Genomic DNA, 57,671 nt, shown 5'->3' with positions numbered 1-57,671 from the left:
TCACTCCTATTTTTAAACCGTTTACAATATACTATTTGATTAAAACTCGTTATCTTAATCATTACCTTATCGCTTCTTACAATATTTTTATATAGATGATATGATGAATTCATATCCTATCTTGCTATAAAAAGGGAGGTATACATATGAAGATTGATCATTGTAGCTTTTCATTCCATACAAACGGCTATCACGAAACAAATCCGAATGGCTTAGAGAATTTTTTGGTTAGGTTACAAACAGAAGGACAATCTCAAACAAAAATTAGAACGAACACTTATACACTCGAAAAAGGAGATATTATCTTTGTTCCAGAAAAAACATACTATCAACTAGACATTGAACCAGGTCAAAAAAGTGGGGACTTTCATTTATTAGTAACAGGGGAGTGGTTAACCAAGTGGTGGCATGAAAATGAGAAACCTGATCACGCTTCCTTATCTTCTATCGAGAAAATTATATCTCTATGGCGTCTGTTAGCAACAGAAAAATTACGACCGAATCATGAACAAAATCATTCCTTAAACACGAATCTATTTAAAAGTATCTTGCTGATGATAGAAGAAGAAATTAAAGCACGTCATTCGATTCAACGGCCCTTTATTGTGACACGCATGATGCGCTATATCGAAGAACATGCATTAGAACATTTAGTACTTGAACAGGTTGCAAATGAAGTTGAACTAAGTGTGTCACGGGCGAGTCACTTATTTAAAGATCATACAGGAAAAACAATAATTCAATACGCACAACAACTTAAACTTGAAGCTGCAATTAATCAGATGAAATATACAAACATGACGCTAGAGCAAATCGCGCTTACGTGTGGATTTGGTAACTATCCTTACTTTCACAGACTATTTACAAGAGTACATCGTCAATCACCTAGCCAGTATCGCAAGAGTCATTAACGAGCTATAAGACTTTTTAACGGTATTGAAAAAAGACATTTAGTACAACTAATCCAAACAAGGATGTTGATAACTAAATGTCTTTTTTTATACAATCAAACCGTTTTAATTGATAAAGTACTATACTACTACTTACATTTCTTTTTGTTCTTGTGGATTGGTTCCTTTAATAAAGAAAGATAACACCAATCCGATTACCGTTAAACCAGTTGCAGCATAAAATGCAACATTTACGCCGTGAATTAAATCGCTAGGGACAGCATCCGATCCGCTATTTAACGCAGAAGTCGTCATTACCGTCACTAAAATAGCTGTTCCTATGGAAGCTGCAACTTGACGTAATGTATTGTTCATTGCTGTCCCATGCGCAATCAAACGCACCGGTAATTGATTTAACCCAGCAGTTGTCACTGGCATCATTACCATAGACATCCCGAACATACGAATCGCAAAAACGACTGTTAAGAATATTAATGACGTGTCAGTAGATAAATTAGTAAAAAAGAATGTTGTAATAGTCATGATAGATAACCCAACGATCGCCAAATATCTAGCACCTATTCTATCAAAAATACGACCAGTAATTGGAGACATGAAGCCCATTACTAGCGCACCCGGCATGATCATTAATCCTGATTCAAGCGGGGTAAAGCCAGCATATTGTTGCATATAAATTGGCAGAATAGTCTCAGCGCCAATCAGCCCCATAAAAGCAATCATTCCAATTAGTGTTCCTATAGCAAACGTTTTATACTTCAATACTCTAAATTCCAAAATAGGTTGCTCTAGTTGGAACTGTCTTCGAATAAAGAAAAACAAGGTAGTAATCCCAATAATTAAAGAAATAATCACTTGCGGTGAACCCCAGTCTCCGCTTCCTGCGCTACTAAAACCAAATAATAATCCACCGAAACCTAATGTAGATAAAACAATTGATAAAATATCTAACTTAGGAAAAGTACGTTCTGTAACATTTTTCATGAAAATATGAACTAAAATAATATCAATAATAATAATTGGTAAAATAATAAAGAACATCATTCTCCATGGGTATGTTTCCACAATCCATCCTGATAATGTTGGACCAATGGCTGGCGCAAATGAAATGACTAATCCAACCGTCCCCATAGCGGCTCCTCTTTTTTCAATTGGAAAAATGGTTAAGAATACAGTCATCATTAATGGCATCATTATTCCTGCCCCACTTGCTTGAACCACTCTTCCTACCATAAGAATAGGAAAAGTTGGTGCTATTCCGCAAATCAATGTTCCCACTGCAAAGATTGATAGTGCACTCAACACTAGCCTTCTTGTAGTAAATGTTTCAATTAAAAAAGCAGTGATTGGTATCATTACACCATTCACCAGCATAAAAATTGTTGTTAGCCATTGCGCAATATTCTCTTCTATTTGAAAATCGTCCATTACATGGGGTGTTGCAGTTGCAAAAAGCGTTTGATTCAGAATAGAAACAAACCCACCAGCCAACAAAACTAAGACAATTGGTGTTCGATTATAACTTTGAGTATTTTCGTTCGTCATGTTGACACTCCTTCCTTCTATTCTTCTCTATCGATCTAGTTGATTTAATAAGTTACCTACAGCTTCCAAATCATTCATGACAGATGCGTGCTCGTTTAAAAAGGAAAATAAAGCTTTTAATAAGAAGATTCTCGGCTTATCCTTTTCTACTTCTTGTTCAAACAGCTTAATCGCATCGATTATTTCTTTACAGTCAGTAACTTCTATCCATTGACCTTTCACATGTTTAAACACTTGTTTTAATTGCTCGTGCACAGTTAATATTTCTCGCTTCGGTTGAAAGTGAAAATGTTGCATACTTTCATCTGTGATAGCAGAATTTTTCCCTTTTCTAGCATCAATTACTCCATCCATATTTTCGACAATGATTGTTGCAACTTGATCCGCTTCTAATTTTTGTTCTTCTTGAATGATAAATCCAACATATTCCTTAAGCATACCTTGTAAAGCCATAACAGCATCCCAAATATTTGACTTAATCTCGTCTCCGTATACTTGTAAAAGCATTTCTCTATGCCAGCTCATCATCTCTGCCCGAACTTGCATAAGAAAGGGCTGTATTTTTTTATTCTTTTCTAATAACAAAGATTTAGTTAACAAATTAAAATAGTCTTTATTTCTAAGGATTCCTTCAAATTCAATTTTTATCATTTTTTTAAATTTGTCTCTTGCTGGTATGGATGTATCAAAGTTAATATACTTTGCTCTTTCAACCATATTGTTGTGATTGCATTTAAAAACATCAATTAACAAATCTTCTTTTGAATCAAAATATTTATATAACAATCCTTTTGATACCGCTGCGTCATTCGCTATCTCCTGCATGGACGTTGCATGATAACCCTTTTCTGAAAAAAGCTTAATCGCGGCCTGCATCATCTTTTGTTTTTTATCTATCATCCTGTCCCCCTAAAAGCAAAGTGACTGATTGGTCACTCGTATACTCATCAGTTCAATTTAAGACAAAGTAAATTATAAGCAAAAATCTAACCCCTTGTCAATTTATAAACATTACATACCAAATTTTATTATTTATAATAGGAAGAAACTCAGCTTTTTATTACTTATGATCAATCTTATTACTTTACTTCGAATTAAAAAATTGACATGATAAAAAAGGAGGTGCGTAATCATGCAAAACTTTGTATTTCAAAATCCAACAAAATTAATATTCGGTAAAGACACAGTCAAGCAATTGCAAAACGAAATACCTCAATACGGGAAAAACGTCTTGCTTGTCTATGGCGGTGGAAGTATTAAACGGAATGGCTTATATGATAATGTATTAAAAAATCTACATGCTATCGAAGCAAATGTGTTCGAATTATCAGGTGTTGAGCCAAACCCTAGAGTGACGACAGCACGTAAAGGTATTGAAATATGTAAAAAAGAGAAAATTGATTTTATATTAGCAGTCGGTGGCGGAAGTACAATTGATTGTACGAAAGCAATAGCAGCCGGAGCTAAATCATCACATGATATATGGGATATCGTAACAAAAAAGGCACAAGCAGAAGATGCCTTACCATTCGGAACCGTTCTAACATTAGCTGCAACTGGTTCAGAGATGAATGCTGGTTCTGTTATTACGAATTGGGAAACAAAAGAAAAGCATGGTTGGGGCAGCCCACATACTTTCCCACGTTTCTCCATCTTAGATCCAGTCAATACATTCACAGTTCCTAAAGATCAAACTATCTATGGCATTGTTGACATGATGTCCCATGCTCTTGAACATTATTTCCATCATGAAGATAACACACTATTTCAAGACGAGATGGTAGAAGGATTACTTCGCACTGTCATTAACACTGGACCAAAACTGCTAAACGACTTGGAAAACTATGAGCACCGTGCTACCATTCTATATTGCGGAACGATGGCATTAAACGGTATGGTTAACATGGGTTATCATGGAGATTGGGCATCACATAATTTAGAACACGCTGTATCCGCAGTACACGACATTCCACATGGCGGCGGCTTGGCAATTCTGTTTCCACATTGGATGGAACACACATTAGATACGGATGTTTCCCGTTTCAAACAATTAGCTGTAAAAGTCTTTAATGTAGATCCAAGTAATAAAACGGATCGCGAGGTTGCATTAGAGGGTATTCAAGCATTACGCGATTTTTGGAATAGTATCGGTGCCCCTTCACGTCTAGCTGATTATGATATAGACAAAGACAGCATCGATGAAATGGCCGATAAGACAGTTATTGCCCGACCAGAATTCGGTAATTTCCAATCATTGACGAGAGATGATGCGGTAGCAATTTATAAAGCAAGTTTATAGATAAATGAACTCCACTTTTTGTGGGGTTTATTTTTTTAAAACATATTTTGTTCTCGCACTGAATTCTGTTAATCGCCTACAATAATCTATGTATAAATCCAATTTCTTTCCTAATAATATGTAAAGAAGAAATTTGGAGGTTAAATAAAATGGACAAACAAAAAATGAAAGAAACGGTATTCAAGATTCTTGATGATCACCAAATTGGCACACTAGCTACGGTTGAAGATAACAAGCCCTATTCACGTTACATGACTTTTTTCCATGATGAACTTATCTTATATACAGCAACAAATAAAAAGACACATAAAGTAAAAGATATAGAAAGTAATCCCCACGTCCACATCTTAATCGGCTATACTTTTGATGGAAGACGGGATGAATATCTAGAAATAGAAGGTGAAGCTTCCATTCATCAGGAAACCGTAATGAAAGAAAAGTTATGGAATGATCATTTAAAGCCATGGTTTAAAGGCCCTGATGACCCAAATTATACAGTATTAAAAATCACGCCTACAGAGATTCGACTGAAAAATACACGTGATGCAGAAGTTCATCATTTAGATTTACATAAATAAAACACAGTTTATCTGTGTTTTATTTCTATTTAAGCACCCATATACATCGTATGAATATACTGATTTTTGTATAAAAACACGTTGGCAACGCTTAATTTTTAGAGAAAATTAATGATAGCGTTTTATTGTGAAACATTTCACAAACTTGTCACAAAGCCAATGTTTTGTAAGCGTTAACAGGTGTTATGATGTAATCAGAAAGAGCGAAGGGGTGATAAAATATGATTTTACATCAGTGGAAAGACTTTAGTACAGATGCCGAATCTTATACACAGGAGCACTTCGAAAAGCAAGTTGGTGATACATTTGAAGCAATGTGTTTTGAAGATAATCAAGATATACCAAATTTTATTTGGACAAAACATTATGTCGTGGTAATTAAGCCAAACACACGCATGATCAAAGATGTATCTTTTGTCAAAGTCCCTCGTAACCCGTCGCTAAATTAGTTAATTATTTTTTTGAGTTATCATGCTCAATCATTCACATAATAATTAGGAGGTAATAACATGGTCTCAAAAGTAGAAAAGAAACAAGAAGTAACTGTTGCAGAAAGCATTGACAAATTAGTAAGTAACGCACAAGAAGCTTTATCGGAAATGAGAAAACTTAATCAAGAGCAAGTAGATCATATCGTTAAAGAAATGGCTTTAGCTGGATTAGACCAGCATATGCAACTAGCAAAAATGGCTGTTGAAGAAACTGGACGTGGAGTCTATGAAGATAAAATTATTAAGAATATCTTTGCAACTGAGTATGTTTACCATAATGTGAAATACGACAAAACAATTGGTGTAATTAGTGATAATGAGCACGAAGGATTAGTAGAAATTGCTGAACCAATCGGGGTGGTTGCAGGAGTTACTCCAGTAACAAACCCAACATCAACAACTTTATTTAAATCTATTATTTCAATAAAAACAGGAAACCCAATTATCTTTGCTTTTCACCCTTCAGCACAAAAATGTAGTGCCGCTTCTGCAACAATTGTATACGAAGCAGCAGTAAAAGCTGGGGCGCCAAAGAATTGCATTCAATTTATTGAAAAGCCTTCTATTGAAGCAACTCAAACATTAATGAAACATGACGGTGTAGCAACCATTTTAGCAACTGGTGGTCCTGGAATGGTTAAATCAGCTTACAGTTCTGGAAAGCCTGCATTAGGTGTAGGTGCTGGAAACGTACCTTGTTATATTGAAAAATCAGTTAACGTAAAACGTGCAGTAAATGACGTTATTTTATCAAAAACATTTGATAATGGTATGATTTGTGCTTCTGAGCAAGCGATTATTGTCGATAAAGAAATTTATGATGAAGTAAAACAAGAGATGATTGATAACAGTGTTCATTTCTTGAGCCCTGCTGAAAAAGCAAAAGTAGAAAAACTAGTAATCAATGAAGATACTTGTGCTGTAAACCCTGCAATCGTAGGAATGAAACCAGTTAAAATTGCCGAAATGGCAGGAGTAAAAGTTCCTGAAAACACAAAAATTCTTGTTGCAGAGTTAACAGGAGTTGGACCTGACCACCCACTTTCTCGTGAAAAATTAAGTCCTGTTCTTGCTGCATATAAAGTAAACAGCAGTGAAGAAGGGCTTGAAAGATGTGAAGAGATGCTAGAATTTGGTGGATTAGGACACTCAGCAGTAATCCACTCTGCCGACCAAAATGTCATCGATGCTTTTGGTGCAAGAATGAAAGCTGGACGTATCATTGTTAATGCTCCATCTTCACAAGGGGCAATTGGTGATATCTACAATGCATATATGCCTTCACTAACACTTGGCTGTGGTTCATACGGTGGTAACTCTGTTTCAACTAACGTAGGAGCAGTTCACTTAATTAACGTGAAAAAAATGGCAAGAAGGAATGTTAATATGCAATGGTTCAAAGTTCCACCAAAAATTTATTTCGAAAAAAATTCTGTACAATATTTAGCTAAAATGCCTAAAATCTCTAAAGCATTTATCGTTACAGATGATATGATGGTTAAATTAGGTTATGTTGACAAAGTACTTTATCACTTACGTAAGCGCCCGGATTATGTACACTGTGAAATTTTCTCAGATGTAGAACCAGATCCATCAAAAGAAACAGTTATGCGTGGCGCGGCAGCAATGGATGCTTTCCAACCAGATGTTATTATTGCACTTGGTGGTGGTTCTGCAATGGATGCAGCTAAAGGTATGTGGTTATTCCATGAGCACCCTGAAACAGACTTTAACGGTATCAAACAAAAATTCTTAGATATCCGTAAGCGTGCTTATAAATATCCATCATTAGGACAACGCGCTCAGTTTGTTGCAATTCCTACAACTTCTGGTACAGGATCTGAAGTAACATCATTCTCTGTTATTACAGACAAAGAAAATAATGTGAAATATCCGTTAGCAGACTATGAATTAACACCTGATGTAGCGATTATTGATCCACAATTTGTGATGACTGTACCTAAAGTTGTTACAGCAGACACAGGTATGGACGTATTAACGCATGCAATTGAAGCATATGTTTCTAATATGGCAAACGACTACACAGATGGTCTTGCAATTAAAGCGATTCAGCTTGTATTTGAATATTTACCACAAGCTTACCGTGATGGTAGTAATGAATTAGCAAGAGAAAAAATGCATAACGCTTCTACTATCGCCGGAATGGCGTTTGCCAATGCATTCTTAGGTATTAACCATAGTCTTGCACATAAATTAGGTGCTGAATTCCATATTGCACACGGTCGTGCGAATGCAATTCTAATGCCACATGTCATTCGTTACAATGCGCAGAAACCATCGAAGTTTGTGTCATTCCCTAAGTATGAGCATTTCATTGCAGACAAACGTTACGCTGAAATTGCTAAAGAATTAGGATTACCTGCAAATACAACAGAAGAAGGTGTAGAGAGCTTAATTAAAGCAATCTATAGCCTAGCAAAAGAATTAAATATTCCAATGAGCATTGCAGAAAACGGTGTTACGAAAAAAGATTTTGAAGCAAAAGTAGATTACCTTGCTGATCGTGCTTTTGAAGATCAATGTACAACAGCAAACCCTAAATTACCGCTTGTAACTGAGTTAGCTGAAGTATATCGTAACGCTTTTAAAGGATAATCTTCCCTCCCCTTATGTAATATAGAGAAACCCGGTATCGTCGTAATGAAGCGATACCGGGTTTTGTTTCTAGTAGAGAAGAATTTTCTTCCCTTTTTATTTTATTGAATTTCCTTTAAGCAGTTTAACAGTGCCGTCTTAAAACGATCTCGATCCACTTCTTCACAAACACGTACATTTGCTGGCTGTTCTAATCTGCCATTTATATCGACAAGGCTATATCCTCTTGTTAACTCTCCCTTTGTTTCAATGTCGACATAATAGTTCGTCGATTTGGTCATCACCGCTTCGTCCGCTGCAATTGCCATTAACAAGGTGTCCGGGTGTGTTGTTCCATCTAATCGATGCACCGCTTTATTGAATTCTTTTACTACTTCATTTATTTTAATAAAGAAATCAGAACCTTTTGTTTGTAGTTGTTCAATATCCTGATGATCTTGATCATTCATAACAGAATATTGTGTGCACATTTCCCAACCAACCATTGTCAAAGGTATGCCAGAATGCAGAACAATCCGTGCAGCTTCTGGATCAACATAGAAATTATACTCTGCTGCTGGAGTAATATTCCCTAAGTAATTATTTGTACCACCCATAATAAAAATCTCTTTTATTTCTGTTGCAATGGTTGGATCTTTTTTCAACGCCATTGCAATATTTGTTAATGGAGCAATCGCCATAATAGATAACTCCCCTGGGTTTTCATGCACTTTACGAATTAAAAAATCTACCGCATGTTCTGATTTAGGCTGTTGCTTTGCTTTTGGAAAATTAGCGCCTCCCATTCCATCTGAACCATGCACATCTTCCACTGTTACGTGTTTCTCACTTCCGAATTGCAAAATTGGTGTTTCGTGTCCTTTAAAAACCGGAACTTCCCCACCTTTACCCGCGACTTCAATAGTATATAACGCATTCTCTACTTCTTGATCAAATTGAACGTTACCACCAGTGATCAAAACACCTTCTACTTGAAAATGATGTAAAGCCATGAACAATGCAATCGTATCATCCCCAGCTGTATCTGTATCTATAATTACGCGTTTCATCTTGTTCACCAACCTCATTTTACTTGTTGTGCTAATGCAGTAATATAATCGAAAAATGCTTGAGCAGCGACATCATATACTACGCTCACTTCTCTCCCATTTTCAGATTCAATTGTTCTTCCTTGACTTGGAACTTGTGTTAACACTTTACTTTTAACTGTTTTAGTCTTCACTAAATCAGGCTTTCCTATATAGGCAGTTGTTAACACATCCCAAAGATAATAAGTTGAGTTCGTTTCTACATGTACAAGTGGCGGAACCGCTGCATAGCACTGACCAAGGAAGTCGACACCTTCATCTTTCCTTAATGCTGCCCAATTCCGTCGAACATCTAATGTTAATGGCACTTGCTGCGTGCTTTCTAATGCGATCATTTCTATTTCTATTCCACTAGCCCAAACACGTTGTACTGCTGCAGGATCCCAAAAAGCATTCCATTCTGCTGTACCATCATGCTCTGGTTCTTGTACATTCCCTACTTCTTGAAAAGTTCCACCCATCCAAACTAGTTTTTCAATTTTATCCTCTATTTCTGGCACCTCGTCTAACGCTCTAGCTAGGTCAGTTAACGGTCCAGTAAATAGAAGCGTTGTCTTTTCATCTGTTTGTAATAGCTTCTCTACCATATGATGATGCGCATGCATTGAACTTAATGGTGTCTTCATCTCACCACTTTCGTTTAAAATTGGTAACGCATCAACGACAAATGTGTGCATTCTCCAATCACTTGGAAAAGGATTCTCTCCTCTTGAATTGGATTTAGCTACCTCTACAGGATAATCTGAAAAACGATCAATAATTTTTCGGCTAGCATCTGTACCGGGCTCTAAATAACCATCAGCCGGAATGACTGATACACCAGTAAGCTCTATATCTTTCATTTGTGTTAACAAAAATAAGGAAACTAGATCATCCACACCAGCATCATGATTAAAATATACTTTCTTTGTCATACGTACAACCCCTTCGTTATTAGATTAAGAATAGTTTACAATATACACTCGACAAATTTCGAGTTTTTCACAAAATTATTTTCTAGCTAATGAGACTTGTGCTACTTCCACTTTTTTCTCTGTAAATTCTAATGCTTTGGGAAAGTATTTTGAAACCGCATCTACATAATAGATATCACCATAGCATGCATTATAAGCTTTTGCTTCTTCTCGTAAACAACTATAAATACCTGTATCTTTAAGTTCCTGATATTTCATCTGGGAAAATTCAATCGCTAACGGTAAAGAATAGCCCTCCCCCTGCTTGTTCGCATAGTTAATGAATCCTAGACCAAAGTTATACGATTGTAGCGCTAATTCGAGATCACCATCTGCTGCTTCCAATGTATCAATGAAATAAGAAACCCCTTTTTTGATTGACTCTTTAGGATCATCGATACAGCCAATTTTTCCACATGCACTTTCTGAAGCTTGCATCGGATCATCTCCTCTGCCACCAGACTCTTGCATCATCAAAGCTAAAACCACCGCTGTGTATTCTTTTTTATTCTCTTTCGCAAGTTCCTTTTCAACTAATGGTTGATAAGAAAGGACCTTTTCTGTAAGTGGATAAGCATTGGATGGCTCATTTGATAATTCACTAAACCGCTCATTCGCTACAAATGTAACGAGTACAAGTACCAAAGCTATCATACCTGCAGTACCTATAGTTAGATTAATAGTCTTTATCCATTTCTTTTTCATTCTTTTCGTCATCATATCTTTCACACCTTATTTATCGATGTTCCACTTATTGTAGCATGTTTTTAGAGACAAAAGAAAAAAGGAAGATAGATTCACCCTCCTTTTAATTGAAAATCTTATTTAAATCTCCTAGTACACTTTCAAAGCTATCCTTATCTTTCCTCATTATCCGTTCAATTTGGCTTAAAACATTTGATTCACACTCATTGATTGATTTAAATCGATCATTATCTTTGTTATACATTCTTTTTAAAAGTAAGAGATAAATAAGGTCTTCTATTGCTTCCTGATCTAAATTTTCGCTCGAAAATAATGTATCTACTTCACTTCTTATCCTTTCCCACAATAACTCTTCATTCATTGTTCTTCACACCTCATTTCAACTGAGTTGCACGCTAATTTCGTTGTTGCTTTTCACACCATCCCTATATTCATCTGTATAAACAAAGCCTTTCACAGAGCATGCAAAAGGATGATTACTTTCCCAACTTAAACTAAAATTAGAAAAAGCAACTGTAGAATTAGAAGCAATGGGGTCTTTACCAATCCATTGAAACCAATAAGTGTGTTGATCGTTATCGTCGGAAATCCGCTTCCAATTTACAGGTGTTTTTTGACCTGATTGGCTATTATCTGTCACATACTTTCCAGTAAACTGATACACCTGTTCTGAGTCAACAACAAGTCCGATAGTTAATTGCTTAATAGGCTGTGAGCTATAATTATGTATTATCAAGCTACCTATAATATAGTTCTCCTCATTCCTTAGGCTGGTTAAATTACAACTATAAGAAAAATAGACAAGTAAATTTTTTTCTAATTCTATTTTTTGATTATTGGCCATTACTCGCTTTATTTTTGAAATAAATGCTTCTCTTTGCAGATCTAATTCCTCTAATTTCTCTTCAATTTTAGGTGTTAATTCATTCATACAACCGCCTCCCTCATATAAATTTATGTTATATAAAATAAATTATTAATTATTGTAAAAAAGAAAAGACTATCTCAAACTTTTGAAATAGTCTTCTTAATGAATTGCTTAGTTATTTACGCCTGGAAAAACAACTGGACATTGTGGTGGTATGATTGGATTCGGGCATTCTTCCGTAATTAGGTTATCTCTCGGCTCACAGAAGTCAGCAACTAGCTCAAGCGTAACATCAGCAACTGTTTGAACACTTTGACAAATATCTAATGACAAGTCTGCACTTTCCATTGCCCCAGCTGCAACATTGATACTAGCACTACATTCCAGATCAGAAATACGAACTACTAACCTCGTTCCTTCTGGTGCACATAAATAAACTGACTCAGGAATGGTTAGCTCAATTGGATCAGACATTTCTACAAATGGTGTCGTTCCATCATATCCTGTAAATTCTAGTACTACATAAAGTGTTTTTTCAAAGCTCACACGTTGCAATGTTACTTGATTCCCATCAATAACGAACACTCGATCTTGTCTATCTGCCGTTTCTTCAACAGGAACTTGTGCATTTGGAGGCAACGGATTACCTTGTGAATCTGTTAATATACATCTTACGGACATATTAGTTACAGTTCCAGAACCAGGATCAATTGGAAGTGTCCCTAAATCAGCGACTGGTACATTTTGACTAAACTGAACTTGTAACATTACCCAATCATAAACTTTCTCAGCATTAAAACAGAGAAGTTCTGGTGTCGCTTGTAATGCTTGATTCTCCATCTTATCTACTCCTTCACATAGATTATTTTTCATACGCTATTAAAATATGTGAATAACTTATATTTGCGTTGTACAGTAGTCTATTTTCTATTAAATCAAATAAAAAAGGTATCTATCACGAATTTTAGTTTTATTAATAAAAGAAGCACACTCATTCTGACATAACATATATATACATTAGTATAGAATGTTGGAGCTGATCGATTGATGAAACACAACAAAAACGAAATAAGTTATTTATTATTACAACTAAAAAGATATAAAAAGTTAATTAAAAGCTATCAACAGAACGACGTAAGTGAAGCCTATATGAAATTAAAGCAAACAAACGATAGATTAACATCACAGATTCTATGTTTAGAAGAAGAAATCTATAGCATGGAAGAAAAAATAAACAAATTAAAATTAGAAAATAAAGAATTGGTTAAAGAAAACAAGCAATTAAAACAGAACCAAACTAATGCGATGACAATTGATCATTTGCAAGATTTACTACTCAAAGAGATGTCTGCCCATGTTCTATCAATCTATCATTTATATAATCGTTGGCTTTCAATAGAGTCACAATCGGATAAGGAGGTGTACAAAATGTCTAATTTAATACCAAATCAACAAGACTCCATTACTCATAAAGCTGATTTTTTAACCACTATAAACCATTCAAGAGTCAACAACACAGATAGTAAAGTCACTCCACAACCTGAACCTTTCCATTTCAAAGATCTAAAGTCTTATCAAGAAGCCTATATGCTCCCTGAAAAAAAACAGACAAATAAAAATCCTGAACCTTTCCATTTACAAACAACACCAAAACAAATTAAAAAGATGATTACAAGCCAAAAAAAGGCGACTACTATGTCATCCGAAAAAGATAAAGAGATTATTGTGAACCCTTCAAGCGAAACTAAAAAAATTACTGAACAAGCAGAAACTAAACCCAATGGTCAAACAGTTTTACTTGAAGAAAAAATTCATAACTCTTATGGAAATACGAAAAGCAATCACCCGTTAAATCAAGAAGAAAAAAATAAATCAACATTTACTAAATTTCTTGATTTTTTTAAGCATTAATATCCTATTATAAAAGGAGGTTAGAATACTATGTCACAACGCAGAGTAATTAAAGCCAAACCTACAGGTAGATCCGGTGGTTGTGGTTGCAGCAAAAGACGAGTGAAAAGAAAGAAAAAAAGTGTGATTACTTCTGAAGTTCCAGGAACAGCTATCAAAACAGATGAACAAGTAGATGAAACTGAAAAAAATAATGACGTTTAATCACCCTCTACATTAATAAAAAGCGACTACACCTATTTAAACAGGTGCTTAGTCGCTTCTTTACTTACTTAAAATAACTTGTATGATACCAGCTAATGCTGCAATTGCTAAGACACCAATGATCGGCGTGAAAATCACAGGAGCCAATACATATCCTATATATAAACCAATGGATGACCACATACCTACACACCAATGACATGCTAGCATTTCACCAAATATATAACGAAAACCTGTACCTTTTCCACTTATGATTACTTCAACTGTTCCATCTGCTAATTCGTGCTCTTCTTCCACTTGGAAGTATTGTCGCAATTTAATTGAGACAAGATCGAAGACTATCAGACGCATACACCTAAAAGCAGCTAAACCTATCAATATATATTCAAAAGCACTTAACAAGATATCCTCACCTCTTCTCTATCCAAATGACTTATTTATTCTATTCCGTTACTAAGGATATTGGTTCAGACAACTACCCTATTTACTTCACCGTTTATTTAAATGTTGATTTATTGTCATACATCATGTATGTACGATCTATTCTTTCTCCAACTGATGCAATGAATATACCCCCTTTTGTATGTAGTGTCTTGGCATTTTCCAGAGAACCCATTCTTCTTTTCAAAAAATCATACTTTTTACCTGTTATTTATAATAATTATTAATAAATATTGATTTTTATAATGTTTATATTATAATTGGATTTAGTTAATCTTAAGAAAGAGGTGTACATGTACAATGAGTAATTCAAGAAAAGATCTTACCACAGCATCTGGAGCACCAGTCGGAGACAACCAAAACTCTATTACAGCAGGAAATAATGGCCCTACACTAATTCAGGACGTACACTTACTAGAAAAATTAGCTCATTTTAATCGCGAGCGTGTACCTGAGCGCGTTGTTCACGCAAAAGGAGCAGGTGCACATGGTTATTTCGAAGTAACTAATAATGATATAGCTAACTATACAAAAGCAGACTTTCTATCTGAAGCAGGGAAACAAACACCAATGTTTATTCGTTTTTCCACTGTAGCAGGTGAATTAGGATCTGCAGATACGGTTCGCGATCCTCGTGGATTTGCAGTAAAATTTTATACAGAAGAAGGGAACTACGACCTAGTCGGAAATAATACGCCGGTATTCTTTATTCGTGATGCGATCAAATTCCCTGATTTCATTCATACACAAAAGCGAGATCCAAAGACACATTTAAAAGATCCAAATATGGCTTGGGATTTTTGGTCTCTTTCTCCAGAATCCCTACACCAAATTACTATCCTTCACTCTGACCGAGGCATTCCAGCTACATTTCGTCATATGAATGGATATGGAAGTCACACATACAAATGGGTCAATCATGATGGAGAGGCATTTTGGATAAAATATCATTTTAAAACAGATCAAGGAATTAAGAATCTTGATCCTAAGCTTGCAGATCAATTAGCAGGAGAAAATCCTGATTATCATTTAGAGGATCTATACCAAGCAATTGAAGATGGAAATCATCCTTCTTGGACCTTAAAGGTTCAGATCATGCCTGAAGCAGATGCCCAACACTATCGTTATGATCCCTTTGATGTGACAAAAGTTTGGTCTCATCAAGATTATCCATTAATTGAAGTTGGACGAATGGTACTTAACCGTAATCCAAATAACTATTTTGAGGAAGTAGAGCAAGCTGCATTGTCACCAGCAAATTTTGTTTCTGGAATTGAAGCTTCTCCTGACAAAATGTTGCAAGGTCGATTGTTCAGTTATTCTGATGCACATCGTTATCGTATTGGCGCAAACCATCAAGCCTTACCAATAAATCGTGCGAAATCAAACGTAAATCATTATCAACGAGATGGTAACATGCGTTTTGACGGGAATGGTGGTGGTTCTGTCAACTATGAACCAAATAGTTACGATGGACCAAAAGAAACACCAGAAAATAAAATCAAACCATTCGAAGTATCTGGTTTTGCAGATAGTGTAAGTTATGATAATGACGATCACTATTCGCAACCACGAGCATTATTTCGTGATATTATGAATTATGATGAACGAGAACGACTTATTAAGAACTTCGCTGATCATATGAGTGGTGTCCGAGATGAACGAATTATCGCAAGACAAATAAAGGAATTCTACCGTGTATCTCCAGATTTAGCAGAAGGTGTTGCTAAGGAGTTAAATACAGAGGTGCCTGAAGAAGTAAAAGAATAAAATATGTTAAGATAAAAGACACTGTTAATAGTGAACTGCACCCCAATTGTTAGACACAAATAACAATTGGAGGTGCAGTTTTTCATCTTTTTAAAAAGGAGTCGTTGCATGTCTAAAATAAACCAACTCACCTCATTAAACAAAGCATTTTATCAATTACCTACATTAGACTTGGCTAAAAAGTTACTTGGCTGTATTTTAATAAAAGAAAGCAAAGAAGGAACGACTGCTGGAATAATTGTAGAAACAGAAGCTTATATTGGTCCACAAGATCAAGCAGCACACAGCTATCAAAATAAACGTACAAAACGTACAGAAATAATGTTTGGTCCTCCCGGCTATACCTATACTTATTCGATGCATACTCATTGTCTATTTAATGTAGTTTCTGGAGAGGTGAATCATCCCGAAGCTGTCTTAATTCGAGCAGTTGAACCATTTTATAATTTACCACTTATCCAAAAAAGACGTCCAAAGATTAATAAAGACACGCACCTCACGAACGGCCCTGGAAAATTGACAAAAGCACTACAGATTTCGATGGAGGATTATGGCCATCGCCTTACCGATTCCCCTCTATGGATTGCTGGTGGAATACAAGAACAAATCCCTATTTCCTGTGGACCAAGAATTGGCATAGACAACGCTGGTGATGCTAAATACTATCCTTGGCGCTTTTGGATAACAAACAACTCCTTTGTTTCTAAATAATTTTTTCTTTTTTTTTAGAAGAATGATTTCTATCTTATGACACAGACTAATCTTGAAAGGATGGTCGTAATGAACAGAAAAAATAATAAAAACGTAGCAAAAGCAGAAGACGTTACATTTTCTCAATCGGTTGCGGACAGTGAAGACAAAGCGGCACTAGAGCGTATGAAACAAGCAGATGCAAGAGTTGAAAGAAAATTAAAGAAGTAAAAAAAGTATATAGTAAAAATAAATCGTACCTACATGTCCCAATCATGTAGGTTTTTTTTAGCAAAATAGATCGAATTGTAAGAATACTTAACAATATGCAAGCATTTTTAAAGCTACGCTATCCTCATTCAGCTAAGCACGATTTTTACAAGCTTAAGGCAAATAATCCCTCTTAACCTCATTTGCGACTCCATCCATTTCCCTATAATATAATAAATGGAAACATACTGACTTAATTAATTAGTAACTATCTAAGAAAGGAGCTAGATATCATCAACGATCAAAAAGAAACTGCTTCATCTTCGGTTATTCAGTTTGAAAAACCAACAGTAAAAGATGGTGCAGCTATGTGGGATTTAGTTACTCACTCAACATTAGATCAAAATTCTGCTTATAAATATATATTGATGTGTGAATATTTTGCTGACACTTGTGTTATTGCAAAATTAGATCAAAAGGTAGTAGGATTTGTTACTGCATTTATTACCCCCGAACGTCCGGATGCAGTTTTCGTATGGCAAGTAGGTGTTGATTCTTCACAAAGGGGAAAAGGAATTGCATCAAAGCTTTTGAATGAGCTATTACAACGCGAAGCATGTGAAAATGTTCGTTTTGTAGAAGCAACAATCACGCCATCGAATAAAGCGTCACAAGCGTTATTCCATAAATTAGCTCATCAGCATAACACAACATGCGAAACGAGCGAGTTTTTCACCAAAGATTTATTCCCAGACGATTCACATGATGAAGAATGGAAGTTCAGAGTCGGACCCATTGCTTCAAATTGAAAAATAGATTAACGGTATAGCATACTATACTTTATTTCGTATGCAAAAAATTGAAGGAGGAAAATTTGTGAATAAAGATATGAAAATTTTTGAAAATTTAGAATCCGAGGTTCGTAGTTATGTACGCAGTTTCCCAACTGTTTTCACTAAAACAAAAGGATATAAAATGTGGGATAAGTCCGGAAATGAATATATCGACTTCTTTTCTGGTGCTGGCGCATTGAACTATGGACACAATAATGACTATATGAAACAGAAATTAATTGATTATATAGCTAGTGATGGTATTACACATTCTCTAGACATGGCTTCTACTGCTAAAGCAGATTTCTTAGAGAAATTTCAAGATGTCATCTTAAAACCTCGTGACTTAGATTATAAGATTATGTTTCCTGGACCAACAGGAACAAATACAGTAGAAAGTGCATTAAAGCTTGCACGTAAAGTTACTGGTCGTACAGATGTAATTAGTTTCACCAATGGTTTCCACGGTATGACAATTGGTTCATTATCCGTTACAGGGAACTCAATGAAACGTAAAGGTGCAGGGATACCATTACAAAACGTTGTAACCATGCCTTACGATAATTATGTAGATGACCAAGATTCACTTGATTATCTAGAGCGTTTCTTAGAAGACAGTGGTAGTGGTGTTGCTATTCCAGCTGCCATGATTTTAGAAACAGTTCAAGGTGAAGGTGGAATTAATGCCGCTAGCTTTGAATGGTTAAAGAAAATCGAGCGAGTATGTAAACGTTGGGGCATTCTTTTAATCGTCGATGACGTCCAAGCTGGTGTTGGTCGAACTGGAACTTTCTTTAGCTTTGAACCAGCTGGAATAAAACCAGATATCGTATGTCTGTCTAAATCATTAAGTGGCTATGGATTACCATTTGCTGTTACACTTATTCGTCCAGACATTGATATTTTTGCTCCAGGTGAACACAATGGTACATTCCGCGGAAATAACCATGCATTTATTACAGCTGCAGCGTCACTTGATTTTTGGAAAGACGATGAATTAGAAAATAACGTAAAAGTTAAATCGCAAAAAATTCTCGATTTTCTAGAAAAAATGGTGGAAAAATATCCCGAAATAAAAGGTGAGGTTCGCGGCCGTGGATTCATGGTTGGTGTTGCAACAGATGTAGACGGATTATCAAATAAGATTGCAGCAAACGCTTTTAAACATGGTTTAATCATGGAAACATCTGGCCCAAGTGACGAAGTATTTAAGCTATTCCCACCTTTAAACATTGATGATGAAGGATTAGATAAAGGCTTAGCTATCATTGAAAAAAGTATTAAAGACGCAATTAAAGAACCAATAACAAACTAATTTTAACCAAAAAATTTATGTAAATGTGGACAATGAAACAGGAGGATAAAACATGAAAGTAGTAGCACTTGAAGATGTATTAGGTACCAAACATGAAGTAGATGGCGGGAATTGGATTAGTCGTCGCCTGATTACAAAAAAAGATGGCATGGGCTATTCCGTAAATGACACCATCATTAAAGCTGGTACCGAAACGCATATATGGTATCAAAATCACCTTGAGTCTGTATATTGTATCGAAGGCGAAGGGGAAGTAGTAACATTGAGCGACAATAAAGTGTGGCCAATTGAAAAAGACCAGCTTTATGCCTTGGATAAAAATGATGAGCACTTATTACGTGCAAAAACAGATATGCGTATGGTTTGTGTCTTCAACCCTCCACTAACAGGAAATGAAGTACACGATGAAAACGGCGTATATCCAGTAGATGAAGGATAATATTTCATAAATGGAAAGCATCTCAACTCGAATATCTAGTTGAGATGCTTTTTTAACGCTTATAGTTAAAGGAATTTATTTGTATTTCGTCGAATACATCTATTATAATGACGATGAGAAGCTTCTTAGGGAGTGTTAATTATTATGAAAAAAGATGTAGATGATTATTTACAAGAAGGGATATATGGTGCAAAGGAAATTAACCCTTCAGAGCGTAAAATTTTTCTCGGAACGATACGTGAACGGGTTGTTTTTGTATTAACTAAAGGAGAAGTAATGAAAGCTAAAGGGATAAATGAATTAGAAGAGAAAATGATAGAGAATCCAGAAGCAAGAATTTTACTAAATGGTAATATTACTTTTCGTTTTTTTAAACCTTATCGACAAATAGCAAGTAAACATAACACCTTATATACAACTGTAAACAATCGTGATGCCAAATCAGATTATGGGCTTGTACTTACCTTTGATCATGCAGTTGATTATAGTGATGAGGATATTGTTTTACAAGAAACACCTGTGGTTGAAGCACCTAAAAAAGAAAAAACTTCTTTTTGGTCTAAATTGTTTGGTTCAAATGACTAACATATAAGCAGATAAGATTCTTACTATAAGAACCTTATCTGCTTTTTTATGTTGCTTTAATATACTTTCTCGATCGATTCCATTTGTGCTTGTTCCATGACAGTAACTAACCGATTCATTCCCTCTTCAATCAAATTTGGTGTGGCATTAGTGAAATTTAGTCTCATCGTGTTTTCTTTCGGGTCTGACACATAAAATGGTGCACCAGGAACAAACGCAACCCCCTGTTCTACCGCCTTTTGTAATAAATTTGTCGTATTTATCATTTCTGGCATATTCACCCACATAAACATGCCACCCTTTGGTTCAATGTAAGACAGTCCTTCCATATTTACTTGATCAAGTAGCTGCTTCATCACTAGCATCCGTTCATAATACGTATCTCTAATCACTTGAATATGCTTGTCGAGATCAAAATCCTGCATTAAATGAACGAGAGCATATTGACTAATAGAGTTAGTATGAAGATCTGCAGCTTGTTTTGCTTGTGACATTAAACGAATAATTTGATGTGGCCCAACAATCCAACCAATCCGCATTGCAGGTACAACTGTTTTTGAGAAGGTACTTGTATATAAGACATATTCGTTTTCATCCATTGATGCGAGTGTTGGTGGTGTCTCTCCTTGTTCGAACTGCAGATCACCATATGGGTCATCTTCTAAAATAACTACATGATATTTATTCGCTAATTGTAACAGCGCTTTTCTTCTTTCTAGTGACCATACCTTTCCACCAGGATTAGAATACGTTGGTACGACATAAATGCATTTCGGCTTTAGTCTTTTAATTTTATCTTCTAAGTCATCCTCCAACATACCATCTTGATCTGATTCAACAGGTACAACCTTCGTTTCATAAGAAGAAAAAACTTGTAAGGCCGCTAAATAAGTTGGATCCTCCGTTAGAACAATATCACCAGGATTAAACATAATTCTAGAAAACAGATCAATCGCTTGTTGTGACCCGGAAGTAATTAAGATGTCCTCTGGTCGCCTTATAATTTTTTTGTGTCTTCTCATCCGATCCGATAACTGTTTCCTTAGATCGTAGACACCCTCTGTCTCCCCGTATTGAAGTGCTTTTGGATTAGATTCAATTGCTTTTTGGAAAGCGTTACTAACAGCATCGACTGGAAATAAACCTTCGTCAGGTAATCCACCAGCAAATGAAATGACATCTCCGTTATTCACAACTTTTAATATATCCCTTACAGCTGACGATTTTAAATAACGCACCCGTTGTGAAAAACCATACTTCATTACTATTCCACCTTCACTTTATATTATTTGAAAAATCTGATAAATTAAAATATTTATTAATTATAACATGCTAGCACCCGAAAACAAATACTATTTTGTTTGCATTTTGATAAAATAGTTACATTGCATATACCTAAATCAACATTATTCTCGAGCTCAGTCAGATTTATTTTAACAAAATTGTCACTTTCACAACTATAAAACTAGAAAAATAGTTTTATAATAGATATAAGGAGTGTGATTATGTGAAATCAACTGTAAAAAACACTGATGAAGCAAAAATCATTGTAAATCAATCAGAACAACTATTACCTGCGCTACAAGAAGAAGTGAAAACAAAAGAAAAAGCGGATTTTTATAAAGCATTAGGGGATGAAACAAGGTTACGTATTATTGGAATGTTGTTAATTGATAACCTTTGTATGTGCGAAATAGTTTCTGGTTTAAATATTCCAACTTCTACAATTTCTCATCACTTAAAGTTATTGGAAAGAGGGAATATCATAAGATCACAAAAAGAAGGAAGATATACCGTTTACTATTTGAATAAAAAGACCGTTCTTCCATTTTTACAATAAGTTACTCCTTGATTAAAAGAAAGAAGGAAATAAAATGTCACTATTTTCATGGTTAAACGATCAATTTCTTAGAATGGAATGGCTTTCAACTAGTATTCGCTTATTAGTTGAAGATGTATTTCATTTTTCTGTTGATCAAAAACTAGGCGGTAGTATTCATTTCTTTATTTATGACACAATTAAAATTTTTATCTTAATGTCCGTTTTGATTTTTGGTATTTCCTATATTCAAAGCTACTTTCCACCAGAACGGACGAAAAAAATACTTGGAGGAATTAAAGGAATTAAGGGGAATATCCTAGGTGCATTACTCGGTACAATTACTCCATTTTGTAGTTGTTCTAGCATTCCCATTTTCATTGGATTTACAGCTGCTCGGTTACCATTAGGTGTAACCTTTTCCTTTTTAATATCTTCACCGATGGTTGATTTAGCATCATTTCTATTACTAAGCTCTTTCTTTGGGGTGAAATTAGCAGCTATTTACGTAATCGTTGGTCTCGTTCTCGCTATCATTGGTGGAACGATCATTGATAAATTACGATTAGAAAATCATGTACAGTCCTTTGTATTAGAAGCGAACAATGTGGAAAATGAACTAGAACAATTAACATACAAAGATCGAATTCATTTTGCGATTAATGAAGTAAAAGCTATTTTTAAGAAAGTTTGGTATGCGATCCTTATTGGTGTAGGTATTGGTGCATTAATTCACAATTGGATTCCACAATCCACCATTGAAGCCTTCATTGGAGAAGGAAATCCTTTTGCCGTTCTCATCGCTACTGTGATCGGTATTCCCATTTATGCGGATATATTTGGTACATTACCTATCGCTGAAGCCTTATTTGGTAAGGGCGTCGGGGTTGGTACGATTCTTGCTTTTATGATGTCCGTTACAGCTCTATCCCTACCATCTTTAATTATGTTAAGCAAAGTAGTTAAACCCAAAATATTAACTGCATTTATCATGATCATAACAATAGGCATTATCATAATTGGTTACACATTTAACGCATTAGATTTCCTATTTTAATAGGTGATTATAAAATTTTAAGGAGATGTTTCATATGATTATTAAAGTATTAGGACCAGGTTGTGCAAATTGCAAAAAACTACAGAAAAACGTTGAAGTAGCTATTAAAGAGCTTGGATTAGATGCTTCAATTGAAAAAGTAACTGATTTTAAAGAAATCACAAAGTATGGTGTAATGAGTACTCCTGCCCTAGTTGTAAATGATGATGTAAAAGTAGCTGGTAAAGTTGCAAAAGTTGACGAGATAAAGGTACATCTTCAATAAAAGACAAACAACAGATTTAACGCACCCCATTTATTAGATACATTTAACAATTGGAGGTGCAGTTTTTTTTATGACCAAGTTACAAATAAATAGAATAGCTCATTTTAATAACTCAACTTTTACAGTTAAACAATTTTTCAATTTTAACAAAAAGCGAATCAACTACCGATACAAGCGTTTAAACGAAAACAGGAATTCGATCACTTTAAAACTTGCTAATTGCCATTAATTTTTGCAGAATAATAAGAGAATTTTATTTTAACTTGTATTATCACATAATTGTTTATTGCAAGTAGTTGATTGTGATACATTGGTGTAATAGAAATACTTTGCTTATAGAGAAAAAGGAGTCTATCAATCATGAAAAAACACCTTATTATTGGGTCAGGGATACTAGGTGCCTCAACAGCATATCACTTAGCAAAAAAAGGTGTGGATGTAACGGTGATTGATCAAAAACATGCTGGTCAAGCAACCGATGCTGCAGCTGGAATTGTCTGTCCTTGGTTATCACAACGAAGAAATAAATTATGGTATTCACTAGCTAAAGAAGGGGCTCGCTATTACCACACGTTAATGAAAGAATTGGCTGAAGATGGAGAATCAGATACAGGCTATAAACAAGTTGGAGCCATTAGCATTAAGGACTCGGAAGAAAAGCTAGATGCGATGCTAAAACGCGCAATGAAACGAAGAGAAGACGCACCAGAAATCGGGGAATTAACAAAATTAACTGGTGATCAAGTAAAAGAAATGTTCCCGCCGCTTACAGAAGAATTTGGAGCCATTCATGTCAGTGGAGCCGCTCGGGTGGATGGACGAAAACTTCGTGATGCATTAATACGAGCTGCAAAAAAACACGGAGCAAATTTTATTCGAGGAAATGCTACATTAAAAGAAGAAAATCAACAAGTCTATGCGTTGATAGATGATCAACCTATGTTCGCAGATCGCATCATCATTACTGCTGGCGTATGGAGTAAACAACTTCTATCACCACTCGGGATTAACTTTTTAGTAGACGCTCAAAAAGCTCAAATTATGCACATGCAATTACCTAACACGGATACAAGTGATTGGCCAGTTGTTATGCCTCCGAGTGATCATTATCTAGTAGCTTATGACGATCAGCGAGTGATAGCCGGCGCTACACATGAAAACAATCTAGGATTTGATCAGCGTGTGACACCAATTGGCTTACAAGAAATTTTGAATAAATCACTTGATATTGCACCGGGATTAGCACAAAGTACAGTGCTTGAAACAAGGGTAGGTTTCCGTCCAAGTACACCGGGGTTTTTACCTGTGATCGGACAAATCCCTGGGTTTGACCAATTATTTACAGCGAATGGATTAGGTTCATCTGGCTTAACAACCGGACCATTTCTCGGACAACAATTAGCAAGCCTTGTTTTAGGAGAATCGATGTTGATTGATCCTAATGATTATCCTGTTGCTGGAGCAATCGAATAAAGTGGGTTTTCGGTCATTAGCATCCCAATTTGACATCTCTTTGTTCGAATAAAGTGGTTTTCGGTCAATCGATAGTCAAACCATATGAAATAAAAAAATAGATGTAGCGATTAAACTACATCTATTTTTTATGCATTTATTTAAGCTTGAAAGTCGTCCGTTACTGCACCCTTTGAGGAACAAGATACATTATGTGCATACTTCCCAAGTACACCTTTGCTATACAATGGTGGTGCACTCCAGTTTTGCTTTCTTTGTTCGATTTCTTCTTCAGATACATCCATTGTAATTTCTTGAAGTTCTGAATCGATCGTAACAATATCCCCTTCTTGTAGGTATGCAATCGGTCCACCCACTTGTGCTTCTGGGGCAATATGACCTACTACCAATCCGTGCGTTCCTCCAGAAAAGCGTCCGTCTGTTAATAAAGCGACTTTTTCTCCAAGGCCTTTTCCGACTAAAATTGCTGAAATAGATAACATCTCAGGCATTCCAGGTCCACCTTTAGGCCCAACATTTCGAATAACGAGTACGTCTCCCTCGTTAATTTCATTCTTCATTACAGCATTAGTTGCTTTCGTTTCGTTATCAAACACTCGAGCAGGACCAGTATGACGTTTAACTTTCACTCCCGACACTTTGGCTACCGCTCCATTTGGTGCTAAATTCCCTTTTAAGACTACTAATGGTCCAGTTTTACGATATGGTTTCTCTAACGGTAGAATAATCTTTTGTCCTTCAACTAAATCGGGTGCGTCTGCTAGATTTTCAGCGATTGTTTTACCTGTTACAGTTAAGCAGTCTCCGTGTAAATAACCGTTTTCGTATAACATTTTCATTACGGCTGGCACACCGCCAACTTTATATAAGTCTTCCATTACATATTTTCCACTAGGCTTCAAATCTGCAAGGTGTGGCACCTTTTTCTGAATGCGGTCAAAGTCATCCATAGATAGATCCACCTCAGCAGCATGTGCTATAGCTAATAGATGTAAGACAGCATTTGTAGACCCACCCAGTGCCATAACAACTGTAATTGCATTTTCAAATGCTTTTTTTGTTAAAATATGCTTTGGATAGATTCCTTGTTCTAATAGTTTATAAGCCGCTTCACCAGCTAACTTTGTATCTTCATATTTATCAGGAGATTCTGCAGGGTGTGAAGAGCTACCAGGTAAACTCATACCTAATGCTTCAACAGCAGATGCCATTGTGTTAGCAGTATACATGCCCCCACAAGATCCTGCACCAGGACAAGCATGACATTCTATACCGTGCAATTCTTCATCTGAGATATCACCGTTATTATGCTTACCTACACCTTCAAATACAGATACGATATCTAACTTTTCACCGTTACGATAACCAGGTGCGATCGTTCCACCATAAACAAATACAGCTGGTACATCAGAACGAGCAATCGAGATTAAACAGCCAGGAATATTTTTGTCACATCCACCAATTGCCACATAAGCATCCAAATTTTCTGCTCCAACGACGGTTTCAATAGAATCGGCAATTACATCACGACTTGGTAAAGAGTAGCGCATTCCTTCTGTTCCCATGGAAATACCATCTGATACTGTAATGGTATTAAAAATCAGTGGCACTCCTCCTGCTTCACTGGCACCTTTTTTCGCTTGTTCTGCTAACTCATGTAAATGAATATTACAAGGCGTCACTTCACTCCACGTACTCGCAACACCAATCATAGGCTTTTTGAAGTCTTCATCGGTTACCCCAACTGCACGTAACATAGCTCTGTTTGGTGCGCGTTTAGGATCATCAAACACATTACTTTTGATTCTTAGATCTTTTGACATAACTCTCCCTCCAATTCTCTTTCTATTAACTATAATCGTTCACGCGAATCTTTTCAATATATTTTCTATTTTCTGAAAATATTTTTTCTAGTAATATTATTTGTTCAATAAATCGTCATTTATATGTCGAATCATCCTCTGTTCTCCATTCCTATTTCATTTTAACTAACTATAAATAAAAAAAACACCTCAAACTTTTATTGCGTATTACAACAAAGTAGAGGTGTTTCTGTATGCATTTTCTAAGAAATAATGACTCGATTCGTTTGTTTCAGTTCATTTATATCCCGAACCCCCAAAGCAAACATAGCCATTTGTAATTCTAATTCTCTTGTTTCCATTAAATCCAACAGCTTATCAACTGACTCTGTTGATTCGCGTAAAATAGACCGCGCAAAACCAACCATGTCTGCTCCGATAGCAATCGCTTTTGCCGCATCTAACCCTGTCTTCATCCCACCACTTGCGATTATCGGTATATCGGAAACATGATCACGTACTGAGACAATACTTTCTACAGTAGGAATACCCCAATCAACAAACGCTTCCGCTGCTTCTTTTTTTATCTTGTCTTGAGAACGCAATTTCTCTACTTGGCTCCAAGAGGTACCACCAGCTCCTGCTACGTCAATGAAAGAGACACCTACATCACGTAATTGGTTGGCTACAGTTCCGTCAATGCCCCAGCCAACTTCTTTAATCCCAACAGGAATATCTAACTTTTTCACAAGTGTCTCTATTTTTCCTAAAAGGTTAGAAAAATTTGTATCTCCACCCGTTTGAATCACTTCTTGAATTGCGTTTAAGTGTAATACCAATACATCTGCATCGGTAATTTCTTTAATCTGTTGACACTTATCTACGCCAAAACCATAATTTAATTGCACTGCCCCTAAATTAGCAATGATCGGAACCGTTGGAGCGTATTCTCTTATTTGAAAGGATGGTCGATATTCTTTATTTTCTACTAAGGCACGAGTTGAACCTAATGCAAACGTCCATCCTCTCTCTTCTGCAGCGATAGCTAGATTTTTATTAATTGTTTCTGCTAGCTCTGCCCCACCAGTCATTGAACTAATTAGAAAAGGCGTTTTTCGCTCAAAGCCGAGAAATGACTGACTTAATGACACATCATTAAAATCGATTTCTGGTAGTGCATTATGAACAAAGCGTACCGATTCCATACCAGTTGTAATTGCCTTTCCAGTTACTTGATCTGTTAAACACAACTCAATGTGTTCTGCTTTTCGTTTGTTAATAGAATCTGACATATGGAAGTCCCCTTTATCTAATATTTATCTATAATCTCATTCGCGACAAGCGTTCCTGACAATGTGACCATCGGGGTTCCACCTCCAGGATGGGTAGAGCCACCAACATAATACAACTGGTCTATTTGCTTATCTTTGTTAGGCATTCGGAAAAAGGCTTGTTTAAAGTTATTTGATGACATACCGTAAATCGTTCCTTTATATGCTTCAGTTCGATTCGCGATATCAAGTGGTGTCATCTGTTCTTCATATTCTATCTTATCTTCATTTATATCGATACCAAATTGGTTTAATTGCTTTAGGACACGATTTATAATTCCTGACGTTGTTTGTGTTGTCCAAGAAAAATTGTCCGTCAAATACGGAGCATTAATTAAAACGAATAAATTACTTGCTCCTTGTTTTGCACGTGCTTCATCACTCTCACTTGAATTGCATATATAAATTGTTGGCTCTTGCGGCACAGATTTCTTCTTGAAAATAGCATCAAACTCATCTGCGTAATTGGTCGGAAAGAAAACATTATGATGCCTTAAAGCTTCAAATTGTTCATCTACCCCTAATAAAAGTACAAAGCCTGATAAAGAGGGTTCTCTCTTTTCCAATTTATGCAAATCAGAAGCCGTCCCTATGAACTTTTCTTTTACTGTGAGCGCATCAATATTAGACACTATTTCATCAGCGAATAATGTTGTATTGTCTGTCTCTACTCCAACTGCACGGCCATTTTTGATTAACAACTGCTTGACCTCTGTATTAGTATGTATTGTCACACCTAATTCTAATGCTAACTTTTCTAATCCTTTAACTAGGGCATACGTTCCACCACGAATACCATAAATACCTTGTCTTCCTTCAACATGAGCCATCATACTAAAAATTGCTGGTGCTTGGTATGGAGATGACCCTACATAAGTGGCATAACGACCGAACATTGCTAGTGTATTCGGATGCTTAAAAAAGCTATTGTGCCACCGCTCCAAGGATGTCAGTGGTTTTATTTTAAGAAAATCCTTTATTAATTTTGGTGAAAACTTTGCTTTGGTTGCGTATAATAACTGATTAAAAAAACGCTGTTCCGCTATATGATAAAACCTACTCGATGCGGCAAGAAATTTTGGATATTGTAACGCGTCATCTGAACTGTACGCTGCAATTTGTGACTGTACATGCTCTATATCGGTATTAAAGTCGACTACATGACCATCAGAGAAAAAATTTCTTGTCCCTGACTCTATAGAATAAAACGAAACATAATCCTCTAATTTGCGATTACAATCTGAAAAGACATTTGAGAAAACATGCTTCATCGTTATTGTACTTGGTCCTAAATCAAACTGATATTCTCCTGTATCTACTTGTTGCAGCTTTCCACCGAGGGTAGCTTGCTTCTCCACTACTGTAACGGAAAATCCATGATAAGCCAAACGAACAGCACAACTTAATCCACCTAAACCAGCACCAACAACAATAACCTTTTTCATAAATACCTTCTCCCTTTCCACTGATAACCAACTTTTCGGAAGCTTCGAATATACGAATCTATACTAATCATCATTACAATTAATACACTTAACGGGAGAAACAAGCTATATATTAATGACACACCATTGACCTTATCAATAATCGCTTTTGTTAAAACAACCATACTATACCAAAGTAAAACGTACCATAAATTTGCTCCCATAAAAAAAAGCACTAAAGGCAAGATATACAAGAAGCTATAATAACTCATTACGAATATAAATAGTAAGGAATTACGAGCCAATCCCTCAAAAATATTTTTTTGATATCCTAACCACACTTGTTTCCAATTGTTATACATTCGCATAGATACTAGTTGATCAACTTTTATCAAACTAGCTGAGAAATGGAACTGCTTCATACGCTTCATTAACTGCATATCATCGAGCAAGCTCTCACGAATAGAAGCATGCCCACCAATCCTATAATAGCTCTTTTTGTTAACAGCAATAAAAGCACCATGGGCCGCAGCGAACATGGGTCTCTTGCTTTTTCGAACCAAATAAACCGGAAGATGAATCAAAACAACAAATAGCATCATCGGAACAACAAGCTTTTCCATCCAAGTACGTGTCAGTTGACGAGGAAAACCGGAAACAATCCCTTCCCCTTGCTCTTCTAGAAAAGGTAGTAAACTTTCAACTGCCTGAGGCTCCAAACGTGCATCGGCGTCCAAAAACAAAAACCAATCGCCTTCAGCATGGTCAGCTAATTGTTGGCACGCAAAGGATTTACCCATCCAACCACTTGGTAGCGTATCCCCTTCTAACAAACGGATCTCTTTGTGTTTTACTGCTAACGCTTCTACCATCTGGGCTGTATTATCAGTAGAATGATCATTCAGAACGATTACCTCATACGGTGCTTGTGTTTGTGATAAAACAGAAGTCAAGCATGCCTCAATATTTGCTTCTTCATTTCTTGCAGGGATTAAAACAGACAGTCTATTCTTTGTTGGTGCTTGCTTTATTCGTTCTAAAGGTCTAACAAACATAGTTACATTCCAACAAACAAACACAAATTGAATGACTACTATGGTTAATATGACAATCAAAATGGCATCCACTTTTTAACTCCTTTTTTAAAGGCATCAAAATGATCACTAGTTGACTTACTTAAAGGCATTGCTTGGACCGCATCCTCCAACTTAGCATGAATGACATCATGCTCATGTGCACGGACTTGATTTTCTAAAATTTGCTCAACATAACTTGTCCAATAGGATCTAGATTGTGACGTTCCTTCTATATGACACGGCTCACCAAATCGGATACTCACAATCGGCTTTTGAACTTCAGTGAAATAATAATGTAAACTTACTGGCTTGACTATTACATGATCAAAGCGTTGGAGTAAATAGCCAATACCTGATTGAAATTGTATCGGTCGAACAGCTTGATGCTCAATTTTCCCTTGTGGAAACATCCAGACTGACTTTTGGTCACGCATTAATTGCTCACTATACTGAAGTGCTTTTAATATATCCTTTGGGCGAGACCGATTAATCGAATAGGCGCCAAGCTTACGAAAAAAAGGGTATTTTTCCAACCCTTCTTCGTCCATCATAATATAAAAATTGCTGTCTTGATTTTTGCTAGTTAAATAAAATAACAATAAACCATCCCACCAGGAGCTATGATTAGCAATAAAAATAACTGGTGTATTGGAATCTACGCTTATTTCACCTTCAAGGTAAATCGTATGGAGATTCTTTTTCAACAGATAACGTTGCAAGTAAGTATAGAATAGCTTCTCAAATTGCTTATTTTTGTTTGCGGTAATCATATTGATACCTACCTTCTATTAATAAAATAAACAAGATGCTCAGTATTCCAATCATAATTAGTCCTAAACGAACACCAATCATCCCAAACATAAATAGCATCCCTTGAAAAACAAAGATGACTTTTCGATGTGTACGTTTTTGTTTTGAATAAAGAGGGAACAAATAAGACAAAGCAGCACCAATAATATACCAACTAATAAAATTACTTAAAGGTATACCAAAATATCCGCCTGATCCGCTACCTCCCCACTCCCAAAATAAAGAAGCTTCAGCAACAGGATCTAAAATAAGATCAATGACAACAATCCATATACCTGTCTCTATCGCACGAAGGTGTTTATTTCTTTGTGTAGCAACATACAAGCTATTTAGTAATACGCCAACCCATGCAAGCGCAATCGTTATCGGAACTCCAAAGAACTTCGGGCCGAGTATCGCGGAATAATGATAGGTTCCAAATGGAAATCCTGTTGCCACACTCCATGCTTCAATAAAAAAAGTTACTAAACAAACGATTATAAGTGCAAAAAAATAACGACTGACAGGTTTGACTTGTTTCATTGTTAACTCGACTAAAGCAAAAGCATAAAATACGAGAAATAATGGTTTAGAAAATGCTAAAAAATCAGGAACTTCCCAGAAAACTTGTAGGATAAACCCTACTACAAGCCAAAAAACAAAAATAGGAAATAAAATGAGATGGTTCTTTTGCAGTTCCATAAATAACCTCTCATTAACGTGTTAGCTGCAATAACAGCTTACTTTTTCTTGTATTTGTCACAATCGCTCGCTTTGTAAAAACTTGATAATCATTTTCTTTCACTACTTCTATAATTTCTCTATAATACCCTGCTGCAAGCTTCATCGATAAAGCACTTTTTGCTGGATATTGGTCGATGTATCTAAGGCCATCTGTAAACCATTGATCTGCTTGTGTCGTTAATTCTTTAATTACAGATCGTAGTGATTGATTGACCCTTTGATTTTCCCAGTCATCAATTGAGTACGCATACTTTTCCATAATTTCTAATGGTACATACCTTCTCCCTAATCGCTGATCCGCTCCAATATCTCTAATAATATTGACAATTTGCATCCCTTTGCCGAGCGCAATACCACTATCAACTAAATGTTCATTAGGGGAACCATGTAACACAGGGATTAACATTTCACCTACAGAGCCAGCAACACGATAACAATAATCCTCTAATTCTTCCATCGTATCGTATGTTGTTTTAAAATAATCTAATTGTTGACCACTCATTTGAATATAATATGGTTCTTTTGATAGATTAAAAGTGTCCATTACCCAACGTAAAGCAGGCCAGATAAAATGACCTTCTGCTTGGTTCAAGTTCGTAAAATTCGCTTCTAGTTCCTCTAATGTATACAGAGAGTGATCTGGGTCATCTACTGCATCATCAATCATCCGACAAAATGCATAAATCACATACACTGCTTCTCGCTGCTGTTTAGGTAGAATATTGAATGCATGATAAAAAGTTGATGATCCTTTTTTTATCATTTCTTTACAAGCAAGTGCTGTGCGTTCATCTAACATGTTTGTTTCCCCTCTTCTTTGAAATATTGAGCTAATAAACGTGCACCTTGCATGACGATAGGCACACCACCACCAGGATGAACAGAGGCACCGACTGCAAATAAGCCTGCAATCTTCGGGTGAATGATCTGAGGTCTAAATCCACCAGACTGATTCATGTTTGGTGCAACACCAAAGCTTCCCCCTAGATATAATCCGTCCAATTCTGCTTGCCTTGGTGTGCGAATTGATTGCCACTCTATTTCTTCACGTAAACCTTCGAAGCTCGTTCTCTCTATTCTATCAATTTGACTATCTACTAGTCTATTAAGCTCTTCTTCACTTGGATCAATTGATGCTGGGACAGGAATTAACATATACAGGACACTCTTTCCCTTTGGAGCTGCTTCAGGATCAATAGAAACTGGATTAAAAACGTAACAAGAAGGATCCGTAGGAATAGAATCACCACTCACAACTTGCTTCATGTATTCATCAAAGTCTTGCGATAAGAAAAACTGATGGGTGAGATTTTGTTCATATCTTTTCGTTACTCCTAGATAAACAAGTACACAACCAGAAGAAGGAGATAATTTCTTTTTCGCATGATATTTTTCAGGCAACAAACGATCAATTGTTGGGTAGTCTCCATTAAAAACAACATGATTAAAAGGTTTAAACTGTCCCTTAATCTGCAAACCTGTTACCGATTCTTGTTCAACCACGATTTGATCGACTGGATGTTCTTTATAAATCTTAATACCTCTCTCTTTGCATATCTCTTCTAAGACAGGAACTAAGCTTGCATAACCACCTTTTACATACCAAATGCCGTATGCGTGTTCACTGTAGGAAATTAAGCCATATAGCGCAGGCACTTGATGTGGCGCCCCACCAATATACAATGTCTGAAGCGCATAACCATGCATTAAACGTCGATCTTGGAAGAAGGTCGAAAGGTAATTAGTAACATACTGATAAGACTGTGAAGATAGGACAAATTTTATATTTTGAAAAGACAAAAACCCTCGTTTGTTGATGAAAATTTTTGAAAGAAAGGCGTCCGTCCCAAATTCATATACTTTTTTCATTTGACGCATATATCGTTGATAGCCAAAAGACTCACCCGGGAATTTACTCTCAATTTCTTCCTTCTGGAGTTTAGGATCACGCCACTTCCGATAAACTGTCCCATCTGCATAATGAATATCATAAAGCGGATCACAAGGGATTAAATCAATTTTATCCCGGCTAACTCCTGCTTCATCTAAAATTTCCAATAACAATTCTGGTAAAAGGACAATCGTTGGACCTTGATCAATTCGATATTCTCCATTTGTTTCGAAGGTTAATCTTCCGCCCAAGTAGCTTTCCTTTTCATAGATCGTTACTTGGTGTCCTTGTTTATTTAATAATAATGCCGTAGTTAAACCACCGATACCCGCACCAACAATAGCTGTTTTCATTAGAAGCCTTCCTTTGCAGCTGCAACTTCTTGAACTACTGACTGCTCTTTTATTGAACCATATTGTTCCTGTAACAAATCTGCACTAATGATAGCTGATTGAAAAATAGTAGGTAATCCACTACCTGGATGCGTTCCTCCTCCAACTAAGAAGCAATGATCAACGTCCTCAAATTTATTATGTGGTCTAAAATACATCATCTGATCTAACGTATGTGATAGATTAAAAGTTGCACCTCGATACACATAATAGTTTTGTTCCCACTCTAACGGGGAAACAATTTGTTCTACTTCTATTCTATCACGGATATCAAATAATGCTGGTTCGTTAGATAATCGATCTAGTATTTTCTCTCGTAACAACGGTTTCTGTTCTTTCCAATCTATATCCGCTTCTAAATTAGGAACAGGCATTAGTACATATAGAGCAGATTTTCCCTCTGGAGCTAATGTATGATCAATGCGTGATGGGTTGTGGACATAAATCGAAGCATCTTCTGAAATTATGCCTTGTTTCGTAATATCATCAACATTCTGCTTGTAATCCTCAGCAAATAACACCATGTGATGTGGTAAATCTACCTCTCCATCTACACCTAAATAAAGCATGAAAGTGGACAAAGATAACCCTTTTTTCTCTAACTGCTCTTTTTTGTATTTATTTAATACGTCTTGATCAAATAAATGTGTCATGGCGTAACCGAAATCGGCATTAATAACAACATCATCCGCTTGGAGCACACTGCCATTTTCTAGTTGTACACCTACTGCTTTTCCGTCATTTACTAATACTTGCTTTACTCCAGCATTGGTGACAACTTCTCCACCATGTTCTTCTATAACTTTAGCCATCGCATGACAAACCTGATTTACCCCACCAATAGGATGGAATAAACCAAATCGATGTTCTAAAAACGATAGAATAGTAAATGTACCAGGACAATCCCATGCAGACATCCCTAAATACTTTGCTTGAAAAGAGAAAGCCCATTTTAATCGTTCATCTGAAAAGTATTTGGATAATCTTCCATACACCGTATCAAATGCGTTTAGGCGAGGTAATGCGCGCCACATATCTTTAGTAAAGAAGTTAGCAAAACTAGTGAATGGCTGTTTTAATAACGCGTTCACTCGATCAAATTTTTCTCCCTCTATACGTAGAAATCGTTCGTATCCTTCTTCATTACCAGGAAATAAACGACTAATTTCTTTTTTGGTATCAGAACTATTTGTACTTGGTGAAAAAGATACATCACCAAATTTCAATGTGTATAATGGATCTATTTCTCGCATATCAACATAATCATGTAGATTACGCCCAGATCGGACAAACACTTCTTCCAATATTTGTGGCATCATAAAAAAAGTGGGTCCTAAATCAAAATGGTAATCACCCACCGTTAGTTTTGAAGTGCGTCCTCCAATATGAGGCTGCTTCTCGAGCACCTTCACATCATATCCAGCTGCGCTTAACTGCATAGCCGCCGCTAAACCCCCAGGTCCCGCTCCAACAACAATCACTTGTTTTTTCATAAATATTTCCCCCTATGCAGTAACTCTTAAAAGTTATCGATAAAATAGTGACAATATTGTGTAAATAATTATATACTAATTGTATAACCTTTGTATAGATTTATAACCTGTTACAAAATTGTTAAACCTCTTTTTATTGCTATTGTGTGAAATCTTTTTTACAATATATACAAGAAAATGAAGGAAGTGAGCAACTTTATGTACGGCATTAAAAAAGCTGCTGAATTAGTAGGAATAACTCCTATCACACTAAGAGCATGGGAGCATCGCTATGGAGTAGTAATTCCAGAAAGAACAAAAGGTGGTACACGAATTTACACAGAAGAAAACATCAATGATCTTCTTTTAGTTAATCAATATAAAAAACAGCATGAAATTTCGGTTCAACAGGCAATGGCCATGTTGAAATCGTTAAAAATGAAAAAAAACAATGGTCGTCTATCTCCTTCAAACCAATCACATTTCACACAGACTATAGATAATGTGTTTGAAGCACTACTAAATTATCAAACTGCTGAAGCTGCCCATTTCCTAAATACAATATTAGATACAACCGATGCAGAAGAGGTTTTTCACCAAGTATGTATTCCTTTGTTAAGAAAAGTAGGCGATGAATGGGAAAAAGGGAACTTAATTGTTACTCAGGAGCATTTCATTAGTCAATTCATTAAACAAAAAATCATGCTGTCTCTTCAATCCTTTGAACATGCAAAAACGCACCCTAAAGCACTTGCTATCTGCCCTCCGCAAGAGCTTCATGATATAGGACTATTATTGTTTTCTTTTTTCCTGCAGAAAAGAGGCATCGATGTATTATTTATTGGCGAAAATACACCAGTAGAGAATTTAATTCCATTAATCGAGGCAAATCATATCGATTTAATTTGTTTTAGTGTAACAATGGAGGAACATGTGTGTGGATTGGAAGCATTTATTGATCTACTTTCTACACAAAAGCCTGAATTGAATTTTGTCATCGGAGGTTATGCGGCCGAAAAAGTCTGTAATGAATTTAAAAAATACGTCATTTCTGGAGATATGGATGACTGGAACACTTGGCTAGAGCAATCAAATCATAAGAAAAGTAGTTCTTACATTTAGCTAGCCTATGCTAAAATGAATATACTTTAACCTATTGGAGATGAGTAAATCATGAAGCAAGAGATAATTGATCGTTTTACCTCATATGTACAAATTGACACACAATCTAATGAACTAAATACAACTTGTCCATCTACAGAAGGACAATGGACCTTAGCGCATATGCTTGAGAAAGAACTAAAAGCTATCGGCTTACAAGATGTGAAAATAGATGAGCACTGCTATCTGATGGCAACACTGCCATCTAACACCGATAAAACGGTACCTACTATTGGATTTTTAGCACACCTTGACACAGCAACGGACTTCACCGGAAAAAATGTTAAGCCACAACTGATTCAAGATTATGATGGTAATGATATTATTTTAAATCAGGAACAATCTATTATATTAAAAGTACAAGACTACCCAGAGTTACATCAATACAAAGGGCATACTTTAATTACAACGGATGGGACAACTTTACTTGGAGCGGATAATAAAGCAGGCATTGCAGAAATCATGACTGCCATGCATTATCTTTTCACTCATCCCGAAATAAAACATGGGGACATCAAAGTTTCTTTTACACCAGATGAAGAAATTGGTCGTGGCCCTCACAAATTTGATGTGGAAAGGTTTAATGCAGACTTTGCTTATACTGTGGATGGCGGACCATTAGGAGAATTACAGTATGAAAGCTTCAATGCCGCCGCTGCAAAAATTATTTTTAAGGGTAATAATGTTCACCCTGGCACAGCTAAAAATAAAATGGTGCACGCGGTTAAATTAGCTATGACATTTCATGATCGTATACCCGCTGATCAAGCGCCAGAGTTCACTGAAGGATATGAAGGGTTCTATCACTTACTTTCCATGGAGGGTGACGTAGAGTCAGCACAACTTTATTACATTATTAGAGATCATGACAGAGAAAAGTTTGATGAAAAGAAATCTTTTATTGAAAAGCTAGTTTTAGATTTCAATAAAAAGTACGGATCAGATGCTATTTCTTTAGAAATGAAGGATCAATACTACAATATGAAAGAAAAAATTGAGCCTGTTCGCAAAATAGTTGACATTGCCTCAAAAGCAATGAAAAACTTAGAAATAGAACCGATCATTCAGCCCATTCGTGGCGGAACGGATGGATCACAATTATCTTTTAAAGGCTTACCTACACCAAACTTATTTACTGGCGGAGAGAATTTTCATGGGAAATATGAATATGTCTCTGTAGACAATATGGAAAAGTCTACACAAACGATTGTAGAGATTGCACGTTTATTTGAACAACAGTCATAACCATTAAAAGTAATTATTTTGAATACAATAGAAAACATTTTTAAAAAAATCCCTCTATTTGGGAACGTTTTTAGTCTGATAACTGTCTTATTAGTAATCAGATTAAAAACAGGAGGGGATTACAGTGATCAAAAAGGTAGGAGTTATCGGTATATTTCTAATTGGTTTTCTGCTACCAACTACTATTGCACATGCCAATGAAAGTGTTCCGCCCACCAATGACATTACAGTAAATATACAAGCATTAAATAACATAAAAAACACAACGAACAATGTGAGTGTTTCAGGATCAACACTTTACTCCAGAAGCAGCTTAAACAGTACAAAAACTGTTGATAAAATTGGATTGCGAATTTATTTGCAACAAAAACAGACTAGCTGGGTGAACACCTCTCAAAGTAGAGAATATATTAATCAGAACACTTCTTCGATTAATAAAACAACCAGCTTCCAATTACAGCGCGGAGCCTTTTACCGGGTCAAAATTGTCCACTTTATTGAAAATAACGGCATATACGAAAGTGATATTACCTACTCAAGCACAATAGACTTTAGGTAAATAAAAAAACCTTTTGGTTACACCTGAACTATACCCCAGTTAGTGGACTAATTAATAAAAGTCCCTGGCTGGGGTTTATTATGTTATTTAAATCTTACTGTTATAATGAAATTAATAATAACTAGTACGTTTTATCAAAAGAAGTAATTAGTATGCCGCAGCGGAAATACACTTCGCTTTCCACGGGCACGGCTTCAACTTCCCAAAGTTCACTTACGTTCACTTTGGGTGATTTTCAGCTCGCGCTGTTCCCGTAGGAGTCTCGTGTATTTCCACTGCTAGTATAAGGTTCACTTTAAAGGAGTGTTTAACATGAGTAAAACAATTTTTAATGCGAAACAAATGGATCTACTTGAACAAAACCCAAATGTTGATAAAGTTTCTGATCGTTCAATTACCTATAACTCTCAATTTAAAATTCAAGCCACAAAAGAACATTTGGAAGGCAAAGGCCCTCAACAAATATTTATTGATAATGGATTTGACCTTAAGGTCATAGGCTATAAAAAGCCTAAAGAGTGTCTCAAACGATGGCGTAATACTTACGAAAAGTATGGTGAAGAAGGATTTTTAGTTGAGCGTAGAGGTAAAGGATCAACAGGCCGTCCATCTCAAAAAGAATTAACTCCTGATCAACAACTTAAGAAAGCAGAAGCGAGAATTAAATACTTGGAAGCTGAAAATGACTTTCTAAAAAAGCTAGACGAACTCGAAAGGCAGGCGATGAAGAAGAAACGTTAAAACCTTGTGAAAAATATGAAATCATTGAACGGACCATACGGAGCTATCAACTAAAAGGTGTGACAACTCATTTGTGTAACTTAGCTAGTGTAAGTAAGAGTGGTTATTATAAGTGGCTAAGTAACGAGGATTACAGAAGAGAGTCTGAAAGACAAGATGAACAAGACTTCCAGTTGATTGAGCAAGTATTTCTTATAAAAAATGGTAAGGCTGGGGCTCAAACGGTTCGCATGATATTGGAAAATGAGCAAGGTGTTATCATGAACTTAAAGAAAATTCGTAGGCTAATGAGGAAATATGGATTAGTAGCGAAAGTTAGACAAGCTAATCCATATAAGAAAATGGCTCAGGCCACACAAGAACATAAGACATGTGATAATTTAGTTAATCGGGAATTCGATCAAGGTCAGCCTGGCAAGGTACTATTAACCGATATTACTTACTTATATTATGGAAAAGGTCATGTGGCTTATCTCTCAGCTATTAAAGATGCGACCACTCATGAAATATTAGCTCACTATGTCTCAACTTCGTTAAAAATGGAGTTAGTTTATAATACATTAGCTCATTTATTCGAGCGTGGCTTTGAAGTTCCACCTATAAGTTACTTCCACTCAGATCAAGGGTTTCATTACACGCACCCAGCATTTCAAAAAGAAATTAAAGAACAAGGATTTACACAATCCATGTCCCGGAAGGGGAACTGTTGGGATAATGCACCCATGGAATCCTTCTTTGGTCATTTGAAAGATGAAGTAGATATTAAAAGTTGTCAATCCATTAAAGATTTAAAGTCGCTTATCAATGAATATGTGATAAATTATAATATATCAAGATATCAATGGACATTAAAAAAGATGACCCCGAATCAGTATCGAGATCACCTTTTAGCTGCCTAGCTTTTTTTAAACTGTCCACTTTTGAGGGTACAGTTCAACCCTTACAAAGTTAGGTCTTTCTAACTTAAAGGGCGTTTTCAAAAGGTTTTTTTACTTTAAGGATTTTGCCATTGTTATTAATTCGCTTTTTTGTAAATCACCTGAAATATCTATTTCCGTTCTCATATTAATCCAAATCAATTCGGTTGTACCATCTTTATAATCAATAAAGGTAGCTTCTACTCCATTTAAATCGACCGATTCCACTTTTGCTGTATTATTATTAACAGTCATGTTACTTGCATAAAATTCACCAGTTACTTTCCTTTGTGTAATAACGAAGGAATTTTCATTGTTGGCGTAATGTAAAAAAACATTTTCCAATGGTGCACCTTTATAGGTGGTTCGGATGACTTTCTCCAATTGGTACCCCTTAGGAACATAATCTGGGGTTACAATGTGAAACGATGCTTCTTTCACAGCTTCTCCTAAGGTCATCTCTTCATCCATAGGATCCAACTCTTTTGATTGTAAGGTTTCATCATAAGGTGGTTCTGTAGGTGGTTGTTCAATTGGTTTATCTGAGACTAGATTGCTAATTTCTGTTTGGTCACCTTGCTTTTGAACAAAATAATCAGAGAACCAACCAAATGCTTCCCCATCCTTTAAATGAAAAAATAGGGAGCCCATCAAAAGAATAATAAATAAACTTGCTATACTTAACACTTTTTTGTTAAGTAACATAAAGCTTCTTTTCTCTGGTTGTTCATTTAATTCAGACTGAATATTTTGCCACATATGTTCCTTAGCAGAAACTGCACTAGGCATTTCACTATATGCTTCTTTAGAAATTTTCTGTAGCAATTGATCATCTATACAATCCCTTTTATCCACATCACTCATTATATCTCACCACCAAAAAGATGTTTACATGATTCATCCGCTTCAATTTGTATCCTCAGCTCTTTCTTTGCTCGATGAATGCGAGATTTAATCGTCCCTTCTTTTAAATCAGTAAAGGCACTAATTTCTTTATCCTTAAGTTCATGAATATACTTCAGAACGATTACTTCTCTATATTCCGGCTTCAACAACGAAATTTTTTCAATAAGGGCTTCTTGAATTAATTTATTCTCTATTGTTGCATCAAGGCTTGCTGATGCTTCCTGTTTCGATTGCATATGATCTAATACAAGTTCATCTGTCGGAATCCCATTCCAAGAATTCTGTTTCCGAATTAAATCAATTGCTGTTCTTGTTGCAATAGTAGAAAGCCAAGCACCCATTCTTTCTCTGTTCTCTAAACGATCGATATATTTAAATGCTTTTACAAATGTATCTTGGACGACATCTTGTGCTAAATGTTGATCTTTTATTATGAAAAAAGCATCTTTAAAGATACGATCATAAAACAGATCATATATAAGACGAAACTCTTGTTCGGATAGTTCCGTTTTCTTCTTAAATTTTTTAAACAATTATTATCACACCTTTACAACAACAGCAATAAACTTAGATATTTTTACTAACATACGGGTAAAGTTTACCATATTTTAAGGTTGTTTGTGTGACTTTTTTGAGACAGTTAAACAAAAATTCCTGTAACAAAACTTTTTTGCTACAGGAATTAACCAAGTTGCTCTATAGATTGATCAGATCGTATCATCTGATCAATCTTCTGATCAAGTTTTCTTATGCGTTGTTTTGCCAATTCAAAATCTATTTTTCGATAGTGATGACCGCCATTAGGTTCCTCATCAAATGTATCTGCTACTGCGACAAGCTTTTGTAGCGGATGCAGCTCCAAATTCCCAGCCGGTAAGTAAGAATCAGTATGCAACAATATTGCCAGAGCTATCTCTTTGGCGTTAGGAAGACTTTCTTCTAGCCTCACTAAAAGCTTATGGGCCCGAGCCGCACCTTTAATCGCATGAATATCATTTTCTTTATACGTTTCAAAATCCCATTCCCCATTTTGATACCATTCATAATGACCGATGTCATGCAACAACCCAGCCTTTGCTGCTAAATCGGGTGAAACACCATAGTCTCCTGAAATCTCAACTGCTTTTTCCGCAACCGAGATTGCGTGCTCTAAACCGGATCGTCCAACATATTTCTGTACAATAGGATGCTCTACAAGTATTGATAAAGTTACTTTACGCATACTTCCGCCTCCTTCTCTGCTCAAAAAAAGTGTATTGCTAAATAAATTATCATAAACAAACAATGATTGCAAGTATTTTGTTTTAATTTTCAGATAATTCAATAAATAAATGAGAAACTATAAAAAATCAAAACAAAATTAACTCCTTTTTATTAGTTGATTGTTTCCAACACATTTCAAGAAATACAACATATAATAAAGCAATAAAAAGAATTTAAAAGAATTTATAAATTTCTATTTACTTATACGTAATATTTGGTATTATATACTTGAATTCATTAATAAATGAAAGATTTTCTATGTTGAAAGGGGATAGTTGCATATGTTATTGTCTTTATACTTTCTTGCGGTAATTTTAATCACTTTCAAAGTAATTTCTCTTATCGACAAATTAACAACTCGCAACAGAAAGAAAACATTTATGGATGCAGATCCAACACAACCCGTTCTTGCATTTCCAGAAAACTAATCCTTTAGTAAAGAACTAACAAATTAAAATTTCACGCCCTTTGAATATATCAAAGGGCGTTTTTGTATTAAAAAACGTTCTAACCTCTTGTTAGAACGCTTTCTAATTGCTATAAAAGTTGGCCAAATACATAATTAATTAAAAACCATAGGATCCCAAAGAAAATGATCAGATACGTAATATACTTTATTAACGCAACCCCTACCTTACTTGAATCTGATTTTTTCTCTTTCTTCTCTACTTCTATATCTTTGTTATGTTCCACCGAAATACACCCTCCCTCTATCTTAATGAATAGTATGAAGTTATCTTTTACTCACTAATTACCCAACATCCGTGTTAAACAAACATGTAATCCGATAACCTGAATCCGGATAAAGATAGGCTTCACGGGAAAGCTATACTTAAAATCTGATAAGGTGGGATTAGATGGAAAATAACGAAGTCAATCATAATTATTTTGATCAATCTATAAATGACTATAAAGAAGGAACGGCGTATTTACAGAAGACAATGCCGAATGTAGCAGAACATTATATGTCTTTTACTGAGGCTTGTTTTCAAAAAGGAGCATTGGATAAAAAACAAAAGCAATTAATGGCATTAGGAATTAGTATATTCGCACAGGATGAATATTGTATTATTTACCACACAAAGGGTGCAGTCGATAACGGTGCCACAGAAGAGGAAATAGGTGAGACGATTGGGATAAGTGCCGCACTGGGTGGTGGAGCTGCTTTTGCACAGGGGGTCACACTTGCAGTCGATACATTCCACCATTACAAACAAGATTAGCTACAAATTCAAAAGCATCCAGTGAGGTGCTTTTTTTGTTTTCAATTTCTTCTTATAAACGATACAATTATTTCTATCACAGTGAAATAATTTTAAAAAACACTTCATTTTTAAAAAGGGGTTGAAACAATGAATAATAAAAAAGCAATCGTTGTATTTAGTGGTGGCCAAGATAGCACAACATGTTTATTTTGGGCATTAGAACGCTTTGAGCACGTTGAAGTGGTAACCTTTGATTATCAGCAACGCCATAATAAAGAAATTGAAATAGCGAAACATATAGCTAATAGATTAGGCGTAAAACAAACAATATTGGATATGTCTTTATTAAATCAACTTGCACCAAATGCATTAACAAGACACGACCAAGAAATTACAACAGAAGGAGATGGAGAATTACCTTCTACTTTTGTTCCTGGTCGAAATTTGTTATTCTTATCATTTGCAACTATTTTGGGTAGACAAATAGAAGCAAAACATATCATTACTGGTGTTAGTGAAACTGACTTTAGTGGTTACCCTGACTGTAGAGACATGTTTATTAAATCACTTAATGTTTCTTTAAATTTGTCTATGGATGACCAGTTCATTATACACACGCCATTGATGTGGCTAAACAAAGCACAAACATGGGAATTAGCTGACCAACTAGGAGCTTTCGATTTTATTCGTGAGAATACACTAACTTGTTACAACGGGATTCAAGGCGACGGATGTGGTGAGTGCCCAGCATGCGAACTAAGAAATAATGGATTAGAACAATATTTGGCATCACGCTAATGGAAAAGGAGTATACAAACGGTGAGTAAAAATAAATTCAGCTTTAAAATATTTATATGTATCTTATTATCGTCGATTATCTTGCTTGCTTTTGTATACGCCGAGCCAATGGATTCAAACAAACCACACGATACTACTCCGACGTTATTTGTTCATGGTTACAAAGGAGGACCACGTTCATTTGATACAATGCTGCAAAGGTTAGAAAAAGAGAATTTCGGCAAAAAAACAATGGTGGTTCATGTAGCTTCGAACGGAGAAGTAGCTATTAGTGGAGACATAGCTAGACAAAGCCCTTCTTTCATTCAAGTGATTTTTCAAAATGATCGAGCAACTATTTCACAACAAACACAGTGGATGAGGAAAATACTTTATCAATTAAAAGAAGTGTATAATGTACCACAAGTTAATTTAGTTGGGCATTCTATGGGAGGACTCACTTCGACAAATGTTATTTTACAGAATCAGCCAAAAAGTGGCTTACCAAAAATAAAAAAGTTAGTCGTCATAGCAAGTCCCTTCAAAGGTATTGACAACCCCACCTATTTTACTGTCAATACAGGGGAAGCTGCAGTAGATTTAAAAACAAGATCAGAAGCATTGAAAAAAATGATCGCTAATAAAGAAAAATTCGAATCTACAATTGATGTATTGGCAATTGCAGGTGTTATTGATCATACAGGGACCGATGGTATAGTCAGTCTGATTAGCGCAATGGGGATCGAAGACATTGTGAAGGAAGATCAGCTTAACCGAGAAATTTTTTATGATAAAAAAGCAACACATTCCGGTTTACACGAACACACTGGTGTAGATCAAAAAATTGCGTCCTTTTTGTGGGAGTAGATTGAATTGGTTCGCTTTTATACAACTAACTAAACAACAATAATCGGTAAGCAGATGAATCAACTGGTCAACAGTAAAAGAATCATTCATCCGCTACCGATTTTTTCATAATATCAACCTAATGTTCTTTATACTAAGACTGATAGCTTATCGAACCTTTGCATAGATACACGTATTACGTAATCCCGAGCCATTGAACGCAACCGAATCATTGATAAATAATCCTTCTTGCTTAAATCCTAACCGCTCAGGTATCGCTCGACTTTTAATATTTTGTTCATCACAGCAGATTTCAATTCGATTTGCACCTAATTCATAAAACGCAAAATCACAAATTCCCCGAACCGCTTCCGTCATGTATCCTTTTCCACTATACCTTGTATCAATCCAATAGCCTATTTCAAACCGTGGTACATCCCAATTTATTCGGTGCAAGCCAGAAGAGGCAATAAATGCACCAGTTTCTTTAGCAAAAACAAGTAATCGCAGGTCTTCTCTTTTAATAAAATTAATATATGCCTCACGAATATTAACCTCCGTTTCTTCTTCTGTCTGATCTTTTTGAGCAAACGGAAGCCACTGCTTCAATTGTTCTTTAGATGCTCGAATAGCTTGATAAACATCTTTTCCATCACCAGGTCTTGGACTACGAATAATTAATCGTTCTGTTTCAAATTCACTTGGAAAATCTAATAAAATAGGATTCAACTTTGGCTCACTTCCTCCATCAGATTATTTTAAACTAGTCTATATTAACATGAAGAAATTGTAAATATTTTTTCGCGAGGCTTTTTTCTTACAACCTAATTTACATATAATACTATCAATAGAAAATATTGTGTTGTTCACGAATAGTTAAACGTGATATAATCCGCAGAGTTATAGGCATAATAAACAATACAATATCATTTTGAAAGGAAGTATATAACTATGACAAAGGTTTTATATGTGACAGCAAATCCAAAAGATGCTTCTACCTCTTATAGCAAAGCTGTTGGTGAAGCTTTTTTACACGACTACAAATTAGCTAATCCAAATGATGACGTAATCGAGCTTGATTTATATCAATCCTACATTCCACAAATTGATCCGGATGTATTTCAAGGCTGGGGAAAGCTTCAAAATGGGGATGACTTCACTTCACTTTCAGAAGAAGAAAAGAAAAAAGTCAGTCGTTTAGAAGCATTGTGTAATCAATTTATTGAGGTTGATAAATACGTATTTGTTACGCCATTATGGAACTTCTCTTTACCACCAATTATGAAAGCTTATTTTGATGCGGTAGCAGTAGCAGGAAAAACCTTTAAACATACCGAACAAGGCGCTGTTGGTTTATTAGAAGGAAAAAAAGCATTACATATTCAAGCTAGTGGCGGGATTTACTCTCACGGACCAACTGCTAATAAGGAAATGGGAAATCGTTACGTGAGAACGATTCTTAGCTTTTTCGGTATTGATGATTTTGAGGCATTATTTGTAGAGGGCCATGATCAAATGCCTGATAAAAAAGAAGAAATTAAGCAAATGGCAATTCAACAAGCAAAAGAATACGCGTCAACATTCTAATAATAATTTCTATAGATTAAACAGATAAAAAGAAAGCAAACATATTACATTTGCTTTCTTTTTTTATTATCCTTGTATATCTCTTTTTTGATAACCGAAGAATCCGGCAACTGTTAATGCAACAGCTATGATCGTTAATATAATTAGTGGTGTAAACGTTAGTTCATCTACTGGTAATTCCGGAACATGTGCAAAAGGTGACAGGTTGCTAATCCATTCCGGAAACTCTAATAACTCGCCTAAATACACAACGACAAAGGTGAATAATAGGTAAAACCAGCTAAATGAAGTAAATCTTGGCGCCACTCCAAATAGAAATACTGCTATCCCTAAAATCACCCATAACGCAGGTAGATAGACAAGCATTGCCTTAACAAGCATACCGAATGTCGTATCGATTTCTAGCACTGCTAGGCCAGTAGCTGCTAGACCAATCACAGCAACGAATAGCATTAAAAAGCTGACAACAAACGCAATGATTACATAGCTTAACAATAGCTTCCTTCTAGAAATATTTCGTGCTAATAAATGTTCTGTCCGTTGCTTCTTCTCTTCTCCTTTAATCTTCAATATAGACATAATAACCGGAATTGTCGCCATAATTGCCATAATAACCATTAGCATGGATAAAAATTGTTCTGTCATTGATATATTTTCATCACTAGCTAACATTTGTCTAATCATTTCGTTTTGTTCAAAAAAAGTGCTTAAATCACCTAAAACAGACCCGTAAGATGCACCGATAACAAACATACCAACAAACCATGCGATAATTGGTGTTTTTTGTAGACGAAGCGATAAACCAATTGGCGTTTGTAGTAAACGAGATGCATGCTTTCTCCCTGCTCTTGAAGGTAAAAAGCCAGAACCAATATCACGAATATGATTTAGATATAATGCTAATGCAAAGATACATCCACCTATAAACAAAGTGAGCAAGATTGGCCACCAATAATTATTTACATATACTTCTGTTCCTAAAATCCATCCTAATGGAGAAAACCAGGAAATTGTGGTGTTTCCAGCATCTCCAACTGCCCTTATGAAATAAGCAACTCCTAGCACAGTAAAAGATAGCATCATCGTTCCTCTTGCATTATCAGATAGTTGTGCACAAAGCATCGTCACTGCCGCAAAGAATATTCCTGTTGCACCTAAAGCAACTCCATACAATAAAGAACCGATTAAATCTATGCTATCAATACTTAGAACAGCCAATCCAGTAGTAATTACAAACGACAAAATGACATTCGTCCCCAGTACGATATACATTACTGCATTCGTTGGTGCCAATCTACCAATTGGTAAAGCACGAAGCATTTCAAGCTGACCATCCTCTTCATCCGCACGTGTTAAACGAACAACTAGTAAAATATTCATTATAGCAACAACCGCTGCAGTCATTAATAACATTTGGTGTGCCATCATTGCACCATTTGTATAATTTCCAAGACCATACCCTTGCCCTACTAATGCAGACATTGCGGGGTTTTTCATTGTTTCGGCCATCGCTTGTCGTTCTACATCACTCTGGTATAAACCACTAAAAGCTACTGCTGTAGAAATCGTTACAATCAAAAAAGAAAGAATCCAAATTAATAATTTCATTCGCTCTCTCTTTAACAAAAAACGAAATAGAAAGCCTATTTGGTGACTAGCTTGATTTGACATTAGCTAACACCTCCTCCAGTACTTGTTCCTTCATAGTGACGCATGAATAAATCCTCTAATGTTGGTGGAGCACTTTCTAATTTAGTTATTCCATAAGAACTAACATGTTGCATCACATGATCTAATTTATCTGCATCAACTTGGAATATATAAGATTTATCCTTTCGTTCAACGTCATGAACACCACTGAGTGAACCTAAATCAGACAATTCCTTTTTCGTTTCCATAACTAAGCGCATTCTAGTTAAGTGTCGTAATTCATCCAATGATCCTGTTTCAATCATTTTACCTTGACGAATAATACCTACTCGGTCACATAAACGCTCTACTTCTGACAAAATATGACTAGACAATAAAATACTAGATCCTTCTTGTTTTGCTTCTTCTACATAAGATTGAAACACTCGCTCCATCAAAGGATCCAATCCAGATGTAGGTTCATCTAGAATGTACAAATCTGCTTTAGCTGCAAATGCAGCAATTAATGCTACTTTTTGACGATTCCCCTTCGAATAGGTACGACATTTCTTTGACGGGTCAAAATCAAAGCGTTCAATTAATTCTGCTCTTTTCTTTTTATCTATTTGCTGTCCACGCATTTTCAGAAATAGATCAATTACTTCACCACCTGTCAGATTGGGCCATAGGTTTACATCACCAGGTACGTATGCAATTCGTTTATGAATATCCACTGCGTCTGTCCAGACATCTTTTCCGAAAATTTTTGCTTCACCAGAGGTTGCCTTTAGTAAACCAAGTAAAACGCGAATCGTTGTTGATTTACCAGCTCCATTAGGGCCAATAAAACCATAAACCTCCCCTTTATTCACCTCTAAGTCAACACCATCTAACGCTGTAAAATCACCAAACTTCTTTGTCACTTGACTCGCTTGCAATATTGTCATACTTCCCCTCCTCTTTATGATAAAAAGCTGTTCTTAACACACTCAGATAGTCATAAAACTCTTGCCAATATTGTTCAAAATGAATAGAGTGAACATTTTTTCCTATTAAACGTTGCTTTAACTCTTCTTGGTAGCCATCGATAGACCACTGTATCAATTGAAAAGCTTTTGCAGGATCTATATCTTGTCTAAACAAGCTGTAATCAATATCCTCATACATTTTGCTATAGCCTAGTGTTTGTAATTTATGGAATTTTTCATTAATATCATCAGGTAAAGTTATTTCCTTTTCTAACATAAACGAACTAAGAAAATACATGATAGACGGATGGGCCGCAAATAGCTTTACTTTTAAACGAGCGATTTGATACATACGATTAATAAAATCTTTCTCACTTGTATCGATACGATCTAAAAAATCATTAAGTGTTAAATCAAGACTGTAGTTCAATAAATAATGGTAAAGGGATTGTTTATTTTGAAAATAGTAAAACAGCATGCCTTTTCCAATCCCAGCCGCTTTAACAATACGATTAGTTGAAGCTCGTTCATACCCTTCTTCTGAAAATTCTTGTAATGCTGCATTTATAATTCTATTTTTCTTCTTTAAATCAAGGTTTTCAAACGTATCATTGATAAGCAACCACTCCTTCCAAAAAAAGTTCGACCACCTTGGTCTATTTTATTTTACAACTAGTAGACCAAGGTGGTCAACTTAAAATTTATATAATTTTTAAACCTTTTTACAAATTCACTAATAATACAAAAAATATTATTGTTTGATTTATCGGTTTACACTATAATGATAGCCACAATACTTATATAGAAATATATGTTAAAACAATTATTCCAATTCAAGTAGAAAGGAGTAGATCATATGAAACGACACGAATCATTACATCCTCTCACCCATCATCACCACCATACATTAGTGATGGCGCAGAAACTAAAAAAATTTAGTGATAGCGATCGTATTCAACCTACTACTAGGGAAGTTATTGATTTTTGGATTCAAGATGGAGAAAAACACTTTCGTGATGAAGAAGAAGTATTATTACCTTTATATGCACAATATGAGTCCATGAATCAACCATGCATTCAGGAAATGTTAATCCAACATGTAGAGATCCGCAGTTACATCCGACAAATAAGAATGAACCAATCCGCTAAGCCAGAATTGTTCCGTCAGCTTGGGGCATTATTAGAAAAGCATGTCCGCCTTGAAGAGCGAACAATTTTTCCAATGATCGAAAAAGTAGTTCCAGAAAACTATCTGTATCAAGCAAATGGACAATACCATAGAGATTCACACAGTGGGTATTAATGATCTGCTTCGTTTACTTACCTAAGACAAAATGAAGAAAGTAACTTCATTTCTCAAGTGCATACTTATATGGTATAATTAAAATATATAAATTGAAATAAAGGCCACAGCCGTCCTGTGACCTGAAGATAAGCGGTTCCCCCAGAGGGATCGGCTATCTACTTATACGATAGACCTCTCCTAGTCACTTGTCAGGGTAAATAGGGAGGTCTATTTTTTGTTAATCATTGAAACGACTAATGCGAGTAATGCAGTCAATAACGTGCCAAACCCAAATAGCACCATGAAGATCTCATACATACCCACTGGCATCACCTCCTTACTTCGAGGTTAGCCGACCTTTCCCTAAAAGAACATTATCTGCTTGTATTATATCACAACTTATCAAAAATAGGAACAAGTGTTCTTATTTAAATTCAAAAGACCTATTCAAAGTTAGTTTATATATTTCTTCTATACAAATAAGAAAACGAACTGACTTCATGTGTGGTCAGTCCGCTTTCTAGAATAATTGTACTCTTTAATTTTCTGTTCGATTACACAGCCGATACTTTCGACTTAATCACGGGGTAGCCTAATTTTTTAATTGATTTCTCTACATCTTCAATTGATATAACTTGCGAATCAAATGTTGTCTTTACTTTACTTGAATTAAACATCACTTTAACACTATCTTTTTCAACACCTTCTAATCCCTTAACTGCATTCTCAATTTTTTGTAAACAAGATGGACATGATAGTGTTTCTAATTGAATTGTTGCTTTTTGCATGATAAATCTCTCCTTTTTTTATATTATGCTTTCGCTTTGTTTCCCTTTATTCTTTATAGTTCTAGTATAAAGGGGAATTGATTATAAAAATTTGATCCAAATCAAGTTTGGAAAATTTTTTAACTTATTACAATATTATTTGGTTACATTTCTTTGTTTCGAGAACCTTTTAATCGATACCTTAGTAACCTCATTCCGTTTAGAATAACTGCTAAAATACTTGCCTCGTGTACGAGCATACCGATTGACATGTTCATCCACTCACTAAACAGTAAGCTGGCTAATAGAACCAATACGACCCCTACTGCAATAACAATATTCTGCTTCATATTTCTTGCAGTTGATTTCGTTAAGCCCAAAGCGTGTGGCAAGTGACTGAAATCAGAGTTCATTAAGACAACATCTGATGTTTCAATTGCAACATCTGTTCCACTCCCCATAGCAATCCCAATATCAGCTAATGCTAATGAAGGACTGTCATTGACACCATCACCTACGAAGGCAACAACTTTACCTACTTTTTGTACTTTTTCAATGTAAGATGACTTTTGTTCTGGAAGCATATTTCCGTGCGCCTCTGTTAACTTGAGTTCACGAGCAACTACATCAACAGTTCCTTGATTATCTCCAGAAAGTACGACAAGGTTTTTCACGCCGAGTTTTTTCAACTGCTGAAGATCGTGCTTCACGCCTGGACGAACTTGATCTCTAATGCCCATAAGTACTTTTAGCTCTCCATCAATCGCTGTTAAAACAAGTGAATTACCGTTTTGTTCAAATTTTATGATGTCTGCTTTTACCTTGTTTGTTAAATGGATATTTTCCTTCTCCATAAGCGACTCGTTCCCAATAACAACACGATGACCATTAACCCGTGCAGTAATTCCACCTCCTTTTTCGACTTCCGTTTTTTCAACGGTATAAAAGGTGGTTTCTCCAATATAGTTTAGGATCGCCATCGCCAACGGATGATCTGATTCACGTTCCACACTGGCTAAATAATTAAATGTTTCTTCTTGTTCTTTTGCGTAAACTTCGATTTCTGCTACTTCGGGATTACCTACTGTTAGTGTGCCTGTTTTATCAAAGAAGATTGTGTCTACTTTACTAAAATCATTGATGACTTCGCTCCCTTTTAAAAGAACGCCGTTTCGCGCCCCATTTCCAATACCAGAAACATTCGATACAGGAACTCCAATAACTAGTGCGCCTGGACATCCTAATACTAATACTGTGATGGCCAATTCAATATCAGATGTAAATAGCCAAACGATAATGCCGAGAACTAGAACAGCAGGTGTGTAATATTTAGAAAATCGATCAATAAATCGTTCTGCTGCTGACTTTGAATCTTGTGCCTCTTCTACCAACTCAATAATACGTCCAAACGTTGTATCTTCACCAACTCGGTCGGCTTGAATTTGAATCGTTCCATTTTCTAGTATTGTTCCCGCAAAAACTTTTGATCCTTTTATTTTACCGACTGGAACTGACTCTCCTGTAATACTCGCTTCGTTAATATGACCTTCACCAGTCATTACCGTCCCATCTACTGGTATCTTTCCACCAGTTTTCACTAACAGTATGTCACCTTCATCTACATCATCTACATCTACGGATTCAAATTCGCCATTTTCCATTTGCTTTAGAGCACTGTCCGGCGCCATCTCAGTTAATCCTTTAATAGCTGAGCGGGTTTTGTTTAACGTACGTTGCTCTAAATATGCACCAAATAAGAATAAGAAGGTAACAATGGCTGACTCTTCATAGTTTTGTATGATGACAGCCCCAATTACTGCGATGGTCACTAGTACATCAATACTAACTACCTTTACTTTTAAAGCCTGATAAGCTTGAATCGCAATCGGGGTCACCCCAAGAATAGATGCAATGATCAAAGCCCAATTAAAGATAAAGGCATTACTTAAACTAAAATGAGCAAAAAAACCAATAGTAATTAAAATTGCACTAATTAACGTAATTTGATTTTTCTTCCCTAAAATAAAATGTTGCATTCTTTTTCCCTCCATAAATGATATATTTTTTCTTGTACATATGACATATAGCTAGCTAACAACTATTTTGTTTGATTTCTTTAATTTTAGTTTACTCGCTTTGTAGATGTTTTAATTTGACCTATGTCAAATACTAAAAATCTATTTTTCTTTTTATAAGAAACTTAGTTTCTTACATAAAAAACAAGCTTAATGAATTATTTTCATTAAGCTTGTTTTACATCATTTATATTTTTAATTGGTTAATATCTTTAATTATAATTTTTCGTTGTCCTTCGAGTTGAATTCGTCCTTGTGATTCCATTAACGCTAAATTTCTGCTTAACGTTTCTAGCGTGATTCCAATTAAACCTGCAAGATTGCCTTTACTTAACGGTAATGTAATCAGTAAATTGGTCTCTTTATTAGGAGCTTGTTCTTTAGCAAACTGCACCAAGGCATGAATGATACGTTGCTCTACGTTATGAAGCGTTAATTGTTCAATATGATTTTCCGTATCCTCCAACCGCTCACTAACTACCTCTAGTAATTTACGTGCAATCTCAGGATAAGCTTGAATGATGTCTTGCATGTCGTTCCTTCTTATCAGACACACCTTCACATCTGTTATCGCTTCTGCTTGACTAGTATAATAATATTCTTTAAATAAAGATAATTCACCAACAGAGTCTGTATGTGTTAATATACGTAAAATTTGTTCTTTTCCATCCTGATTAATTTTTGATAACTTCACCTTACCGTCATTTACTACGATTAATCCCTGCGCTTGATCTTCTGGCATGAAAATGATAGAACCTTTTTCGTAGGAGGCACTTTGAAGATGTTTATTAATATAATTCATTTCTTCTTTTGTAAGATGATTAAAAATCGGTACATGCACTAAACATAAACGATCTGTTTGATGATTACAAGCCACCATAACACTATCCCTTCCTTAAAAAATAACGTACTGTTTTTCCATGATTTTCAGTGCGTGCTCTTAATTAAATTCCTTTATATAAATATAGTATACAGGAAAAACACTATAACGATGTAATAATTAAGTCTCATGACAAAAGTCATGTAATTTATTCAAAAAAGGTTTACCGTTATACACTTAAGGGTATATAATATTTGTATAGAATTTGTGGAATTTTATGCAATTAATTACCATTTTATTTTTTTCAGGAGAGATGTTATGTTAACAGATACAACAATAAACTCTATGGACGAATTAGTATTACAAGCAATTGAAAAGAATACAGCAATTATCCGCTTTGACCTTGATCGTAAAGTCGCTTATGTGAACACAAATTTTGCACAAACAATGGGATATTCAGTTAATGAAATGATCGGTATGGATCACCAATCACTCTGTTTTCCTGCATTTGCAAATAGTAATGATTACCAAACGTTTTGGAACAACTTATTATCAGGTAAAAGTTTTCAAAATAAAATAGAACGCAAAGATAAATTTGGTAAATCCATTTGGTTAGAAGCTACATATATGCCTTTAATCAATGAACACAATCAAGTCGTCGGTATTTCCAAAATCGCTACCAACATTACCAATCGACAAGATACAATTACAAAGGTAGTAGAGGAACTGCAACATATGGCTGAAGACTTAAGCCAACGTGCAGAAGAAGGGATCAAGCGTGGAACGGAAATATCACAAACAATCGATACGATTTCTACTGAATATAAAGAAAACAATTTGATATTAACGAATTTACAAAAGCAGGCTAATGTTATCCAAGGCATTGTTGAAATCATAAGAAAAATAGCTTCACAAACCAACTTATTAGCTTTAAACGCTGCCATTGAAGCCGCTAGAGCAGGTGAGCATGGCCGTGGATTTAGTGTAGTTGCTGAAGAGGTCCGTAAACTTTCAAATGGAGTCGATGAATCGATTAATGAAATTAGAGAGAACGTCACCTCAATCACAAAGGAAATTCAAGCAATTGTTGATGGAACGAACAAGGTACATCACCATATTGATGACACACAAACAAGCATGAAACTAGCTACAGAGGACTTTAATAACATCTCTTTCGCAGCCGAGAAGTTAGATAAAAGAGCGCAAGAAGTAAGTAACATTATTTAATGGGACAAAGGGGTCAGACCCACTAGCGTTGCATCAATAGAGTTTTTAACCATTTAATCAAAAAAATACCATATGATTTATTAAGAAAAATTTTAAAAAGGGAACCGGGTCATAAAGAAGACCTTGTTCCCTTTTTTTGTATATTATGTTGTAGAATTAAAGCTTCTTTTATTTCTTTTTTTGTGGCTTGATCATAGCTATTGTTCCTTCAAACATTGTTATTGTTTTACGTATCGGTATTTTCTGTCGACCTCGAGTTGTTTTGCTTTTCTTTCTGAAAAGCGCTTCTTTGAATGCATCATAAGGTTTATACATATACGTACGCATAAGACGTAAAAACTGCCACAGCTTCTTCTTTGTTTTCATTTGTAATTGAAGGATTAAAGCTAATCCATAAGCTGCCAAAGCGAGAAACATTTGATTCCACATGCCTTGTGGTTTTGTGCTCCAAATCTTAACTAATCTTAAATGTTGTTTTACCCATTTAAAAAAGGTTTCAATCATCCAGCGATGACGATATAGGTCCATCACCTGCTCCGCAGGTAAATCCCATCTCGTTGTTAGCAAGCGATATAACGTCCCTGCTTCATCCGTAAACTCGATTAAGCGAAGTGGCTCTTTAGAATAACTACACTGCACTTTGGCATCTGTAAGCACAGAAGGATGTAGACACTCATACCTTTCTATTGGTGTCGCTGTAATTTTCTTAGTAATACGAACGACAAAATCTATTCCTTTATCCACCCAAGCAGTCACATTCTTTTTCGAAGGATAGCCTCTATCCATCAGATACGTAGCGTCGTTTTCTTCAACGAGTAGCTCACCTGTCTCAACGTCACCGACGTTACCTGTAGAAGGAATGATCTTATCTGGATAGGAGATATCTTCTGAAACGACTACAATACGGGTGTGCATTTTCACGACATTCCAACTTTTGGTGACAAACGCCCAATCACAAAGGGCGGATGGTAGCTTCAAATGTGTAGAATCAACAATTTTCAAGCGTCCGACAGCTTTATTTATTCCTTTATGACCTTTCGTCATATCTTGAATGATATGCACTACACGTTGAAAGAGCTGTTGTGCATATTCTGTTGGCAACGCATTTATTCTTCGGCTTAACTGGGATCCACTAATACTAGATAAAGCGATCGATTCACAAAAGTCTGGGTTGGCTCGAAGTTTTTCTTCCATATCATCATACGATTCCCATTTATCTAGTTGCGCAGCAACAAACACTTTCATTAATGCATCTACAGAAAGCTTGTCATACTCATAATTTAATAGTGGAGAAGAAAAAACTTCTGTTGGTAATACAGATAAACATTGACTAATTAGCTGTTTATGACCTATACTTTTAGTACACATTTTGTGCTCCTTTGTAGAAGATTTGGGAACAAGTATGGTCTCTCTTCTACAATAGGAGCATTTTTTATTTTTGTAAATAGAAATAGCCTATATTCTTGTTTGAATATAGGCACTTAAGTAGAGGAAATATGCGAGACTCCTGCGGGAACAGCACGCGTCCGAAGATCCACTTGGTAAAGTGTTTTTCTTTACCAAGTTAGCTGAGGCCGTGCCCCATAGCCGTCAAGTTAAGCAAAATGGTTTAAATCCTAAAGAATTATTCGTTATTCTTGAATTAAATCAAGATAATTCGGAGGGGTTTTTTCATGGCTAAGTACAATGATTTTCATTTATTTGCAAAA

Annotated in this window: 60 protein-coding genes and 1 pseudogene; 29 read left to right on the top strand and 32 right to left on the bottom strand. The window is 35.7% G+C overall.

Annotation, left to right across the window (positions count from 1 at the left end; genetic code table 11):
• Nucleotides 1–146 precede the first annotated feature (146 nt).
• A complete protein-coding gene (locus HP569_RS07935; RefSeq protein WP_182200634.1) occupies nucleotides 147–911 on the top strand; it encodes a helix-turn-helix domain-containing protein in 765 nt (254 codons plus the stop codon).
• A gap of 132 nt (nucleotides 912–1,043) precedes the next feature.
• Here the strand turns inward: HP569_RS07935 and HP569_RS07930 are convergent, their stop codons facing one another.
• Nucleotides 1,044–2,453, bottom strand: coding sequence for an MDR family MFS transporter (locus HP569_RS07930; RefSeq protein ID WP_182200633.1), 1,410 nt, complete (start codon nucleotides 2,451–2,453; stop codon nucleotides 1,044–1,046).
• Between the two features lie 27 nt (nucleotides 2,454–2,480).
• A complete protein-coding gene (locus HP569_RS07925) occupies nucleotides 2,481–3,353 on the bottom strand; it encodes a TetR/AcrR family transcriptional regulator (protein ID WP_182200632.1) in 873 nt (290 codons plus the stop codon).
• A gap of 232 nt (nucleotides 3,354–3,585) precedes the next feature.
• On the opposite strand from HP569_RS07925, the gene HP569_RS07920 reads away from it, so the two are divergent.
• The 4 genes from HP569_RS07920 to adhE all read left to right on the top strand — a co-directional run bounded on the left by HP569_RS07920 (nucleotide 3,586) and on the right by adhE (nucleotide 8,437).
• Nucleotides 3,586–4,752: an iron-containing alcohol dehydrogenase gene (locus HP569_RS07920; RefSeq protein WP_182200631.1), complete on the top strand. Its 1,167-nt coding sequence runs from the start codon at nucleotides 3,586–3,588 to the stop codon at nucleotides 4,750–4,752.
• Between the two features lie 149 nt (nucleotides 4,753–4,901).
• Complete coding sequence (locus tag HP569_RS07915) at nucleotides 4,902–5,330, top strand: pyridoxamine 5'-phosphate oxidase family protein (protein WP_182200630.1); 429 nt, start codon at nucleotides 4,902–4,904, stop codon at nucleotides 5,328–5,330.
• A gap of 221 nt (nucleotides 5,331–5,551) precedes the next feature.
• Nucleotides 5,552–5,779 carry a hypothetical protein gene (locus tag HP569_RS07910; protein WP_182200629.1) on the top strand — a complete coding sequence of 76 codons (228 nt, stop codon included), beginning with the start codon at nucleotides 5,552–5,554 and terminating at the stop codon, nucleotides 5,777–5,779.
• Nucleotides 5,780–5,839: 60 nt separating this feature from the next.
• Nucleotides 5,840–8,437, top strand: a complete 2,598-nt coding sequence (adhE, locus tag HP569_RS07905) for a bifunctional acetaldehyde-CoA/alcohol dehydrogenase (protein WP_182200628.1) — start codon at nucleotides 5,840–5,842, stop codon at nucleotides 8,435–8,437.
• A 101-nt stretch (nucleotides 8,438–8,538) separates the two neighbouring features.
• On the opposite strand, the gene HP569_RS07900 is transcribed toward adhE, so the two are convergent.
• From HP569_RS07900 to HP569_RS07875, 6 genes are all read right to left on the bottom strand, one after another.
• Nucleotides 8,539–9,486: a nucleoside hydrolase gene (locus HP569_RS07900; protein ID WP_182200627.1), complete on the bottom strand. Its 948-nt coding sequence runs from the start codon at nucleotides 9,484–9,486 to the stop codon at nucleotides 8,539–8,541.
• Between the two features lie 14 nt (nucleotides 9,487–9,500).
• The gene (locus HP569_RS07895) at nucleotides 9,501–10,439 is read right to left on the bottom strand and encodes a nucleoside hydrolase (RefSeq protein ID WP_182200626.1); all 939 of its coding nucleotides are present in this window, start codon (nucleotides 10,437–10,439) and stop codon (nucleotides 9,501–9,503) included.
• Nucleotides 10,440–10,514: 75 nt separating this feature from the next.
• Nucleotides 10,515–11,198, bottom strand: coding sequence for a lysozyme family protein (locus tag HP569_RS07890; protein ID WP_246367005.1), 684 nt, complete (start codon nucleotides 11,196–11,198; stop codon nucleotides 10,515–10,517).
• Between the two features lie 88 nt (nucleotides 11,199–11,286).
• Nucleotides 11,287–11,544 carry a hypothetical protein gene (locus HP569_RS07885; RefSeq protein WP_182200625.1) on the bottom strand — a complete coding sequence of 86 codons (258 nt, stop codon included), beginning with the start codon at nucleotides 11,542–11,544 and terminating at the stop codon, nucleotides 11,287–11,289.
• 18 nt (nucleotides 11,545–11,562) lie between these two features.
• A complete protein-coding gene (locus tag HP569_RS07880; RefSeq protein ID WP_182200624.1) occupies nucleotides 11,563–12,114 on the bottom strand; it encodes a hypothetical protein in 552 nt (183 codons plus the stop codon).
• Between the two features lie 108 nt (nucleotides 12,115–12,222).
• Nucleotides 12,223–12,924 (bottom strand): BMQ_0737 family morphogenetic spore coat protein, encoded by a 702-nt coding sequence (locus HP569_RS07875; RefSeq protein ID WP_182200623.1) that lies wholly within the window; start codon nucleotides 12,922–12,924, stop codon nucleotides 12,223–12,225.
• A 174-nt stretch (nucleotides 12,925–13,098) separates the two neighbouring features.
• On the opposite strand from HP569_RS07875, the gene HP569_RS07870 reads away from it, so the two are divergent.
• Complete coding sequence (locus HP569_RS07870; RefSeq protein ID WP_182200622.1) at nucleotides 13,099–13,962, top strand: hypothetical protein; 864 nt, start codon at nucleotides 13,099–13,101, stop codon at nucleotides 13,960–13,962.
• Nucleotides 13,963–13,992: 30 nt separating this feature from the next.
• Nucleotides 13,993–14,166, top strand: coding sequence for a hypothetical protein (locus HP569_RS07865; RefSeq protein WP_182200621.1), 174 nt, complete (start codon nucleotides 13,993–13,995; stop codon nucleotides 14,164–14,166).
• 60 nt (nucleotides 14,167–14,226) lie between these two features.
• On the opposite strand, the gene HP569_RS07860 is transcribed toward HP569_RS07865, so the two are convergent.
• The gene (locus HP569_RS07860; protein ID WP_281366447.1) at nucleotides 14,227–14,544 is read right to left on the bottom strand and encodes a DUF1360 domain-containing protein; all 318 of its coding nucleotides are present in this window, start codon (nucleotides 14,542–14,544) and stop codon (nucleotides 14,227–14,229) included.
• A 363-nt stretch (nucleotides 14,545–14,907) separates the two neighbouring features.
• Between HP569_RS07860 and HP569_RS07855 the strand changes: the two genes are divergently transcribed.
• From HP569_RS07855 to HP569_RS07825, 7 genes are all read left to right on the top strand, one after another.
• Nucleotides 14,908–16,377, top strand: coding sequence for a catalase (locus tag HP569_RS07855; RefSeq protein ID WP_182200619.1), 1,470 nt, complete (start codon nucleotides 14,908–14,910; stop codon nucleotides 16,375–16,377).
• Between the two features lie 108 nt (nucleotides 16,378–16,485).
• Nucleotides 16,486–17,088 carry a DNA-3-methyladenine glycosylase gene (locus HP569_RS07850; RefSeq protein ID WP_182200618.1) on the top strand — a complete coding sequence of 201 codons (603 nt, stop codon included), beginning with the start codon at nucleotides 16,486–16,488 and terminating at the stop codon, nucleotides 17,086–17,088.
• Nucleotides 17,089–17,157: 69 nt separating this feature from the next.
• Entirely contained in the window at nucleotides 17,158–17,298 is a 141-nt protein-coding gene (locus HP569_RS07845; protein ID WP_182200617.1) for a YfhD family protein, read from the top strand.
• Between the two features lie 308 nt (nucleotides 17,299–17,606).
• Nucleotides 17,607–18,086, top strand: a complete 480-nt coding sequence (gene ectA / locus HP569_RS07840; RefSeq protein ID WP_281366446.1) for a diaminobutyrate acetyltransferase — start codon at nucleotides 17,607–17,609, stop codon at nucleotides 18,084–18,086.
• A 67-nt stretch (nucleotides 18,087–18,153) separates the two neighbouring features.
• Complete coding sequence (gene ectB / locus HP569_RS07835) at nucleotides 18,154–19,425, top strand: diaminobutyrate--2-oxoglutarate transaminase (protein ID WP_182200616.1); 1,272 nt, start codon at nucleotides 18,154–18,156, stop codon at nucleotides 19,423–19,425.
• A 52-nt stretch (nucleotides 19,426–19,477) separates the two neighbouring features.
• Nucleotides 19,478–19,864 carry an ectoine synthase gene (locus HP569_RS07830; RefSeq protein ID WP_182200615.1) on the top strand — a complete coding sequence of 129 codons (387 nt, stop codon included), beginning with the start codon at nucleotides 19,478–19,480 and terminating at the stop codon, nucleotides 19,862–19,864.
• 144 nt (nucleotides 19,865–20,008) lie between these two features.
• On the top strand, nucleotides 20,009–20,449 hold the full coding sequence (locus HP569_RS07825) for a YueI family protein (RefSeq protein ID WP_246367001.1): 441 nt from the start codon (nucleotides 20,009–20,011) through the stop codon (nucleotides 20,447–20,449).
• Between the two features lie 56 nt (nucleotides 20,450–20,505).
• Here the strand turns inward: HP569_RS07825 and HP569_RS07820 are convergent, their stop codons facing one another.
• Nucleotides 20,506–21,711, bottom strand: coding sequence for an aminotransferase-like domain-containing protein (locus tag HP569_RS07820; RefSeq protein WP_182200614.1), 1,206 nt, complete (start codon nucleotides 21,709–21,711; stop codon nucleotides 20,506–20,508).
• Nucleotides 21,712–21,956: 245 nt separating this feature from the next.
• On the opposite strand from HP569_RS07820, the gene HP569_RS07815 reads away from it, so the two are divergent.
• The 4 genes from HP569_RS07815 (at nucleotide 21,957) to HP569_RS07800 (ending at nucleotide 25,063) form a co-directional block, all read left to right on the top strand.
• Complete coding sequence (locus tag HP569_RS07815; protein WP_182200613.1) at nucleotides 21,957–22,289, top strand: ArsR/SmtB family transcription factor; 333 nt, start codon at nucleotides 21,957–21,959, stop codon at nucleotides 22,287–22,289.
• Between the two features lie 34 nt (nucleotides 22,290–22,323).
• Nucleotides 22,324–23,325: a permease gene (locus tag HP569_RS07810; RefSeq protein WP_182200612.1), complete on the top strand. Its 1,002-nt coding sequence runs from the start codon at nucleotides 22,324–22,326 to the stop codon at nucleotides 23,323–23,325.
• 34 nt (nucleotides 23,326–23,359) lie between these two features.
• Entirely contained in the window at nucleotides 23,360–23,590 is a 231-nt protein-coding gene (locus HP569_RS07805) for a thioredoxin family protein (protein WP_182200611.1), read from the top strand.
• 360 nt (nucleotides 23,591–23,950) lie between these two features.
• A complete protein-coding gene (locus HP569_RS07800) occupies nucleotides 23,951–25,063 on the top strand; it encodes an NAD(P)/FAD-dependent oxidoreductase (protein ID WP_182200610.1) in 1,113 nt (370 codons plus the stop codon).
• Nucleotides 25,064–25,203: 140 nt separating this feature from the next.
• Here the strand turns inward: HP569_RS07800 and ilvD are convergent, their stop codons facing one another.
• The 9 genes from ilvD to HP569_RS07755 all read right to left on the bottom strand — a co-directional run bounded on the left by ilvD (nucleotide 25,204) and on the right by HP569_RS07755 (nucleotide 36,005).
• Nucleotides 25,204–26,886 carry a dihydroxy-acid dehydratase gene (gene ilvD / locus HP569_RS07795; protein WP_182200609.1) on the bottom strand — a complete coding sequence of 561 codons (1,683 nt, stop codon included), beginning with the start codon at nucleotides 26,884–26,886 and terminating at the stop codon, nucleotides 25,204–25,206.
• Between the two features lie 242 nt (nucleotides 26,887–27,128).
• The gene (gene fni, locus HP569_RS07790) at nucleotides 27,129–28,157 is read right to left on the bottom strand and encodes a type 2 isopentenyl-diphosphate Delta-isomerase (protein WP_182200608.1); all 1,029 of its coding nucleotides are present in this window, start codon (nucleotides 28,155–28,157) and stop codon (nucleotides 27,129–27,131) included.
• 17 nt (nucleotides 28,158–28,174) lie between these two features.
• On the bottom strand, nucleotides 28,175–29,641 hold the full coding sequence (locus HP569_RS07785) for a phytoene desaturase family protein (RefSeq protein ID WP_182200607.1): 1,467 nt from the start codon (nucleotides 29,639–29,641) through the stop codon (nucleotides 28,175–28,177).
• The gene (locus HP569_RS07780) at nucleotides 29,638–30,747 is read right to left on the bottom strand and encodes a glycosyltransferase family 2 protein (RefSeq protein WP_182200606.1); all 1,110 of its coding nucleotides are present in this window, start codon (nucleotides 30,745–30,747) and stop codon (nucleotides 29,638–29,640) included. Before HP569_RS07780 ends, HP569_RS07785 begins: the two co-directional genes overlap by 4 nt.
• A complete protein-coding gene (locus HP569_RS07775; RefSeq protein WP_182200605.1) occupies nucleotides 30,732–31,466 on the bottom strand; it encodes a lysophospholipid acyltransferase family protein in 735 nt (244 codons plus the stop codon). Before HP569_RS07775 ends, HP569_RS07780 begins: the two co-directional genes overlap by 16 nt.
• Nucleotides 31,444–32,187 carry a carotenoid biosynthesis protein gene (locus HP569_RS07770; RefSeq protein ID WP_182200604.1) on the bottom strand — a complete coding sequence of 248 codons (744 nt, stop codon included), beginning with the start codon at nucleotides 32,185–32,187 and terminating at the stop codon, nucleotides 31,444–31,446. Before HP569_RS07770 ends, HP569_RS07775 begins: the two co-directional genes overlap by 23 nt.
• 13 nt (nucleotides 32,188–32,200) lie before the next feature.
• The gene (locus tag HP569_RS07765) at nucleotides 32,201–33,028 is read right to left on the bottom strand and encodes a phytoene/squalene synthase family protein (protein WP_182200603.1); all 828 of its coding nucleotides are present in this window, start codon (nucleotides 33,026–33,028) and stop codon (nucleotides 32,201–32,203) included.
• Entirely contained in the window at nucleotides 33,022–34,473 is a 1,452-nt protein-coding gene (locus HP569_RS07760; RefSeq protein WP_182200602.1) for a phytoene desaturase family protein, read from the bottom strand. Before HP569_RS07760 ends, HP569_RS07765 begins: the two co-directional genes overlap by 7 nt.
• Nucleotides 34,473–36,005, bottom strand: coding sequence for a phytoene desaturase family protein (locus HP569_RS07755; protein WP_182200601.1), 1,533 nt, complete (start codon nucleotides 36,003–36,005; stop codon nucleotides 34,473–34,475). Before HP569_RS07755 ends, HP569_RS07760 begins: the two co-directional genes overlap by 1 nt.
• Nucleotides 36,006–36,203: 198 nt before the next feature.
• Here HP569_RS07755 and HP569_RS07750 point away from each other — a divergent pair, with 198 nt between their 5' ends.
• From HP569_RS07750 to HP569_RS07735, 4 genes are all read left to right on the top strand, one after another.
• Nucleotides 36,204–37,106: a MerR family transcriptional regulator gene (locus tag HP569_RS07750; protein ID WP_182200600.1), complete on the top strand. Its 903-nt coding sequence runs from the start codon at nucleotides 36,204–36,206 to the stop codon at nucleotides 37,104–37,106.
• 51 nt (nucleotides 37,107–37,157) lie between these two features.
• Entirely contained in the window at nucleotides 37,158–38,390 is a 1,233-nt protein-coding gene (gene pepT, locus HP569_RS07745) for a peptidase T (protein WP_182200599.1), read from the top strand.
• A 124-nt stretch (nucleotides 38,391–38,514) separates the two neighbouring features.
• Complete coding sequence (locus HP569_RS07740) at nucleotides 38,515–38,949, top strand: hypothetical protein (protein ID WP_182200598.1); 435 nt, start codon at nucleotides 38,515–38,517, stop codon at nucleotides 38,947–38,949.
• A 312-nt stretch (nucleotides 38,950–39,261) separates the two neighbouring features.
• Nucleotides 39,262–40,589, top strand: a protein-coding gene (locus HP569_RS07735) for an IS3 family transposase (protein ID WP_182200597.1) whose coding sequence is annotated in 2 segments (ribosomal slippage) — nucleotides 39,262–39,634 and nucleotides 39,634–40,589 — 1,329 coding nt in all. Because the reading frame shifts where the segments join, the coding sequence is not laid out codon by codon here.
• Nucleotides 40,590–40,679: 90 nt separating this feature from the next.
• On the opposite strand, the gene HP569_RS07730 is transcribed toward HP569_RS07735, so the two are convergent.
• From HP569_RS07730 to HP569_RS07715, 4 genes are all read right to left on the bottom strand, one after another.
• Entirely contained in the window at nucleotides 40,680–41,471 is a 792-nt protein-coding gene (locus tag HP569_RS07730) for a DUF4367 domain-containing protein (RefSeq protein ID WP_182200596.1), read from the bottom strand.
• On the bottom strand, nucleotides 41,471–42,046 hold the full coding sequence (locus HP569_RS07725; RefSeq protein WP_182200595.1) for an RNA polymerase sigma factor: 576 nt from the start codon (nucleotides 42,044–42,046) through the stop codon (nucleotides 41,471–41,473). The genes HP569_RS07730 and HP569_RS07725 overlap by 1 nt, the downstream gene beginning before the upstream one ends.
• A 149-nt stretch (nucleotides 42,047–42,195) precedes the next feature.
• Nucleotides 42,196–42,735 carry an HD domain-containing protein gene (locus tag HP569_RS07720; protein WP_182200594.1) on the bottom strand — a complete coding sequence of 180 codons (540 nt, stop codon included), beginning with the start codon at nucleotides 42,733–42,735 and terminating at the stop codon, nucleotides 42,196–42,198.
• Nucleotides 42,736–43,313: 578 nt separating this feature from the next.
• Nucleotides 43,314–43,469 carry a hypothetical protein gene (locus tag HP569_RS07715; RefSeq protein ID WP_182200593.1) on the bottom strand — a complete coding sequence of 52 codons (156 nt, stop codon included), beginning with the start codon at nucleotides 43,467–43,469 and terminating at the stop codon, nucleotides 43,314–43,316.
• A 164-nt stretch (nucleotides 43,470–43,633) separates the two neighbouring features.
• Here HP569_RS07715 and HP569_RS07710 point away from each other — a divergent pair, with 164 nt between their 5' ends.
• The 3 genes from HP569_RS07710 (at nucleotide 43,634) to HP569_RS07700 (ending at nucleotide 45,625) form a co-directional block, all read left to right on the top strand.
• The gene (locus HP569_RS07710) at nucleotides 43,634–43,999 is read left to right on the top strand and encodes a carboxymuconolactone decarboxylase family protein (RefSeq protein WP_182200592.1); all 366 of its coding nucleotides are present in this window, start codon (nucleotides 43,634–43,636) and stop codon (nucleotides 43,997–43,999) included.
• 129 nt (nucleotides 44,000–44,128) lie between these two features.
• Nucleotides 44,129–44,779 carry a 7-cyano-7-deazaguanine synthase QueC gene (gene queC / locus HP569_RS07705; RefSeq protein WP_182200591.1) on the top strand — a complete coding sequence of 217 codons (651 nt, stop codon included), beginning with the start codon at nucleotides 44,129–44,131 and terminating at the stop codon, nucleotides 44,777–44,779.
• Nucleotides 44,780–44,800: 21 nt separating this feature from the next.
• Nucleotides 44,801–45,625: an alpha/beta fold hydrolase gene (locus tag HP569_RS07700; protein ID WP_182200590.1), complete on the top strand. Its 825-nt coding sequence runs from the start codon at nucleotides 44,801–44,803 to the stop codon at nucleotides 45,623–45,625.
• Nucleotides 45,626–45,772: 147 nt separating this feature from the next.
• Here HP569_RS07700 and HP569_RS07695 read toward each other — a convergent pair whose 3' ends face one another.
• Nucleotides 45,773–46,333: a GNAT family N-acetyltransferase gene (locus HP569_RS07695; RefSeq protein WP_182200589.1), complete on the bottom strand. Its 561-nt coding sequence runs from the start codon at nucleotides 46,331–46,333 to the stop codon at nucleotides 45,773–45,775.
• A gap of 222 nt (nucleotides 46,334–46,555) precedes the next feature.
• Here HP569_RS07695 and HP569_RS07690 point away from each other — a divergent pair, with 222 nt between their 5' ends.
• Nucleotides 46,556–47,191 carry an FMN-dependent NADH-azoreductase gene (locus HP569_RS07690; protein WP_182200588.1) on the top strand — a complete coding sequence of 212 codons (636 nt, stop codon included), beginning with the start codon at nucleotides 46,556–46,558 and terminating at the stop codon, nucleotides 47,189–47,191.
• Between the two features lie 66 nt (nucleotides 47,192–47,257).
• On the opposite strand, the gene HP569_RS07685 is transcribed toward HP569_RS07690, so the two are convergent.
• Genes HP569_RS07685 through HP569_RS07675 form a run of 3 tightly spaced genes read right to left on the bottom strand, consistent with a single transcriptional unit; the run spans nucleotide 47,258 to nucleotide 50,410 of the window.
• The gene (locus HP569_RS07685) at nucleotides 47,258–48,862 is read right to left on the bottom strand and encodes an ABC transporter permease (protein ID WP_182200587.1); all 1,605 of its coding nucleotides are present in this window, start codon (nucleotides 48,860–48,862) and stop codon (nucleotides 47,258–47,260) included.
• The gene (locus tag HP569_RS07680) at nucleotides 48,862–49,767 is read right to left on the bottom strand and encodes an ABC transporter ATP-binding protein (protein ID WP_182200586.1); all 906 of its coding nucleotides are present in this window, start codon (nucleotides 49,765–49,767) and stop codon (nucleotides 48,862–48,864) included. Before HP569_RS07680 ends, HP569_RS07685 begins: the two co-directional genes overlap by 1 nt.
• The gene (locus tag HP569_RS07675; protein ID WP_246366998.1) at nucleotides 49,724–50,410 is read right to left on the bottom strand and encodes a TetR/AcrR family transcriptional regulator; all 687 of its coding nucleotides are present in this window, start codon (nucleotides 50,408–50,410) and stop codon (nucleotides 49,724–49,726) included. The genes HP569_RS07680 and HP569_RS07675 overlap by 44 nt, the downstream gene beginning before the upstream one ends.
• A 234-nt stretch (nucleotides 50,411–50,644) precedes the next feature.
• Between HP569_RS07675 and HP569_RS07670 the strand changes: the two genes are divergently transcribed.
• Nucleotides 50,645–51,091, top strand: coding sequence for a hemerythrin domain-containing protein (locus HP569_RS07670; RefSeq protein ID WP_182200585.1), 447 nt, complete (start codon nucleotides 50,645–50,647; stop codon nucleotides 51,089–51,091).
• 210 nt (nucleotides 51,092–51,301) lie between these two features.
• Here HP569_RS07670 and HP569_RS14350 read toward each other — a convergent pair whose 3' ends face one another.
• The 4 genes from HP569_RS14350 to HP569_RS07655 form a co-directional block, all read right to left on the bottom strand.
• Entirely contained in the window at nucleotides 51,302–51,391 is a 90-nt protein-coding gene (locus tag HP569_RS14350) for a putative holin-like toxin (RefSeq protein WP_246367013.1), read from the bottom strand.
• A 236-nt stretch (nucleotides 51,392–51,627) separates the two neighbouring features.
• Nucleotides 51,628–51,861, bottom strand: coding sequence for a heavy-metal-associated domain-containing protein (locus HP569_RS07665; protein WP_182200584.1), 234 nt, complete (start codon nucleotides 51,859–51,861; stop codon nucleotides 51,628–51,630).
• Nucleotides 51,862–52,004: 143 nt separating this feature from the next.
• Nucleotides 52,005–53,876, bottom strand: a complete 1,872-nt coding sequence (locus HP569_RS07660) for a heavy metal translocating P-type ATPase (RefSeq protein WP_182200583.1) — start codon at nucleotides 53,874–53,876, stop codon at nucleotides 52,005–52,007.
• Between the two features lie 226 nt (nucleotides 53,877–54,102).
• Complete coding sequence (locus HP569_RS07655) at nucleotides 54,103–54,795, bottom strand: Crp/Fnr family transcriptional regulator (protein WP_182200582.1); 693 nt, start codon at nucleotides 54,793–54,795, stop codon at nucleotides 54,103–54,105.
• Between the two features lie 258 nt (nucleotides 54,796–55,053).
• Between HP569_RS07655 and HP569_RS14610 the strand changes: the two are divergent.
• Nucleotides 55,054–55,428 (top strand): annotated as a pseudogene (locus HP569_RS14610) (PAS domain-containing protein); the annotation flags it as partial.
• A gap of 42 nt (nucleotides 55,429–55,470) precedes the next feature.
• Nucleotides 55,471–55,962: a methyl-accepting chemotaxis protein gene (locus HP569_RS14605; RefSeq protein ID WP_246367011.1), complete on the top strand. Its 492-nt coding sequence runs from the start codon at nucleotides 55,471–55,473 to the stop codon at nucleotides 55,960–55,962.
• A gap of 168 nt (nucleotides 55,963–56,130) precedes the next feature.
• Here the strand turns inward: HP569_RS14605 and HP569_RS07645 are convergent, their stop codons facing one another.
• Nucleotides 56,131–57,330, bottom strand: a complete 1,200-nt coding sequence (locus HP569_RS07645) for an IS4 family transposase (protein WP_182200580.1) — start codon at nucleotides 57,328–57,330, stop codon at nucleotides 56,131–56,133.
• Nucleotides 57,331–57,671 lie beyond the last annotated feature (341 nt).

It is taken from the genome of Paraliobacillus salinarum, assembly GCF_014083865.1.
Classification (GTDB): domain Bacteria; phylum Bacillota; class Bacilli; order Bacillales; family Amphibacillaceae; genus Paraliobacillus; species Paraliobacillus salinarum.
This window is presented reverse-complemented; position numbering and strand designations above follow the sequence as displayed.

Excerpts from the sequence above, each read along its gene's own strand:
- HP569_RS07935 (WP_182200634.1), top strand. The coding sequence starts at position 147 with ATGAAGATTGATCATTGTAGCTTTTCATTCCATACAAACGGCTATCAC.
- HP569_RS07930 (WP_182200633.1), bottom strand. The coding sequence starts at position 2,453 with ATGACGAACGAAAATACTCAAAGTTATAATCGAACACCAATTGTCTTA.
- HP569_RS07925 (WP_182200632.1), bottom strand. The coding sequence starts at position 3,353 with ATGATAGATAAAAAACAAAAGATGATGCAGGCCGCGATTAAGCTTTTT.
- HP569_RS07920 (WP_182200631.1), top strand. The coding sequence starts at position 3,586 with ATGCAAAACTTTGTATTTCAAAATCCAACAAAATTAATATTCGGTAAA.
- HP569_RS07915 (WP_182200630.1), top strand. The coding sequence starts at position 4,902 with ATGGACAAACAAAAAATGAAAGAAACGGTATTCAAGATTCTTGATGAT.
- HP569_RS07910 (WP_182200629.1), top strand. The coding sequence starts at position 5,552 with ATGATTTTACATCAGTGGAAAGACTTTAGTACAGATGCCGAATCTTAT.
- adhE (WP_182200628.1), top strand. The coding sequence starts at position 5,840 with ATGGTCTCAAAAGTAGAAAAGAAACAAGAAGTAACTGTTGCAGAAAGC.
- HP569_RS07900 (WP_182200627.1), bottom strand. The coding sequence starts at position 9,486 with ATGAAACGCGTAATTATAGATACAGATACAGCTGGGGATGATACGATT.
- HP569_RS07895 (WP_182200626.1), bottom strand. The coding sequence starts at position 10,439 with ATGACAAAGAAAGTATATTTTAATCATGATGCTGGTGTGGATGATCTA.
- HP569_RS07890 (WP_246367005.1), bottom strand. The coding sequence starts at position 11,198 with ATGATGACGAAAAGAATGAAAAAGAAATGGATAAAGACTATTAATCTA.
- HP569_RS07885 (WP_182200625.1), bottom strand. The coding sequence starts at position 11,544 with ATGAATGAAGAGTTATTGTGGGAAAGGATAAGAAGTGAAGTAGATACA.
- HP569_RS07880 (WP_182200624.1), bottom strand. The coding sequence starts at position 12,114 with ATGAATGAATTAACACCTAAAATTGAAGAGAAATTAGAGGAATTAGAT.
- HP569_RS07875 (WP_182200623.1), bottom strand. The coding sequence starts at position 12,924 with ATGAAAAATAATCTATGTGAAGGAGTAGATAAGATGGAGAATCAAGCA.
- HP569_RS07870 (WP_182200622.1), top strand. The coding sequence starts at position 13,099 with ATGAAACACAACAAAAACGAAATAAGTTATTTATTATTACAACTAAAA.
- HP569_RS07865 (WP_182200621.1), top strand. The coding sequence starts at position 13,993 with ATGTCACAACGCAGAGTAATTAAAGCCAAACCTACAGGTAGATCCGGT.
- HP569_RS07855 (WP_182200619.1), top strand. The coding sequence starts at position 14,908 with ATGAGTAATTCAAGAAAAGATCTTACCACAGCATCTGGAGCACCAGTC.
- HP569_RS07850 (WP_182200618.1), top strand. The coding sequence starts at position 16,486 with ATGTCTAAAATAAACCAACTCACCTCATTAAACAAAGCATTTTATCAA.
- HP569_RS07845 (WP_182200617.1), top strand. The coding sequence starts at position 17,158 with ATGAACAGAAAAAATAATAAAAACGTAGCAAAAGCAGAAGACGTTACA.
- HP569_RS07830 (WP_182200615.1), top strand. The coding sequence starts at position 19,478 with ATGAAAGTAGTAGCACTTGAAGATGTATTAGGTACCAAACATGAAGTA.
- HP569_RS07825 (WP_246367001.1), top strand. The coding sequence starts at position 20,009 with ATGAAAAAAGATGTAGATGATTATTTACAAGAAGGGATATATGGTGCA.
- HP569_RS07820 (WP_182200614.1), bottom strand. The coding sequence starts at position 21,711 with ATGAAGTATGGTTTTTCACAACGGGTGCGTTATTTAAAATCGTCAGCT.
- HP569_RS07810 (WP_182200612.1), top strand. The coding sequence starts at position 22,324 with ATGTCACTATTTTCATGGTTAAACGATCAATTTCTTAGAATGGAATGG.
- HP569_RS07805 (WP_182200611.1), top strand. The coding sequence starts at position 23,360 with ATGATTATTAAAGTATTAGGACCAGGTTGTGCAAATTGCAAAAAACTA.
- HP569_RS07800 (WP_182200610.1), top strand. The coding sequence starts at position 23,951 with ATGAAAAAACACCTTATTATTGGGTCAGGGATACTAGGTGCCTCAACA.
- ilvD (WP_182200609.1), bottom strand. The coding sequence starts at position 26,886 with ATGTCAAAAGATCTAAGAATCAAAAGTAATGTGTTTGATGATCCTAAA.
- fni (WP_182200608.1), bottom strand. The coding sequence starts at position 28,157 with ATGTCAGATTCTATTAACAAACGAAAAGCAGAACACATTGAGTTGTGT.
- HP569_RS07785 (WP_182200607.1), bottom strand. The coding sequence starts at position 29,641 with ATGAAAAAGGTTATTGTTGTTGGTGCTGGTTTAGGTGGATTAAGTTGT.
- HP569_RS07775 (WP_182200605.1), bottom strand. The coding sequence starts at position 31,466 with ATGATTACCGCAAACAAAAATAAGCAATTTGAGAAGCTATTCTATACT.
- HP569_RS07770 (WP_182200604.1), bottom strand. The coding sequence starts at position 32,187 with ATGGAACTGCAAAAGAACCATCTCATTTTATTTCCTATTTTTGTTTTT.
- HP569_RS07765 (WP_182200603.1), bottom strand. The coding sequence starts at position 33,028 with ATGTTAGATGAACGCACAGCACTTGCTTGTAAAGAAATGATAAAAAAA.
- HP569_RS07760 (WP_182200602.1), bottom strand. The coding sequence starts at position 34,473 with ATGAAAACAGCTATTGTTGGTGCGGGTATCGGTGGTTTAACTACGGCA.
- HP569_RS07755 (WP_182200601.1), bottom strand. The coding sequence starts at position 36,005 with ATGAAAAAACAAGTGATTGTTGTTGGAGCGGGACCTGGGGGTTTAGCG.
- HP569_RS07750 (WP_182200600.1), top strand. The coding sequence starts at position 36,204 with ATGTACGGCATTAAAAAAGCTGCTGAATTAGTAGGAATAACTCCTATC.
- pepT (WP_182200599.1), top strand. The coding sequence starts at position 37,158 with ATGAAGCAAGAGATAATTGATCGTTTTACCTCATATGTACAAATTGAC.
- HP569_RS07730 (WP_182200596.1), bottom strand. The coding sequence starts at position 41,471 with ATGAGTGATGTGGATAAAAGGGATTGTATAGATGATCAATTGCTACAG.
- HP569_RS07720 (WP_182200594.1), bottom strand. The coding sequence starts at position 42,735 with ATGCGTAAAGTAACTTTATCAATACTTGTAGAGCATCCTATTGTACAG.
- HP569_RS07710 (WP_182200592.1), top strand. The coding sequence starts at position 43,634 with ATGGAAAATAACGAAGTCAATCATAATTATTTTGATCAATCTATAAAT.
- queC (WP_182200591.1), top strand. The coding sequence starts at position 44,129 with ATGAATAATAAAAAAGCAATCGTTGTATTTAGTGGTGGCCAAGATAGC.
- HP569_RS07690 (WP_182200588.1), top strand. The coding sequence starts at position 46,556 with ATGACAAAGGTTTTATATGTGACAGCAAATCCAAAAGATGCTTCTACC.
- HP569_RS07685 (WP_182200587.1), bottom strand. The coding sequence starts at position 48,862 with ATGTCAAATCAAGCTAGTCACCAAATAGGCTTTCTATTTCGTTTTTTG.
- HP569_RS07680 (WP_182200586.1), bottom strand. The coding sequence starts at position 49,767 with ATGACAATATTGCAAGCGAGTCAAGTGACAAAGAAGTTTGGTGATTTT.
- HP569_RS07670 (WP_182200585.1), top strand. The coding sequence starts at position 50,645 with ATGAAACGACACGAATCATTACATCCTCTCACCCATCATCACCACCAT.
- HP569_RS14350 (WP_246367013.1), bottom strand. The coding sequence starts at position 51,391 with ATGTATGAGATCTTCATGGTGCTATTTGGGTTTGGCACGTTATTGACT.
- HP569_RS07665 (WP_182200584.1), bottom strand. The coding sequence starts at position 51,861 with ATGCAAAAAGCAACAATTCAATTAGAAACACTATCATGTCCATCTTGT.
- HP569_RS07660 (WP_182200583.1), bottom strand. The coding sequence starts at position 53,876 with ATGCAACATTTTATTTTAGGGAAGAAAAATCAAATTACGTTAATTAGT.
- HP569_RS07655 (WP_182200582.1), bottom strand. The coding sequence starts at position 54,795 with ATGGTGGCTTGTAATCATCAAACAGATCGTTTATGTTTAGTGCATGTA.
- HP569_RS14605 (WP_246367011.1), top strand. The coding sequence starts at position 55,471 with ATGGCTGAAGACTTAAGCCAACGTGCAGAAGAAGGGATCAAGCGTGGA.
- HP569_RS07645 (WP_182200580.1), bottom strand. The coding sequence starts at position 57,330 with ATGTGTACTAAAAGTATAGGTCATAAACAGCTAATTAGTCAATGTTTA.